Origin of the sequence: Bacillus sp. FSL R5-0447 (genome assembly GCF_038606125.1) — a bacterium.
In the GTDB taxonomy this organism is placed as follows: domain Bacteria; phylum Bacillota; class Bacilli; order Bacillales; family Bacillaceae; genus Bacillus; species Bacillus velezensis.
On the sequence record NZ_CP152012.1, the window covers coordinates 4240190 to 4296184 of the forward strand.

Here is a 55995-nt window from a genome sequence, read left to right on the forward strand (position 1 = left end):
TTCTGGGCCGGCTGAAAAGCCGGCTCTCCCTTTTTTTATAACAAAAGAAAAAACGCACCTACTATTGCAGATGCGTTTGGGTAAGTGGCTCGGGACGGAATCGAACCGCCGACACACGGATTTTCAGTCCGTTGCTCTACCAACTGAGCTACCGAGCCAGATGTTTCTTTTCTATACTATAAAGTAAAGTAAAATGGCGGTCCGGACGGGACTCGAACCCGCGACCTCCTGCGTGACAGGCAGGCATTCTAACCAACTGAACTACCGGACCTTACAGTAATTTGTCCGGAAAGCCGTATCGTGGCGGCCCTCCGAGGACAAATAAGGAGTTAGCAATAACGCTAAAGTAAATCAATGACCCGTACGGGATTCGAACCCGTGTTACCGCCGTGAAAGGGCGGTGTCTTAACCGCTTGACCAACGGGCCATAAAAAGTGGTGAGCCATGAAGGACTCGAACCTTCGACCCTCTGATTAAAAGTCAGATGCTCTACCAACTGAGCTAATGGCTCTTGATGTGTCGGATTATGTATCATAGAGCATTCAGACAAAAGCTTTCTTGCAGTACTCTATTGAAGCTGTTCCGTAACAACGAGATTTATAATATCATAGAACATTCGAAAGTGGCAACTACTTTTTTGAAAAAAATCTATTATTTTTTTCCTACATAAAAAAACAAGCCTCCGTGACCGGAGGCTTGTTTGCTGCAAATTCTTAGTTAGCGCGGTATACACTGCGGATGACGTTCGTTTGTGAACGGTCGGGACCGACAGAGAAAATAGAAAGCGGAATACCTGTCAGCTGAGATACGCGTTCCAGATAATGGCGCGCATTTTCAGGAAGATCGCTTAATGTTTTTGCGCCTGTGATATCTTCCGTCCAGCCAGGCATTTCTTCATATACCGGTTCACACTCTGCGAGAGCTTTCAGACTTGCCGGGAATTCTTCAATCACTTCACCTTTGTAGCGGTAAGCGACACAGATTTTCAATGTTTCAATGCCAGTCAGCACATCGATTGAGTTCAGAGAAAGATCTGTGATTCCGCTGACGCGGCGGGCATGACGGACAACAACGCTGTCAAACCAGCCGACACGGCGCGGACGGCCTGTCGTTGTGCCGTATTCGCGTCCGACTTCACGGATTTGATCCCCGATTTCATCTTTCAGCTCAGTCGGGAAAGGACCGTCACCGACACGGGTTGTGTACGCTTTAGATACACCGACGACGTGCTGGATTTTTGTCGGGCCTACGCCTGAACCGATCGTCACCCCTCCGGCGACCGGGTTGGATGAAGTGACAAACGGGTATGTCCCTTGGTCAATATCAAGCATAACCCCTTGAGCGCCTTCAAATAAAACGCGGCGGCCTTCATCCAGCGCGTCATTTAAGACGACGGATGTATCGCATACATACTTTTTAATCTGCTGGCCGTATTCATAATACTCATCCAGAATATCTTCAATTTTGAAGCCTTCCGTTTCATACATTTTTTCAAGCAGACGGTTTTTCTCTTCAAGGTTCCGTTCAAGCTTTTCTGCAAACACGTCACGATCTAACAGGTCTGCGATCCGGATGCCGATCCGCGCCGCTTTGTCCATATAAGCAGGTCCGATGCCTTTTTTCGTTGTGCCGATCTTGTTGGCCCCTTTGCGTTCTTCCTCTACTTCATCCAGTTTCAGATGGTATGGAAGAATGACGTGGGCTCTGTTGCTGATTCTCAAGTTATCCGTGCTCACATTGCGTTCATGAAGATACGCAAGCTCCGTTATGAGCGCTTTCGGATCAACAACCATTCCGTTCCCGATGACACACGCTTTTTCTTTATAAAAAATTCCTGATGGGATTAAATGAAGCTTGTACGTGACGCCATCAAACTTGATGGTATGTCCTGCATTGTTTCCGCCTTGATAACGTGCGATCACTTCTGCATTTTCTGATAGGAAATCTGTAATTTTACCTTTTCCTTCATCGCCCCACTGCGTACCTACTACGACTACTGAAGACATATATCCGTGCACCTCCGTTAACCTTTCAAAACGATATCTCATTCAAACAAATTAAGTGTATCAGTGCCGAAACAGAAAGTCAATCGTAAATCCGAACGTTTAAATCTTATTAATCTATATTTGTTCGCCTTAAACATAATTAAAAGCGTTTTCTCTTTCATTTGCTATCTATCACTCCCGAAACTTTCATGCTTTAATAAGAAAAAGAACCCGTAATCAGGGTTCTTCAAACAGTCATTTATTTGCCGCTTGTATTCATCAGGACGACCCGCCAGCCGTCAGGATCTTCGATGGTCACGCCTTTTTCTTTCCAGTACGGGTTTTCGGGTGCTTTCTCCTCATATCCCATCTGCTTTAATTTCGTGCTGATGCGAATGACCTCCTGCTGATCCTGGATGTAAAAGACAAGCAGGCTGTCGCCGTGCGGAACGGGCGCCGGCTGAGACGCGCCGGTTTCTTCGGTGAATTCTAAGTGATATTGCGTATGGGGCAGGCCGAACATGACGCCGCTGTAGCCCTCATGTCCGGAAAAACTGCCGACCCTCTTCAGCCCGAGGCCCTCTTCATAAAACCTGATGATTTCCTTAAGCTGTCCGGTCGGCCGGGCAATCCGGATTTGCGCCGCTTGAAATTGCGGAAATTCAATTGCCATCATCATCCCTCCCTTAATTCCATTATATAAAAGCGCTTTCCTTTTTTCGTCTGCCGAACGGACGGCATTCTTTCATTCTTTCGGATGAAAAAAAGCCTCAAGACATTGCTTGAGGCTTTACGCACCTGCCGGAACACCGCCGTCATCAAAGCGCCTTTCCAGGTTTACGAACTTATTGTATTCTTTCACAAAAGCCAGTGAGACGGTGCCCACCGGGCCGTTACGCTGTTTGGCGATAATGATCTCGATGATGTTTTTGTTTTCGGATTCTTTATCATAGTAATCATCACGATACAGGAAGGCGACGATGTCGGCATCCTGCTCAATACTTCCCGACTCACGGATATCTGACATCATCGGACGTTTATCCTGCCGCTGCTCAACACCCCGGGAGAGCTGAGACAGGGCGATGACCGGGACTTCAAGCTCCCGTGCCAGCGCTTTTAGCGCCCGTGAAATTTCCGATACCTCTTGCTGGCGGTTATCGCTCGAACGGCCGCTTCCCTGAATGAGCTGCAAGTAGTCAATTAAAATCATGCCCAATCCGTTTTCCTGCTTCAGCCTGCGGCATTTTGAACGGATTTCGCTGACGCGGATGCCGGGGGTGTCATCTATAAAGATACCGCTGTTTGACAGGCTTCCCATCGCCATCGTCAGCTTGCCCCAATCTTCTTCCGTCAGATTACCCGTTCTGAGATTTTGGGCGTTAATATTCCCTTCAGCGCAGAGCATACGCATGACAAGCTGCTCGGCACCCATCTCAAGACTGAATATCGCGACGCTCTCATCCGTTTTGGTGGCCACGTTTTGCGCAATATTTAAGGCAAACGCCGTTTTCCCCACAGACGGACGGGCCGCGACAATGATCAAATCATTCCGCTGAAAACCCGCCGTCATCCGGTCAAGCTCAATAAAACCAGTCGGAATCCCGGTAATATCGCCTTTCCGGTTGTGAAGCTGCTCAATGTTGTCGTATGTTTGCACAAGCACGTCTTTAATATTTTGGAAGGCGCCCGAATTTTTTCGCTGCGCGACCTCCATAATCGTTTTTTCCGCATCGCTTAATAAATCTTCAACTTCATCCTCGCGCGTATACCCGTCTTGAGCGATCGAGGTCGCCGTTCTGATTAAACGGCGGAGAATCGATTTTTCCTCAACGATTTTCGCGTAATATTCTATATTAGCCGCTGTCGGAACGGAATTCGCGATGTCCGTCAGGTAAGAGACGCCTCCCACCTCTTCTAACAAATCGGTATTCGCAAGCTCTGACGTTACCGTGACCAAATCAACCGGTTCACCGCGGTCTCCGAGCACGAGCATGGCATTGTAAATTTTTTGATGTGACATTCTGTAGAAATCATCCGGAATCAACACTTCAGAAGCCAGTGTTAACGCAGACGGCTGTAAAAAAACAGCACCTAACACGGCCTGCTCAGCTTCTATGTTTTGCGGCGGCAGCCGATCATTCAGAAGGTCTGTCATGCTAAGCACCGTCCTCTCCTTAAAAAATATCCAAACTCCATTTTACCATTTCTCAAGAAAAAGAATAGAAAAACATCACTTTCCCTGTATTTGTCAAACAGCGGCTGCGTGTTTCACCATTCCGAATGCCGGGAAACAAATAAATAAATCGAAACCAGGAGGTAAGAAGGATGAAAACATATGCAGTAACACCCAGTATTGATACGGACGGATGGTTTGTGAAGGTGGAAAATGTGGCGCCGACGGCTCTTTATACATCAAAGGACGCGGCGATCGAGAAAGCGGAGCAGACGGCTAAAGAGAACAGCCCGTCTAAGCTTGTCATTTATGATCAGCATAAAAACATTGAAGAAGAACGGTCCTTTTAAGAAAAGCCTTCGCCCGAGCGAGGGCTTTTCTTAATCGATGAAACGGATGTGCAGCACCGTCTGCGCCATGAGATCGGCCGTTTTTTGATACAGCTCCCATTCTTCACAGGCGGCGAATACTTTCATCATGTCCTGCAATGTCTGTTTCAGTATGATAAATTCGTCAATTGTCCGCAGTTCTGCGGCTTTTTTCTGATAATCAGCCAGCTTCAGCTGTAATAACATCAATGGCGATTGCATAAAAAACCTCCCCCATTCTGTTATAAAGCCCCGCTTTTCAAACCTCCATTCCTTTGTCATATCCTCTTACGATAGATTTCTGATTTTAGTACAATAAAGAAACGGAAGGAGTGATCACATGAAACCGCTGCAAATTTCCGCCGAAACGGCGCAAAAGCTCGCAGAATCACTGAATATGCCGCTTGAGAGAATCATGCACATGCCTCAGCACATTCTGCTTGCCAAATTAGCTGAAGTCCAAAAAGAGAACGATCACAAATAAAGGCTGCTCTCTCATATATATGTGCGGGAGGCGGAAGCGATGGCTTTCCGCCCCTTTTTTTCATGAAGAAAATTTTGGCAAAACATTCTTTAAACGGAACCGATCCGATTTTAACCGTCTCACAGCTGAAAAAACTTGTTGACGAAGGAAAAGTGAAACATTTCTTATTATCCGGAAACAATTCAGGCAACACAAAGCTTGTCTCATGGATGAAAAAGAACGGCACAAAAATCTCAGCTGACCCATACAGCACCGGAAAAACAAGCTCAGCCCGGCAAGGAATGACAGGCGGCCCGGGCGGACAAAGTCAGCAGACTCTGTATGAGATGAAAAAATAGTTCGGAAAGAGGCTGGATAGTTAAACGCCGGCCTCTTTATTTTGCTCTTGAAGCACCTGCCATGCGGCGCCGGTATCATTCAGAAAAATGATTGATAAATCCTTTCTATTTTTGAAACCATCAGTTCCTGACGCAGATGCCGGCCGGCATAGGAGCGCGCTTCTTTTCCAAGCCGTTTCCTGAGAGACTGATCCGTAATCAGCATTACGAGAGCATCAGCAAGTTCGCGGCTGTTGCCGGGCTGACAGATAAGCCCTGTGGCCTCATGCCGGATCATCTCAGGGATTCCTCCGCAGTCAGTTGCGACAATGGCTTGACCTGAGAACATCGCTTCGATGATCGCTATAGGGAAATTATCATTCAATGTCGGCAGGACAAATATAGATGATTCAGCCAAAAGCGCCGGCACATCACGTCGTTTTCCGAGGAAAAACACATTTGAGAGGCCCAGTTTCCGTCTCTTCTCTTCCAGAAACCCTCTCATGTTTCCGTCTCCGATGATCCATATATCAACTCCGGATAAATGGTGCCGGATGCGGGCGAGAGCGTCCAGCAGCACATCATGTCCTTTTCGCTCGGTCAGACGGGAAACGCACGCGATCACGAGCTTTTCAGCACGTTTTGACTCAGGGGCATCCTGAATGTGAATACCGGTATGAACAGTCTTCAGCTGGGCTTCCTTCGCTCCGTACTCCAGCAAGGGCTCGTGAAAGGAGTCGCTGATTGTAATGATTTTATCCGAAGCCCGAATACCCTGCCTTTCTATTTCACTGAAATATGCCTCTTCTATTGAACCCTTTTGGATTTTATGAAACTTCATCCGGCTTTTCGTAAAATGTCCGTGCGGCGTGAAAAAAAGAGGACGCTGGTACGTTTGATTAAGGTATCCCAGCAAAAATACCGCAAATAAATCCTGCGCGTGAAACAGGTCATATTGTTCTAAGTCTTTCTCCTTCAAAAATCTTTGAAAGACATGTAAATAGCTGAGATTCTTCACAAACTTTTCGTTTGCGGCGCCGTATCTGCCAACAAGAAACGCTCTGATCTCGTCAGCGGCCCGCGGGATATCTTCCTGAAAAAAAGTTGGCGGCATTTGGAGCGGCGAGATGACATCCGCCTGATGACCGATGCGCTCAAAACCCGTCTTAATTGATGTGATATAACTCGCCAACCCTCCGACATTCGGGTAACGGAGAAAGGTTGCGTACAGAATACGCAATGGCTTTTTTCGTTTAGGGGAGCTTTTTCCTTCCGCACAGAACGAATACAGCATCTCTGGCTCACCTTGATATTCGATCCCGTAAAATTGATCCATGACGCGCAATAAGGCTGGAGGCACCAGACCGTTCGGCTTGCCGATCTCTTCTTTCACATCCGCTCCCCCTCTCTCAAACTTATAATCCTAATTCCCGTCCCCATTTTGACACTTTGTCAACATGATACGGCAGCAGTTCCCCTCCCCGATTGTCGAAGATTCTCCGCAATTGGGTATGAAGCCCTTTTTCAAGTGTTCTCTGCAAATAAGCCATTTTATAAAGCGTCATAGGAGGGGTCTGAAAATGAATGCCCCGCTTTTTCATTTCTTTCGTATACACTTTTACGCAATACGTCCGAATATCTTCTGCGTGCCGGCTCCAATCTTTTCTGAAGCCAAGCAGAATTTCAACCAGCACCGTCATATCAAACCAAACCGGCGCGTATTTTGCGGATTCCCAATCGATGAATTGAATATCCCACGGTTCATGTCCGGTCGCATCGTGGGTGCAGATATTCTGCATATGAAGATCACCGTGTGTGATGGCTGAGCCGTTTTGTATCAATTCAGGGAAAAAATCCGGCTCCTCCTGCTCAAGCAAGTTTGTGATTTGCCGATAATGAGGCTTCACGATATCTTTTGTGCGCTCATCTTTAAGAGCCCTATCCAATAATTCCGCTGTCTTTTTGATCTGCTTTTTACGCCCTTTTCTCATGGTTTCCGATCCGTATACCGGCAGCCACGACCGCCATTTACCGTCAGAAATATTCTTGTTTTCAAAGGTGCGGCTGTGCAGTTCTGCGACAGACGGAATAATATACTTGAAATGCTTCGGGTGAAATGTAAGCTGTCCCCTGATCTGGCTGACAAACTCCATAAATATCCACGTTTCATGGTCACTTTCTTCTATAAGATAGATATCCGGCAGCAAATTCCCTAAAACGGAACGGGCTTTCCCGTATATATTAATCTCGACCTTGTTTTTTTCACGGGAAGATTTATATACCTTCAATATCAGCGGAACAATGCCGGATTTTTTCTTTACAAACAGTTTATAAATGGCGCTTCTGTCCGTCGATTTCAGGCATGTGATGTCATCCGGATTCACCGCAGTCCTTTCACCGAACGAATACGACAGTTTTTCGTCAATTCTCAGTTTTTGAAATGCGCCATACAAAAGATCCTTTTCATACATGCCGATCTTCCTTCCGCTTCCGTTTCCAGCTGTTTTTGAGATGAGACCAAGTGTTTCTGATAAATGGCATCGGGTCATTCCAAGCAAAAAGAGCGTACTCTTTTTTTCCTTTACACCCTTTCCAAAAATCCCGGAACGTCATTTCTCCTCTTTTTCGTTTCTTCAAAAACGTTAAGAAATAACGCACCTCATAAATCCAGTTGATTCCGTCTTTTTGTTCGAGCTGGGGCTTCACATGTTGTCCGGTCAAATACAGATAGTACATGTAAACGAAATGAACGCCTGCCGGTTCTGTCAGGCTATGGCTGAGCCAAAAGCGCGGATTAATTTCGATAAACTTGTAAACATTGTCCCGGGGATCCTTTTTAAATTCCGCCATGCCTACTCCCTTCAGCTGAATCGCTTCAAAAAACGGCAGGGTCTTCTCGATTAAATCAGGAAGCCGTTTGCTGACGACGTGGGCCCCCGCGCCAAAATCTGCAGGGAATTGATGGTTCTTTTGCAGAGAGAATAAGCCCATTAATTTCATTTGGTCATCATAAAAAGTGGCGACTTTATAAAAACACTGGTTGTCTCCGGGGATGATCTCCTGCACGAGCAGTTCTCCATTTTCTCTGTAGGAGCTGAACTCCTTGCGCAATTGTGCGGCATCCTTCATTACAATTGCTTTTTTGTTTACTTTTTTTCTGTATTCATGGCCGGCCACCGGTTTTAAAATACACGGGAAGTCAATATTGGCGATGGCCTCTTCCAGCTCATCCTGATTGTTCGGAAAAAAGGTTTTCGGGCAGGGGATGTTATGCTTGACCGCTAATTCATATGCTTTGCTTTTATCTAAGACCGTTTCTAACAGAGAGTGGCTCGGGAGCAAAAATAAAAAAAAACCGGCTAATGTCTCGCGGAATTTAGATATAAATCCCGCATAATCATCAGATCCTGCGTACAGAACCGGCTTTGCTTGGAATCGCTTCCCGAAATCAGTCAGAAATGTCAGCAGTTCTTCCTCTTGTGTTAAAGGGCTGGGACATATCCCGCAATCTGCCAATCTTGATTTTCCGATACGATAAGGTCCCTCCGTGTCAAACGCGTAAACATCGATTCCTCTTCGGGCCAGGCTGCGAATGATCCCAATCCCGTTTGCACTGAAATCAAGTACAACGGCTGCATGTTCATGTTTCATGATCTCCCTCCGAGCTGTTGGTATTTTGATAAATCGATTCGATATTTTTTATCATCGTCTCACTGCTTAAATATTTCTCCGCGTAGGCCTTTGCGTTTGAAGCAGCTATCTTCCGCGCAGATTTGTTAGTGATAAAAAACGCTAAAGCCCGGGCAAGAACCTTTACATTTCCCGGCTCGACAATAAGCCCCGTTTTGTTATGGCGAATCAGATCCGGAATACCCCCGCAATCGGTCGCGATGATAGCCGATCCGCTGAACATCGCTTCAATAATCGAAATAGGCAGACTATCATTAATGGTCGGCAGTACGAATATGTCCGTCATATTCAAAATAGCGGGAACATCATCTCTTTTTCCTAAAAAGGAGACCATAGATAGATTCAGTTTTCGAGCCTGTTCCTCTAAGGCGCTCCTCATCTCTCCGTCGCCCGCGATCAGCACTTCAACATGTTCAAGTAGATCAGACGGAATTCGTGAAAGTGCGTCAAGCAAATGATTATGTCCTTTTCTCGGGCCTAATCTTGCAATACACGAGATGATGATCTTATTTTTCGGTACCGGGGTTTTTCTTTTCCCGCCTGTTTTTGCATCGTAATCGATTCCTGTGATCACCGTTGCCATGTCTTCCTGTTCGGCTCCGAGCTTCATGAGCGGGCTGCGGAACGTATCGCTGATAATAATCAGGCGATCTGCGTATTCAATGGCTTTCATCTCTAGTTTTTTATAATAAAACTCTTCTACCGATCCTTTTTTAAAAATGTGAAATTTAAGTCTGTTGAAAGTAAACATGCCATGCGGTGTAAAAAACAAAGGTTTTTTATAAATACGGTTGAACCTGCCCAATATATTGGCTGTAAATAAATCTTGAGCATGAAGCACATCATATTTTTCCAGATGAATCTTTTGAAGCATTTGCTCGTATATAAACATCAGCCGATTATTCTTCAAAATATGATCACTGTAATCCCCGTATCTGTCACTAAAGAAATCTTTTAATTTCGGAACAACATCCGCCCGCAGTTCTTTTACCTGTGCGGAAGGAAACTGATTGGGGGATATGACATCCACCTTATGACCTCTTTTTTTCAGTCCTTCACTAAGCGTTTTAATATAGTTTGATAAACCGCCCGTGTGCGGGTAGTCCCAAAACGTGGCAATCAAAATGGATAACTTCTGTTTTTTTCCGTATAATCGCGGAATATGATGTGCATTTTTCATCTGAGTCTTTACCGCCGTCTTTTTTTGAGGGCGCGCTTTGACCCCGTAGTAGCGGTCAAGCGTCTGAATCATATACGGATAGGGGACGGAAAATGTCTTGATCATTTCCAGATCCTCCGCACGACTTCAAAAGCTTCGGCGTATTCCACACCCGCCGTCATCCCTCTGACTCTTCCTAAATGTTTTACGCCTTCATATGAACGGGGATGAGGGTAATCCCTCATTTCTACGTCATAGTGGTGAAGCGCCGCGAGTTTGGCATCCATTGTGTCTGTGATGTTAACGAAGTAATTAGGCTTGAAGAGTTTATCAGCCGTATTCCTCTCCCACTCGCTTGAAGATAGCGTTTCAAACGTAAGCAGTTCGATAGGCTTTTGATTCGGAAGCGGTCTGGCGGCTGTTAAAACTGCTTGGAATGTTCTCTGGTGATCCATATTGATATCGCCGTAATGATGTGTAAAGATTTTTTCAGGCTGATAGACGCGAATGAGCTGCTCTAATTCTTTGACAAGCTTATGAAGAGGGATACATTCCAGCTCTAAATTCGTATGCTCCAAAAAGATGACTTTCTCAATTCCAAGCTCTTGATTCGCGCGTTCGCCTAATTGTTTAATATGATGAGCTTCTTCTTTTCTTCCTAATGCCGTAATAATGGAAATCACTTTATATCCTTCATTGATCAGCCGTTTTATGGTGCCCGCTGCTCCCAATAGTTCATCATCGGGATGAGCGCCGATAACCATAATGTATTCTGCCATTTTTTCCACACTCCACCAAACAAATGTTACAAATATCATATGACGACCCTAAAAAAAGGAAACTTACATATGCGGATTTTCAGAAACTTATCATTTCCTTCGCCATTCCCGGTAGCGTGACGGATTTAATTTTTTTATAGTGTTCAAAAACTCATCCGCCAAGCCGTATTTGTCCAGTCCTTTTAATAGTTTTACGGGAACTCGGGTAACGGTCGAAAAGGCTCTTTTATGGTCGATCACTTTAAGTTCACCTTGTTCGTTGATCAGAATGTGCCTGATTTCGGCATCCCACCTGGCAAAACCGATATCTTTTAATTCATCCAGCATGTTTAAAATATCAGCTGTCAGTTTGACGGACAGGGATTTTTCTTTTTTGATATGGCGCGCAAGGGAGGTGCCTTTGACGTATTCCATCACAATATAATGATCTCCGTATTCATACAGTTTCGGGATCACCGGTGAACTATATCCGAGCTGTAAAGCTTCCAATTCCTTCTTACACGTCTCTTTTTTAAAAAAATATTTTATGCATTTGTTGTGTGTTAAGCGATAGACCTCCCCGTCTTTTCCGTCTCCGATCAGCGGATAGTGTTTCAGCGCTTTTTTATTCTCCGGATAATTAAAATATGTTTCAGAAAAAAATCGTTTCATACCGACACATCCTTCGTCATGATGTAATATAATATTCAATCCGTAACGATCGGAAATGAAACATTCTCCTCATTTTCTTGCGCTGCGCCGTCTGCTGACATGAAAAAAACCCGCCGGATCGGCGGGTTTTTCATTGTGTATTACGCTTCTTCTTTTACGTGAACCTTCAGCACAGCCTGAACTTCAGGGTGCAGCTTTACAGGAACGTTTGTATATCCCAGTGTGCGGATACCGTCTTGGAGCTCCAGTTTCCGTTTATCCACTTTAATCTTATGCGTTTTTTGCAGCGCTTCTGCAATTTGTTTGCTTGTGACAGATCCGAATAGACGGCCGCCTTCACCGGATTTGGCACTCAGCTCAACAGTCAGCTGTTCAAGCGTTTCTTTCAAATCTTTCGCTCTTTCAAGCTCGGCAATCGCTTCTTTTTTCTCTTTTTCTTTCTGTCCTTTCAATGCGCTGATGTTCGTCGCATTTGCTTCGACAGCGAGGCCTTTTTTAATGAGAAAGTTATGTGCATAACCGTCTGCTACGTTTTTCATTTCGCCTTTTTTTCCTTTACCTTTTACATCTTGTAAGAAAATAACCTTCATCTCTGAACGCCTCCCTCAAAATATTCATCAATGGCTTCCTTCAGCCGGACGAGCGCTTCTGAGACAGAAATGCCCGATAACTGGGTTGCCGCATTGGTTAAATGCCCTCCGCCATCCAGCGCCTCCATAATAATCTGCACATTGACCTCGCCCAGCGATCTCGCACTGATGCACACCGTATGTTCATCCCGTCTGGCTACCGCAAATGAAGCTTCCACTTCACTCATCGATAAGAGGGAATCAGCCGCCTGCGCAATCAGCACCTGGTCAAAGTACTCCTCTTCGTTCTCAGGAAGAGAAGCAATCGCGATATGTTCTTTATAAAGAGACGTATGCTGGATCAGCTTCGCCCGCTTGATATAAGAACCGACCGATTCTTTGAGAACTTTCTGCACCAGAACCGTATCTGCGCCTTTCGCTCTCAAATAAGAAGCGGCGTCGAACGTCCGCGAGCCCGTGCGAAGGGAAAAGCTCTTCGTATCCACTATTATACCAGCTAACAGGGCCGTCGCTTCAATCATATTGATTTTGAGCCGCTTCGGCTGGTATTCAAGCAGCTCCGTCACGAGTTCTGCGGTGGATGAAGCATATGGCTCCATATAAACGAGCAGCGGGTCTTTAATAAATTCCTCGCCTCTGCGGTGGTGGTCAATCACAACGATGTGCTCGATTTTGTTCACGAGACGCTCTTCCATCACAAGGGATGGTTTATGTGTATCAACGACGACAAGCAGCGTGTCGTCATTTGAAATTTCCATCGCCTCTTCCGGCGTGATGAACCGCGACCACAGCTCTTCATATTTTTTAATTTCTTCAATCAGACGCTGAACGCTTGATCCGATCTGGTTCGGATCAATGACGATGTAGCCTTCTTTGCCGTTGGCCTGCGCCACCTTCAATATTCCGATTGCGGCTCCGACTGCGTCCATATCAGGAAATTTGTGCCCCATGATAATGACATTGCTGCTTTCTGAGACAATTTCCTTGAGCGCGTGAGAAATCACCCGGGCGCGCACCCTTGTGCGCTTCTCCATCGGATTCGTTTTGCCGCCGTAAAATTTCACCTTGCCGTTCGGCATTTTGATCGCCACTTGGTCGCCTCCGCGGCCGAGAGCCAAATCGAGGCTGGACTGCGCCAGATCTCCAAGCTCCTTCAAGGAAGAAACCGATGCGCCGATCCCGATGCTGAGGGTCAAAGATACAGTGTGAACGGATGTTTTTTCTCGGATTTCATCCAAAATCGAAAATTTCGCGTTTTCAAGCTCCGTTAAAATGTGTTCATTTAACACCGCGATAAACCGCTCCGAGGACGTCCGTTTCAGGAAAATGCCGTACTCCTGCGCCCACGCATTTAATAATGAGGTGACCTGGCTGTTCATCGTACTTCTCGTTTGGTCATCCAGCCCCTGTGTGACGTCATCATAGTTATCTAAGAAGATATATGCCAGCACGGTTCTCTCATTTTCGTACTGCTTTTCAATCTGAATCTGTTCTGTCACATCAAAGAAATAAAGCAGGCGCTCATCTCTTTTAATCACTACTTTAAACTTCCGCTCATTCAAGGTGATCGTTTCCGAATCGACCTCCTGCTTGATCAGCGGCACGACGGCCTCGCATGTGTCATACAGCGACCGTCCGACGAGCGTGCTTTCATTAAAACAGGAAGACAAAAACGGATTCGCCCACTCAATGTAATATTGATCATTAAACAGCATAATCCCGATAGGCATTTCCATTAATGCCTCTTCGCCTACTTTTTTCAATCTATACGATAACGTGGAGATATAATCGTCAATTTCTTTTCTGATCAGAGAATCCGCACGCTTAATGAAAAACAAGATCACGGCGAGCAGCACAACGCCGATGGCTCCTATCAGCCAGTTAAAGTAAATGCTGATGAGGATTATGATGATTGACAATGCAATCAATGCATAGATGGGATACCGAAACAACGGTTTTTCATAAAAACTAGGCATTTCTATCAACTCCCCACCTGTAAGTCACACTCAATTTCGCGTCACCTTATTTCTTATGTTAAAGCCTATGTCAATGATGCCTAAGAGGAGATACACGGACAAGATGAGCGGAAAAAGCACCCCCAGCACAATTGCTAATACAGGAACGGCTTTCGGCATCTCCATTTCGCGGCAATAGAAAAAAATAAACGCTAATCCTTGAATACAAATCAGCAAGCTGAGAATAAATCCCCCATTCAATGAAACCGAATACAGCATATGCCCTTTTTCTAAAGGCAGAAACCCTAATATCGTCACAATAAAATACAGAATGACAACGCTTTGCGGGAGTTTGAGCTCTCTAAAAGGCTTCATCTTCGGAAGATCAGGGGAAAATCGCCGTAAAAGCGGCCTTGCCATAGCATAACTGAGGAAAGAAAAAACGATGCCGGTCAATACGAGCACTGTCGGAAAAAGATATTGAACCGTGCTCAGCTGACTTTCCATCAGCTTGATCTGCTTCCCGAACTGGTCTCCGTAACCAAGCTGTTTTGACATGGTATCAGCCACAGACAGCGACTCCCGAAGCTGGGACATGGTGGTATCAACCACATTCATATTAAGAAACACGATGCTGACCACAAAAAAAACGACGCCGCACAGCACATACGCCATAGCGCCGGCAGCAACCGCATAGCCGGGCTGTTTCTTTTTAAAATAATATCCCATGGCGATTCCCGTACAGGCCGCCGTAAAAGCGCCTGTAAGCCCGGTAAACGAACCTACAATAAAGCTGACAGGAAGGCTGGCAAACCCCATCCATACCCCGGGCTTCAGACCGTGCCGAATGGTGTAAAGAATGATCGGCAGCGGCAAAGCAAAGAGAAGAATTGCCCCCAGTAAAGGGAGGTACACGACCAAAAGGGAAATGATTGCAAAAATACTGATCAAAATGGCGCCTTCTATTAGAGCCCTTGTATTTTTCACTTACTCACCTCAAACCTTGTATCATTCGAACATACGAATAGAAAAGAGCAGCTTAGACGACTGCTCTTTTGACGCCGCAATGTCTCTTTCAAGACCTGAATTTTCCATAAACTCTCCAAAATACACGTATATATTTTAACATAAGTCGAAATCGCAAGTAAAATGAGCGCGGACAGCCGCAATGTTCCATGTGAAACATGAAAACAGACAAACGGACATCCCAGTGAAAGAATGCCCGTTGTATCAGTGATCCTGATCATCCATGAAACCAGAAGTATCTCTGTTTTTCTTTTTGGTTTTTCGTACATATAACAAGACGATAACGATAAGTAAGAGAGTGGTCGCCTGCAAAACCCCGCTGCTGAAAAGGAAGAAGTTCTTTATCATGTCCCACATATAGTTTCACCTCTATTTCGTATTTCCTTTACATTGAGTTTCCCTTTCTTGAAACTTCAAAACATCAGGAACAACATCGGGACCGGGGCATATGCTGAAAGTGAAAATGAAGGATAAAGGAGATTCTTACACCATGACTGAGCGGAGAACATTAGCATGGCATGAAACGTTAGAACTGCATGAGTTAGTAGCTTTCCAGGCAAACGGACTTGTGAAATTAAAAAGAACAGAGCGGGACGTAAGCGATGCCAGATTAAAACAGCTCTACAGATTTTCCATCCATTCGCTGGAACAAAATCTGCGTGAACTGCTTCCTTTCTTCCCTGAAGCTCCCGCTTTTCGTGAGGATGAAACAGAAGAGCGCGCTGATTCCTCCTTTTACAGCGGCGGCCTGCTCATTCTGGCCAAAACATCTGTCCGCAATTATGCCGGAGCCATTACAGAGACGGCCACACCTCAATTAAGACACGTCTTCGTCAAGCACTTAAACGCGGCCATCAAGTGGCACCAAATGGTCTTTGAGTATATGGAAGAACGGGGTCAATATCCGGCTTACAACCTGAGCGAATTGCTGAAAAATGATGTACGCAATGCCAGAAAAGCCATCGCGATGAAATAAAAAAAAGCAGCAAGGAATTTAATCCTTTGCTGCTTCTTATTTTTGAGCGGACTGATCTTGAGGAGACGTTTTTTCCCGGTATGCCTCGAGAAACTCCCGGTTGGCATCTCCCCATTTCTTCATTTGCAAAACGATCGGTTCCAGCGACCTGCCGAATTCGGTAAGAGAATACTCCACCTTTGGAGGCACCTGCTGATATACCTCCCGATGCACGATGCCGTCCGCCTCAAGCTCGCGAAGCTGAAGCGTCAGCATACGTTGCGTAATGCTGGGGCAAATGCGCCGAAACTCATTAAACCGCTTTTTTCCGCCGATCATATGATAAAACAAAATACCCTTCCACTTTCCGCCGATAACGGAAAGCGTCAGTTCAACCGGACAACCTTCTTTATTCGGATATATGTTCATTTTTCATCCTCCATAGTACCTTTTTTGATACTATATGCTGATTAGCATCTGACTTACCCAGTATTTTACTCGCAACCCTCCCCACCTCTCAACAAAAATGCTTCTTTTTCACATCAATTTTTAAGGTTTTGAAGATTACACCCTCCTCAAGACGTGTTAAACTATAAAAAGATTGTTTACACTACAAAAAAGGACAAGGAGTTATTATGGAAAAAATTCTTATTTTCGGACATCAAAACCCAGACACAGATACCATTTGCTCTGCCATTGCCTACGCTGATCTAAAAAATAAACTCGGCTTCAATGCTGAGCCCGTCCGCCTCGGACAAGTCAACGGCGAAACACAATACGCGCTTGATTATTTTAAGCAGGAAAGCCCGCGTTTGGTGGAAACAGCCGCAAACGAAGTAAACGGCGTCATCCTTGTTGACCACAATGAACGCCAGCAAAGCATCAAGGATATCGAAGACGTTCAGGTTCTTGAAGTTATCGACCACCACCGTATCGCCAACTTCGAAACAGCGGAACCTCTTTACTACCGTGCTGAGCCGGTCGGCTGTACGGCTACGATCTTAAACAAAATGTACAAAGAAAATAACGTGAAAATCGAGAAAGAAATTGCGGGCCTCATGCTGTCAGCAATCATTTCCGACTCTCTGTTATTTAAATCTCCGACTTGCACGGAGCAAGATATCGCAGCGGCAAAAGAGCTTGCTGAAATTGCCGGCGTAGATGCGGAAGAGTACGGCTTAAACATGCTGAAAGCGGGCGCCGACTTAAGCAAAAAAACTGTGGAAGAACTGATTTCTCTTGATGCGAAAGAGTTCACGCTCGGCAGCAAAAAAGTCGAAATCGCCCAAGTCAACACAGTTGATATTGAAGATGTTAAAAAGCGGCAGCCGGAATTAGAAGCGGCTCTTTCAAAAGTAATTGCTGAGAAGAACCTTGACCTGTTCCTTCTCGTGATTACGGATATTCTGGAAAACGATTCCCTTGCGCTTGCCATCGGTGATCAAGCGTCAAAAGTGGAAAAAGCATTCAACGTGACTTTAGAAAACAACACGGCTCTTTTAAAAGGCGTCGTATCCAGAAAGAAACAAGTCGTTCCTGTTTTAACAGACGCGATTGCAGAATAACCAACACACCCCGGAAACCAGCCGGGGTGTTTTTTTATTGCTCATTCATCAGACGGCCGTTTCGTAAGCGCTTTCCTCCAAAAATCATTTTGACGGAATTTAATATACAATATATAATATATCACATGGAGGACGTTCATTTCCTAATTATTGTTAGTTACTATCACAACGTCAGAATCGGGGGTGTCTATCCTGGAAAAACACGCTGCTCTTTCTTATTCACGAACAACAGGCATTTGGCTTGTGCTGACAGGAGCTATCTTATGGGGGGTCTCGGGAACGGTTGCCCAGTATCTGTTCCAGCACCGCCATTTTAATACAGAATGGCTGACTTCAGTGCGCCTTCTGGTGTCAGGGGCGCTTCTGCTCGGCATCGCGTACCGCAAAGAAAAAGGACGGATATGGGCTGTTTGGAAAGACAGACGGGACAGAATTCCCCTTCTTTTATTCGGGATTTTCGGAATGTTAGGCGTTCAATACACCTACTTCGCGGCAATTGAGTACGGCAACGCGGCCGCTGCTACCGTTCTTCAGTATTTAGGGCCGGCGATCATTACATGCTTTTTAGCGATTCGCGCAAAGAGAATTCCTTCAGCAAAAGAGCTGCTCGCCGTCTTATTGGCGGTTGCCGGCACATTCATTTTGGTCACGCACGGGAATGTCGGAAGCCTGTCCATATCCGGTCTGGCCGTCTTTTGGGGCATCAGTTCGGCGTTTGCACTGGCGTTTTACACCCTTCAGCCGCATCGTCTGCTGAAGAAATGGGGATCCGCCATAATTGTCGGATGGGGCATGCTGATCGGCGGAGCCGCCCTCAGCTTGATCCGCCCGCCCTGGACATTTGAAGGCGAGTGGTCCTTTCCTGCATATGCCGCGATCGTGTTTATCATCATTTTCGGAACGCTCATCGCTTTTTATTGCTACTTGGAAAGCCTGAAATATCTGAGTGCCTCTGAAACCAGCCTGCTCGCCTGTGCAGAGCCGCTGTCGGCAGCTTTTTTAGCTGTGATCTGGCTGCATGTTCCCTTCGGAATATCAGAATGGCTGGGTACTTTGCTGATTTTAGCCACCATCGCTTTATTATCTATCAAGCAAAAATAACCCCTCTTTTTTAGAGAGGTTTTTTCCTAGGCCCAGAGCACCCATTAGTCTCAATTACCCATATATTAAAAGGCCTTTTTTCATTTTACTATCATCCAAAAGAGGAAAATAGACCAGTTGTCAATAGAATCAGAGTCTAATAGAATGATGTCGACAAGTAAATCATGCAGGATTGTTACTGATAAAGCAGGCAAGACCTAAAATGTGTTAAGGGCAAAGTGTATTCTTTGGCGTCACCCCATACATATTTTAGGTCTTTTTTTCTGTAACAAACCTGCCATCCATGAATGCAGGAGGATCGAATCGGCAGATCGCAAAAAAAGGTACATACAAAAGGAGACATGAACATGAACATCAAAAAATTTGCAAAACGAGCCACAGTTCTAACTTTTACGACTGCACTTCTGGCAGGGGGAGCGACTCAAGCCTTCGCGAAAGAAAATACCCAAAAACCTTACAAAGAAACGTACGGCGTCTCTCACATCACACGCCATGATATGCTGCAGATCCCTAAACAGCAGCAAAGTGAAAAATACCAAGTGCCTCAATTCGACCAATCAACAATTAAAAATATCGAGTCCGCAAAAGGACTGGATGTGTGGGACAGCTGGCCGCTCCAAAACGCTGACGGAACAGTAGCTGAATACAACGGCTATCACGTCGTGTTTGCTCTTGCCGGAAGCCCGAAAGACGCTGATGACACATCCATCTACATGTTTTATCAAAAAGTCGGCGACAACTCGATCGACAGCTGGAAAAACGCGGGCCGTGTCTTTAAAGACAGCGATAAGTTCGACGCCAACGATGAAATCCTGAAAGAACAGACACAAGAATGGTCCGGTTCTGCAACCTTTACATCTGACGGAAAAATCCGTTTATTCTACACTGACTTTTCCGGTACACATTACGGCAAACAAAGCCTGACAACGGCGCAGGTAAATGTGTCAAAATCTGATGACACGCTCAAGATCAACGGAGTGGAAGATCATAAAACGATTTTTGACGGTGACGGAAAAACATATCAAAACGTTCAGCAGTTTATCGATGAAGGGAACTATACATCCGGCGACAACCATACGCTGAGAGACCCTCACTACGTTGAAGACAAAGGCCATAAATACCTTGTATTCGAAGCCAACACGGGAACAGATAACGGATACCAAGGCGAAGAATCTTTATTTAACAAAGCGTACTACGGCGGCAGCACAAACTTCTTCCGTAAAGAAAGTCAGAAGCTTCAGCAAAGTGCTAAAAAACGCGATGCTGAATTAGCGAACGGCGCCCTCGGTATCGTAGAATTAAACAATGACTACACATTGAAAAAAGTCATGAAGCCGCTGATCACTTCAAACACGGTAACTGATGAAATCGAGCGCGCGAATGTTTTCAAAATGAACGGCAAATGGTACCTGTTCACTGATTCACGCGGTTCAAAGATGACGATCGACGGTATTAACTCAAACGATATTTACATGCTTGGTTATGTATCTAACTCTTTAACAGGTCCTTACAAGCCGCTGAACAAAACTGGTCTTGTACTGCAAATGGGTCTTGATCCTAACGATGTAACGTTCACTTACTCTCACTTCGCAGTGCCGCAAGCCAAAGGCAACAATGTCGTGATCACAAGCTACATGACAAACAGAGGCTTCTTTGAGGATAAAAAGGCAACATTTGCGCCAAGCTTCTTAATGAACATCAAAGGCAAGAAAACATCCGTTGTTAAAAACAGCATCCTTGAACAAGGACAGCTTACGGTTAACAACTAATAACAACAAAAAGAAAATGCCGATACTTCATTGGCATTTTCTTTTATTTCTCAACAAGATGGTGAATTCAATCATGGCACGAAAATGGCCCGTTGTAATATTGATCTTTTTGGGTGCGTTCCTGTTTGTCGGCTTACTGCCGAACAAAAGCCACAATTCCTCTGACACAAACACGGAGCATAAGAAGGATTACCGGGCGGCGTATCATTTTACGACCCCGGACAAATGGAAAAACGACCCTCAAAAGCCCATTTTTTTCGAGGGGAAATATCATTACTACTATCTTTATAATCGGGATTACCCGAACGGCAACGGCACAGAATGGCGGCACGCCGTATCAGAGGACTTGGTGCACTGGACGGACGAAGGCACGGCTATTCCGAAATACACCAACGAAAACGGCGATATATGGTCCGGTTCTGTCGTCATTGATAAACACAACACCGCGGGCTTCGGCAAAAACGCGCTGGTCGCCGTCACGACGCAACCGACAGCCAAAACAAAAGCCCAGGAACAATATTTATGGTACAGCACGGATAAAGGAAAAACGTTTACTTCCTATAGTGATCAGCCCGTTATGAAAAACCCGGGAACTAAGGATTTCCGGGACCCGAAAGTGATCTGGGATGAACAGGATGACAAATGGGTGATGGCCATGGCCGAAGGCGAAAAAATCGGTTTTTATGAATCACCCGATTTAAAAAATTGGACATACACGGGCGGTTTTATCACTCAGCAGATCGGCCTCATCGAATGCCCCGACCTTTATATGATGCGTGCAGATGACGGAACAGCCAAGTGGGTTCTGGGCGCAAGCGCAAACGGCAAACCCGCAGGCAAACCGAATACGTACGCGTATTGGACCGGAAACTTTGACGGGAAGGAATTTACCCCCGATCAAGAAGAACCGCAATGGCTCGATTACGGCTTTGACTGGTACGGCGGCGTCACATTTGAGGACGGTAATAGCGAAGATCCGCTGACAAAACGCTATGCGCTGGCATGGATGAACAATTGGGATTATCCGAATGAAACACCGACACTAAAAAACGGCTTTAACGGTACGGATTCTATCGTCCGTGAAATCCGCCTTCAGCAGCAGGAAGGCGGCACATACAGCCTAGTGTCAGAGCCGGTTGAAGCATTGAACCAATTAACCTCTTCAACTGACAGCATAGAACACAAACAGGTGAACGGTTCAGAGACACTGCCGATCAAAGGTGACACATATCAGCTTGATATGGATATCGCTTGGTCAGATATCAAAAATGCAGGCGTCAGACTCAGAGAATCAGCAGACCAAAGCCGGCATATTGATGTCGGTATTTCAGCAGAAGACGGCTACGCCTATGTGAACAGATCGTTTACAGACCAGCCTGATAAAACCGGTGCATACGCCGAAAGCAAAGCCCCATTTGACGGAAACAAAGGGCGCGTCCATCTGAAAATTCTCGTGGATAAAACAAGTATTGAAGTATTTGCAGACGACGGAAAAACCGTTTTGACAAATGAAGTGTTCCCAAAACACGAAGATCAGGGAATCACGCTCTTTTCTGAAGGCGGCTCCGCTGACTTTCAGCATATTGAGATGAAGCATCTCGGTTCGATTCATTCTTAGACGTCCCTCTTCATTTCTAACCAGCGCCCGGACTGTGGTAAAATGCAAATATGTATACTACGATTCATGAGGTGTTCCATTGGATAATCAAAACAAAGAACCTGTGCTGAAAAGAACCATCATGCGGGACGAAGTGTATCGCACACTCAGAAACTGGATCATAACGGGCAAGCTCAAACCGGAAACAAAGTTAAAGGACAAGGATTTGTCGGAAACATTGGGAATCAGCCGCACCCCGATACGGGAAGCCTTATTGCGGCTGGAAGATGACGGCTTGGTGATAACAAAAGCGAACAGATGGACGCTTGTCGCTCCGATTGAGTTAAAAGAAGCGGAAAACTTGTATTCCATCGTCTGGACGCTTGAGAAACTCGCATTGCAGCAAGCCCTCCCGCGTATGGACGATGCCGTGATTCAAGAATTGAAACAGCTAAATGAAAATCTTCTTCAAACGATGAAAGACGGCGATAAACTGGCCGTTCTGGAAGCGGACAATGCATTTCACCATCGCATCATTCTGCTTGCGGACAACGCTGAACTTCACAAATTGCTAGTAAGCCTGAAAGTCAAAATTCAGAGACTGGAAATCCGCTATTTCAGTGAAAACGGCGCTTTAAACAGATCATATAATGAACACTCTGATATCATTCACGCATTAGAACAGCAAGATGCCGCCGCTGCTTTTACAGCGCTTGAAGCGAATTGGAAAAACAGTTTAGAACGGCTGCAGAACATGGCATAGCAAACGAAAAAGCCAAATCACTCATATGATTTGGCTTTTTTACGGATATCACAAGACAGCCGCGTTGGCTGTCTTGTTTACTTTTTGTTTATATATAAATACATACCGTAATCCGTCGGCACAGAAGCATACCCCATCTGTCTGAGCATGGCTGTTATATTCCCGCGATGATACGTTCCGTGGTTCACAACATGGAGGATCATATCGGCCGCTGCGGTTTTCATGATGTCACCTGACGGATGCTCTATTTCAAGGGGGAGACTGATATTTTCTTCCTTTTGCAAAAATAATTGATACCGGTCTGATAATTCCAAAAACATATCTTCCAGCTCTTCTATCTCTTTAGACAAGATGTCCTCTTTTTGCTGTTCAGCTGATTTCAGCGTATCCTCCAGACGCTCTCCGGAGAACACATCAAACCACCCCTTATCCGACAGATACACATGAGTCAATACACCGGCTATCGACGGAAAGACACTTTGAATCTCCTTACGGTACACATCCTCCGGAAGCTCTTTAAGCCGGGTGAATATTTGCTGATTTGCCCAAAGATGATAATCATACAATTGCAGTGCCAGATGTCCCACATTACCCTCTCCTCTCTCGATATATAGAACGTACGTTCCTCATTATACTACACTACATGCGGCTTTGTACCAATTTCTTCATTCGCAGCTGAGAAAATCCGATAAAAGCCGAAATTAATAAGAGAAGGCCTGCGCCGATATAAATAAACCGCACGCCGAATACATCCGAGATAACCCCCGTTCCGATAATGGAAAACATAAAAATGAACTGAACTAAAGCTGATCTCGCTGCTAGTATATTGACCCGTGTCTTTTCGGTCGTGATGTTTTGGAGTAATGTTTCCTGCGAGAGATCTCGTAATACACAAGCCGGCCCCATACACAGCACCAGAAAAAGGGCCGTAACGGCGCTTGTGATCAACCCATAAATAAACGTGAACATTCCATATGCCAAGGCTCCCGTCAGCATAAGCGGAATGAGATGATGCTGAAACTTGCCGGATAACTTGTAGATGATCAGTCCGCCGATCATCGTCCCTGCATAATAGACTCCGTTGACATACCCCCACCAAGCTTCTCCTTTATGAAGGACGTCATGCACATAAGTCAAGGACACAGACCCGATCCATATCATGCCTGCCCACGATTCGATCACATCCATCACAATGAGAACCCTGAGCTGTTTTTGCTGAAATAAATACACCCAGCCGCTTGCCGCATCAGAAAAAAGGGAACGTTCCCTGACTGCTGCCGGCGCACACATGCGTACTTGAAGAAACAGAATGATGCCCAAAACCGAAGAAACCAATAACATGACAGTGACGATCATTGTATCGCTCTCTCCCAAGAACGCTATGATGACGCCGCCCAGAGACCACCCCGCAAACTGAACGGTCTGATCCGCCGCAGATAATAAACCGTTCGCTTTCGCCCTTCGATCAGGAGGAATGATTTCCCCAATCAGCGCGCTTTTTATCGGAGCAAACCATCCGTTGCAAAAAGAAATGCCTCCGATCAGACAAAACATCAGAAAAAAGAATGCGGATGAACCGGTTTGGATGACAAAAAACAAACAGACTAACAGTGTGATCTGTATCAATTGAGAACTGATTAACAAAGACCGAAGCGTGAACCGGCCGGTGACCAGCGGCAAAACGGCGCTGCCCAATACGCGACATACAATGCTGACGAACGTCATAAGAGAGGCCATCGCCGTCGAACCGGTTTTTGTAAACAAAAACAAGATGACAGCCATCGTATAAAGTGAGAACCCCAAGTTGATAGCGGTCTGGCTGTATAAAATAGCGTAATACGCTCTCTTCATATTCATCTTCTCACTCCCTGATTATGTAAATCATACCATATTTGCTGATCAGCTCTCTTTTTTTTAAAGAAGGTAGGTATGGACTCAAAAAACAGCTGGCTGACATCGAAAATGTCATTAAGATTCCGGACAAAAACAAAAGCCGATGCGCGCAGGCATCGGCTTTCAAATTAACCTATCATCTCAAGAACAAGCGACACAAAAGCTTCAGCGGCCGGAAGCTGCCATTTTTTCTTTTTGACCAGCATATGAGAATAAAGCCGCTCGAACGGCTCAGACTGCTGAAGAATTTTCAGCTTCCCCGCTTTTACCTCTTCTTTTACCGTAATATAAGGTAAAACGGAGAAACCGAGTCCGCTCATCACCGTCTGCTTAATTGCTTCTATACTCCACAATTCCATTGTTTGTAAATGACTGATATCATGTTTGACGAGAAATCGTTCAAACATGGTCCGATAGCTGCATCCTTCTTCATTTGTAATAAAAAAGTGCTTGCCGCTTTGTTGATAGTCGTCAAAATGATCCGGTGCGTCACTGCCCGCCACGAGGACGATGCGTTCCTCCAATAAAGAATGATGTATGCATTTTTCCATTTGTATCTCCGGATATACCATAAATGCAATATCCACGCGGCCGCTTACTAATTCCACCTGATTCTGCCCGCATGTTCCGTTGCACAATATGATATTGACGTTCGGATACTTCATGGAATATTCTCTGATAATCGGCCCCAGTCTGGAAATGGTCAAAGACTCCGGCGCCGCAATTTTTAAAACGCCCTTCACCTCGTGAATGCTTTGCATATTTTTGATCTTGTCATGGGCGGAAAGTAAATCCTCGGCTAACGGTATCAGCTCTCTCCCTAAAGGCGTCAGTTTCAGACGCCTTTTTTCGTACGTAAATAATGCGCCGCCGATCTCCTGTTCAAGCGCCTGAATATGAGTCGTAATCGTCGACTGCGTATATCCCAGCTTCGCCGCGGCCCCTGTATAGCTTCCCTTATCTATAATGGCCTGAAATGTAATAAGATGTCTGATCTCCATATGAATTCACCTCTAAGATGTATCGAAAAAATCAATAATGCGATTTTATTTTTCAATTTTATTTATAACTATTCTTATCATACAATAAAAAACGGTTCCATCACATTAGCAAATGAAGGTGATTTAATGAGTATCATAGCTTTTCTTTCTTATGTCCTGATGACATCTATTACACCCGGACCGAGCAATATTTTAATGATGAATGAAGCGCGCAGAGCCGGCTTTATCGGTTCATGGCGTTTTAACGGCGGAATCCTGACGGGATTTGCAGTGCTCGGCATTCTCAGCGGTCTGTTTACCATGAGTGTTTATCATTGGATTCCCGTCGTGGAACCTTACTTTAAAATTGCCGGAGCCGTCTATTTGCTCTATTTGGCTTGGCAGATCTCGCTGCCCAAAACATCAAAAGGCGATTCTGAAAAAACCCGATCGTCTTTTCTATCGGGATTTCTGTTTCAAATGATCAATATAAAGAGTATTTTATTCTTTTTAACCTTAATGAGCGCTTTTATATTGCCATTTCAGCACACGTATCCTTTGATTGCATTCTGGCTCGCGTCGGCTATTCTCCTGGGCTGGGCGGCTTTACTGCTGTGGTCGGCGTTCGGCTCTGTTTTTAAACATCTCTTTGAGAAACACGATAAAGCGTTTCGCATCGTGATGTGTCTGCTGCTCATCTATTCTGCGGTAAGCATTTATCTGTAATTCAAAAAAGATCCGCCTAAGGAATGGTTTTCAAAACAGAATAAAAAAAGAGGGCTTCCTTTCCGGAAGCCCTCTTTCCGTCTGCTACGCCAATAAAAGAAAAATAAGCGCTAAAACAGCCGGAAGTCCTTGTTTTACGATAATTGATTTGTTTGAAGTAAAGCCTCCGAAAATGGCCGCGATGACCACGCAGATGACGAAAAATAATTGAATCATATGGCCAATCGGATCAGCTCCGAGGATCAGCCCCCAAATGAGGCCGGCAGCCAGAAATCCATTATACAGACCCTGATTTGCAAACATGACCGCTACATTCCGATCACCTTCTAAATGCTTCGGCAATTTGAAGGACCGCTTAGCTGCCTTCGAATTGATAAAAAACATTTCAAGTATCATGATAAATACATGTTCTAAAGCTACAATTCCGACGAAAACAGCTGCAATAATCTCCACTGTCCCTCTCCCCTCAGCTTCACTTCAACCTTATTTCCATTGTGCGATTGTTTCGATAGGAAGACGGTAGGAAGCATATCCTTCGTCTGCCGCTTTTCCGATTGATAACAGCATGACCGGTACATAACGCTCTTTATCCATTCCGAAAACCTCGGCAATCTTTTCTTTATCGTAGCCGCCGATCGGGTTTGTGTCATAGCCGTGCGCGCGCGCCGTAAGCATCAGCTGCATGGAAACGAGTCCTCCGTCAATCAGAATCGTTTCACGGTTCACTTGCTCCGGCAGTTTTTCAAAGTGTGCCGTCAACGCAGCGATTTGTCTGTCTTTTACTTCCTGCGGCATGTAGCCCAGTTCGACCGCTTTTGAATAAATTTCTTCTAAATAGTCATCACTGTTCATATCTGCGAAAACCGCGATCACCGCAGATGATGTGCTGACTTGTGTTTGGTTGAAGCTTGCAAGCGGCGCGAGTTTTTCTTTTCCTTCAGGGCTGTCAATGACGAGAAAACGCCACGGCTGCGCGTTGACTGAAGACGGCGCTGTCGTTGCTTCTTCCAGGATTTGAGTCATTTCTTCTTTGCTGATTTTTACGGCCGAATCGTAATTCCGAATGGAACGGCGCCCTTTCATAATGTCCATAAAGTCGTTTGTTTTCAGTTCTGTTTTCATGTGTAAAACACTCCTATGCTTTCATATTTTCTATATTATTCTGCATCTGTGACAATACGTTTTTTAACATACTGCGTTCTTCCTCGCTGACACCGGCAAGCATTTCCTTTATGAAACGCTCCTTCTCCTTTTTGGAAGCCTCAATTCTCTCCCGCCCCTGTTCAGTAAGCCGGACAAGTATAATTCGGTTGTCCTCGGGCTTCCGCCTTCTTGTGACCATTTCTTTGGCTTCAAGCTGTTTCAAGTGTCTTGTCACGGCTGCGCCATCAATATTCACCTTTTTCTGAAGATCGCTTTGGCTGATCTCATCGGCGTAAAAAAGCACGGCGAGAAGCTCAAGGCGGGATTGGCTGATTCCGGTGCACGCTTCAAACTTCGTGCCGATCACTTTATGCAGTGATTGGAGCTGATATAAAATCTCGCCTTCCTCTGAACAACATGCTGTCAAAACCCATCCCCACTTTCTTTTGCGCAATTAATTGACTAGTCAATGTTTGATATATCAATAATATACAGCCGTCATTCTATTTTTGCAAGTTTTTTCTCCTTTTTAAAAAAAAGCTGCCGATTAACGGCAGCTCGCTTCTTAATGATTATGGACTTTTCTGAAATTACTGCCTTTTACTTCTGCGACATCATATACCGTCACAAAGGCTTGTTTATCAATGTCATTAATAATTTCTTTCAGTTTGGTTTCTTCTAAACGGTTGATAACACACGTGATTTCTTTGAATTTTTCATGAGAAAAACCGCCGTATGCTTCTTTATACGTAGCGCTCCGGCCCAATTCTTCACGAATGGTCTCTACCATTAATGCAGGCTCATTGGTGATAATCTGAAATGTTTTAGAACCGCTTAAGCCTTCCTCAACCACATGAATGACCTTAGACGCAATGTAGTAAGCAATGACGGAAAGCAATGCGCCTTGCAGCCCGAATACAAAAGAAACAAAAATAAACACAAACATGTTTAAAAATAAAATGAGGTCGCTCGTGCCAAACGGCAATTTCCGTGACAGAAGCACAGCCAGCATATCAATTCCATCTAATGCGCCGCCGTTGCGCAATGCCAATCCCATTCCAAAGCCGAGAATAATCCCGCCGACAACGGTGATTAACAGGGTGTCTCCCTCTATGATAGCCGGTGTGTGGTGGAAAAAACTCGTGCCTGCGGCAAGTGAGACAATACCGATAATTGATAGAAACGCAAAACCTTTACCGATTTGCTTATATCCTAACCAGACAAACGGTATATTGATCACCGCAATTAAGATCCCAAGAGGCAAATGAAACAGCTGTGAACCGACAATGCTGAGTCCGGTTACACCGCCGTCAGATACACTATTCGGAATCAATACGGTTTCCAGTCCATACGCGGCAATAATTCCGCCGATGATGACCATGATGGCCCGTACGATTGATTTCACTCTGAATTTCTTACGTCTTTGTTTTTCGATTGTACTCATATCATTCCCCGCTTCAATTATTTTTTCTTATTTAAATATACCATAATTGATACTTTTCGTTAAAAATAAGCCTATCGGCTATGTTGAAGCAGGAACCGAGGAAGGAGATGTCACAGATAACGTATCCATTTATGACTTTAATCATTCACAACGTAATCATTCATTAAAAGGAATTAATAACCATTAATAATCTCTTTTATTCCCCTTCTTCACATATTCCCAATCATGTTCTATATTTTTTCTCACCCGCTGAAGAAGGCTGAAAATGGTTTCTTTTTCCTCAGATGTAAAGCCGGACAGGGCTACCTCCGCAGAATGCTCTCCTTCTCTTTGCAATAACGGATAAACCTTTCTCCCTTTTTCAGTCGGAAACAGTTTTTTTATTTTTTTATTTTGATCATCAGGACGCTTTTCAATAAACCCTTGTATTTCCAATTTTTTGATTGCTCTCGCCGCTGTTGTTCGGTCGACTTTAATCATTTCCGCCACTTTTTCCTGTATCACTCCCGGGTTTTCACATATACGCACAAGATAGAGATACTGCCCTTTTGTTAAGTCTAATTCTTTAAATTCAATATTGCTGATGGAATCCAGTGCCCGGGCGATCATGCCGATTTCCCGCAAAATATCAGTCATATCTTTTCAAACCTTTCATTTTTTGTTGCATTTGCAATATAAATATTTTATCGTTACTTCTATAAGACCACAAGCAAGCCGTGCAGTCCAGACTAACATGTGAAAAGGATTGGTTGATTATGAAGATAAAAAGAATAACAACGGAAATTGATTTGCAAGCAGCGCTTGAGATTAGAAAAGCAGTATTCATTGAGGAACAGCAAGTACCTGAATCCGATGAATTTGATCAGTTCGATACGCTTGAGGATCAGTGCGGGCATGTCTTGGTTTTTCATGAAAATCAGCCTGCCGGCACAGGACGCGTCCGCATTGTAAACCATACAGGCAAGCTCGAACGAATCTGCATCCTGAAGCCTTACCGCAAATACGGGTTGGGCAAAGTAATCATAAGCGAATTAGAAAACATGGTAAAAGAAAAAGGCATCACCCAATGTAAACTGCATGGACAAACACATGCGGAAGGCTTTTATCACAAACTGGGCTATCAGACAGATTCACCGGAATTTATGGAAGACGGCATCCCGCATGTCTTGATGACAAAAGAGCTGTGAGCTGTCACAGAATGAGCAGCCAAACGGCTGTATGAATTATTTACCGAAAGCCTTGTATAAAGGCTTTTTTTCTTAGCCTGAAACTCAAATTAAAAGGTATGTGTGCTCAGCCGGTGCTTGTCACAAATGGCCGCCACAAAAAAATCAAAGCTGGAATAAAACTACCAATTTAAGCTTTTAATCTATTAAAAATTAACAGTTAAAGAGATTATAAAAAGGGAAGAAAATCTCAAATTATACAAGAAAGGCTGATTCTCTCTAATGTGGACTGCTGACGCGTTACATTTTTTCTATCTTCACATATCTTTAATACTACGTACGTTATAAATAGATTCCAGGAGGAGATATGAAGTGGAAGAAACGAGTATGGAGCCATCACGGCTCTGCAAAGAATTTGCTAGAATTCTCAATTCAACGCCCAGTGTCGTAAATGGCGTATGTACGGCGACAAGATTTCGAAGCAACATTCATCCGGTGGTACTCGGAAGAAGAGCCGAGGCATTTCCTTTTATTCCTCAGGCCTTTTCATTTGAAAGCATGGATCGGGAAGGCAGAGCTTTATGTTTAGGTGAAACTGTTTTACTGCAAGAAGAAGTGAACCCGTTAATGAGTGAGCTGCGCAAATTCGGTATCATCGTAACTGCCGTTCATAACCATTGGCTGTTTGATAAACCGCGTCTGATGTTTATGCATTTTGAATCAATTGATAAACCTCTCAATTTTGCAAGAAAAGTGAGAGAGGCCCTGAGGGTTTTAACTACTAAAACTGTGCGTGCGGTACCAAAAACTGACGGGGAAATGATTGAACGGCATGGTCTTTGTGACGAGTTCAACGATATTCTAGGCGGAACCATGCATACGTTTGAAAATGGAATTTGTACAGTAATGAGATCACGAACGAATATAAAACCAGTAGTACTGGGACGGCCCGGAAGATCATTCTTGCTCATTCCGCAAATGTTTTCATTTGAATCAATGACAAAAGACGGCCGTGCTCTTTGCAGCGGAGAAACTGTCATTCTGCAAAAAGAAATCAATCCATTTATCAGCGTTCTTCGGAAACATGATCTGATTGTAACGTCACTTCACAATCACTGGCTGTTTGATAAACCGAGACTGATGTATATTCATTTCGAAGCGATTGATAAACCTGTCAACTTCGCCTTAAAAGTGAGAGATGCTTTAAAAGTGCTTACTGATAAAGAGGTCAAAGCTTAGCATGTTTCGAAGTATCAAAAAGCGATTAATATAATCGCTTTTACATATGATCAACCGAAAACAAAAAAGAGACCATATATAGGTCTGGCACGACATTTTTATGATAAGCGAGACTATTAAAAAACAGCCTTATAGGCTGTCGTTTTGTGTATATTCTATTGATGAGTTTATACTAATTCATCCCGCATTCCTATTTCTCAATGGTTTTCTACATGTCGTTGTGCAAACACCTTCTTAGCCACTGAAAGAGCATTAAGTACACGCGGGAATCCTGTATAAGGAACCAATTGGGTGATACTCTCTACAATCTCAGTCGGCGTTAATCCGGATGTAAGCCCTGTATTGATATGAAGTTCAAGCTGCGGCTCGGTTCCTTGCGTTACAAGGGATGAAATGGTAACAAGCGCACGTTGTTGATTGGTTAATCCCGGTCGTGAATATATATCTCCATAAGCAAATTCTATCATGTACTTACTTACATCTGGGGCGATATCTTTCAAGTCTTCAGAAATCTTTAAATGCGTAGAGATTTTATCATCGCTTGTTAAAGTGTACTCCATTAATTTGTCTAAACCTTGTTGGTAACGGCTTTGGTCCATTCGAATTTCCTCCTGAAAGGTACTTATTTTCTGACATAAGATAATATATCGCAGCCCTCTCTAACCGTAAAATACATAAAAACTATAAAAATCATTCATTTTTTTCATGAGTTATCTTGATTTACGTAATTACTCTTACAAAAAAATGAAATATACCGGATAAATTCGCGTACTGCGTGTGAAACATATTTGCCTTTTTTTAAAATAATCGCCACTTTCCAAGGAATTGATGGATTGACAATGGAAATTGCCTTAACTAAACTTTGATCAGTCTTTTTCACTATAGACTGAGGAAAAATGGAAATACCTAGTTCTTCTCCAATCATTTCGCTGATAAAATCCCATTGAGAACTTTCATAAACGATATTTGGACGAAAACCGGCTCTAATACACTCTTGAATAATCCGATCGTGAAGAGAGAAGTCTTCACTAAACAGGATGAAAGGTTCATTTTTCAAGTCTTGCATTTCCACAATCTCTTTATGAACAAGCGGGTGAGCGGAATGAACGAAGAGCATCAGTTCTTCATTAAGCAATGGAATGATATCAAACTGCTCTTCGTCCACTGGTTCAATAACCACGCCAAGATCCAGTACCCCATCTTCAACCTCCTGTTTCACCTTGTTTCCCCCATGTTCTATCAGCTTGATGTTCACATCAGGATACAATTGTTTAAATCCTTTAATGATTTTAGGAAAAAACAAGACACCGATAAGCGGCGGTATTCCAATTTTCACTTTTCCTTTTTTTAAATGTAAAAGATCGTATAAGTTCGTCGACAAGTCATCTATTGACTTCATAATCATTTGGCCTTGCTCAAATACAATTTCGCCTGCATCTGTCAAAGCGATTTGTCTAGCTGAACGATCAATGAGCTCAACCTTTAATTCCTCTTCCAAACTTTTCACCATCTTACTTAAGGCAGGCTGTGACAAATGCAAATTTTCTGATGCCTTAGTAAAACTGTTGGATTTAGCAACTTCAAGAAAGTATGTGATTTGGCGTATATCCATCGTATGATCTCCATTCCATAAGTTTAACGAATACATTATATTCTTTTTATTCATTTTACTTATACAACTGCTGGGTGTAAACTTTTAGGAGACCAAAATGAATTCTGGAGGGGTTACTATGAGTAAATTATTGGAAAGTAAAGTTGCTCTTGTTACAGGCGCGGCGAGTGGAATTGGTTTAGAAATTGCACGTGAATTCGCTAAAGAAGGCGCAAAAGTTGTGATTTCCGATTTGAACGAAAAAGCCGTGCAACATGCAGCTGAGGAACTTACGGAACAAGGATACGAAGTCCTCTCTGCGGTTTGTGATGTAACAAACGAAGAACAAGTAGAAAAATGTGTCTCTAAGACACTTGAAACCTTTGGACGATTGGATATTCTGGTAAACAATGCGGGGATTCAGCATGTGTCGGATATAGAAAACTTCCCGACTGATAAGTTTGAATTTATGCTGAAATTAATGCTTACTGCTCCTTTTAGTGCGACAAAAAGAGTATTCCCTTTGATGAAAAAACAAAAATTTGGCCGCATCATCAATATGGCTTCCATAAATGGTTTAATTGGTTTTGCAGGGAAAGCAGCTTATTGCAGCGCTAAACACGGTTTGATCGGTTTAACTAAAGTATCAGCATTGGAAGGAGCGGAATACGGAATTACCGTCAACGCCTTGTGCCCGGGATATATCGACACTCCATTGGTGCAAAACCAGTTAAAAGATATTGCAGAGACTAGAGGCATTTCTAAAGAAAAGGTGTTTGAAGAAGTCATTTACCCCTTGGTTCCTCAAAAACGTTTGTTAGCCGTGCAAGAAATCGCTGATTACGCAGTATTCCTCGCCAGTGACAAAGCGAAAGGCGTTACAGGGCAGGCAGTCGTAATGGACGGCGGTTATACGGCCCAATGATCTAAATGTACGAAATCAAATCGGCAAAGCGCTATTCATCATCTGTGATATAAGAATTTCTGTAAATGATTTACTCTTCAAAAACCAAGCCGATTCTTCTAGGAAAGACATAGCCATACAATTGAAGTTTGAATAAAACAAGGAGGGCAAAGATTAACCTTTTTTTAACATTTTGCATCTTAACTTAAGAAAAGCCGCTTTGTTAGCGGCTTTTTTACTGGTTTTCATGAGGGGGAAGAAGCATTTGAAAAAGCGAAACGCGAAAACAAGCCGATTCTTGTCATTGATAGCATGTCTCTTTCTATTAAAGTAATCATTATATATTTATCTGCTTGCCAATTCCTTAATCATCAAACCCAATTCATAAATTCCCTTTTGAAGGTCTTCAAGAGATGCATAAGCATATGATAAGCGAATATAATTCCCTTTTTCTTGAGCATAGATACTGCCGAGATTGAGAAGTATCCCTTTTGTCAAAGCTTTTGTATAAAGTAATTTCATAGATAGTGAAGGCAATATTTTTACCCAGACAAAGAATCCTCCCTTCGGCATATTCCATATAGCGACATTCTTCAAATTGGTTTCTAAGAGACTCATGACCAATTGCCTTCTCACCTTTAATTGACTTCTCACCTGTTCTAGATGTTGCTGGTATTCACCGGATGTAAACCACTCTGCCGCTACTCTCTGAGATAACGAACTGGAGCCGTAATCTGTTTGCATTTTTATGTCGGATAAACGTTCAATCACTGGTTCCGGACCGACGATCCATCCAATCCTCAAGCCCGGACTTAACGTTTTCGATAAACTGCCTATGTAAAGCACATGCCCATTTTTATCTATTGTTTTAATAGGATCTGGAGGAATCTCATCTATCCATAACTCACGATAAATGTCATCTTCAATAATGGGAAGCTGTGCATTCTCACTTGCCGCAAGGATTTCTTCCCGTCTCTTTTTTGACATTAAAATACCTGTCGGATTATGAAAACAAGGATTTGTATATAAGATAGCCCTCCCCCGTTCCCCCCTTGCCATGTGGATCTGTCTCGGCAAAAGCCCATCGTTATCCATAGGAACTCCAGTCAGCTTCATACCGGCTGATTGAAATACGTGTAATGAATAAAGATAGGAAGGCTGATCGAGAAATACGGTCGATCCCCTTTGTAACAGCCCCATTGATATCAGCTGCAAGGCTTGCAGTGCGCCCGAAACAATAAGAATGGAAGAAGGAGACGCTTGAATGCCGATTGTTCTTAAATAGCCGCTTAATGCCTCTCTCAAAGGTAAATATCCTTTTGGTTCCTCATATCCGAATGCCTCTATGTTTTGAGATACCTTTCCCATGATCTCTTTCATAACAGCTAAAGGAAAAATCTCATGTGAAAGTTCTCCTTTACTGAGCTGTATAAGATCAGAATTTGATTCTGATTTATTGATCTCTTGAACGATTTTTTGGCTTGGCTGCTGGATTCCGGAGGTTACATACTGATCCCAATCGGGGGCGGAATTCTTAGCCAAAAGTGTCCATGTATTGTTCGTAACAACTGTCCCTTTGCCCATTCTGCCTTCGATTAATCCATCCGCCGTCAATTCCTCTAAAGCTGTAATGACTGTGCTCCTGTTCACCTCAAAGTGTTTAGCAAGCGTGCGCTGGCTTGGAATCTTACTTCCAATCGGCCATTCTCCATTTCCTATTTTCTCTTTTATAAATTGAATGATTTGTATGTACTTAGGAAGCTTTTTCATCTTTTTTTCTTCTGGAGCGCTCATAAAAAGGATCCTCCTTAAAGTGGTTGGGTCAAAATCTATTTAACTGGTTGAAGTCATATCATCAAATCTTTATTAATATAGAAACACATTAAATAACTGGTTGGTTTTTGTAAAGAGGAGTGAGAAAGATGAGAAAGAAAACAGTTCGAATCGGTATATCTTACAGTCTGATGATTGGGTTGTGGGCATCAGCTTTCCCGGGAATTCGAGCGGGTTTGGAGAGTTACACGCCGGAACACCTCGCTTTGTTTCGCTTGTTGATTGGGTCAATGGCACTGTTGGTTTTTGCTGTTTTGACTCATATGCGTTTACCTGACATGAAGGATATCCCTGCTATTTTATCGTTAGGATTTTTAGGTTTTGCACTATATCACATTTTGCTGAATATCGGAGAAAAAACAGTCAGCGCAGGGACAGCAAGCTTACTCGTGACCATGACACCTATTTTTTCTGCAATGTTATCCCGTCTGTTTTTTGGTGAACATTTTGGGCTTTATAAATGGATTGGCTCTATCATAAGTTTATTGGGTGTGTCGATCATTTCATTTGGGGCAGGAAACTATACAAATTCAGTGAACGGCATTTTGTTAATCCTGCTGGCAGCTTTTTCGGAGAGTATTTATTTCGTTTTTCAAGCTCGCTATATAAAAAAATATGGATTTATTCCATTCGTTACATTCACTATTTGGGGCGGGACAGTACCTATGCTTGTGTTTCTGCCTGGCTTAGGGGAAGAGTTTTTGAACGCTTCAATGAACTCAACATTGTCTATCGTTTACTTAGGTTTATTACCAACGGTTGTGCCTTACTTTGCACTTGCGTATGTAACTTCACTCGTCGGTGCTTCAGAAGCAACCATTTCACTTTATTTAACACCAGCCGTAGCCTTGGCCATTTCTTGGGTGTGGTTAGGTGAGGTGCCTGCGTTTATTGCACTGACAGGCGGGATGGTTACAGTCGGCGGAGTGTGTTTCACCTATCTAACAGTAAATAAAACGATAAAGATTTTAAATCCTTATTTCTTATCTAAAAAGCAATAAGGTGGATGAAGTTTAATCCTGAAAATAGAGTCATAAGCCGTTCTCCTTTTTAATGACTTGGGTGTGGTTCACAAAGTTGAGTGTATGAATTTTTTTAGAGGATTGTGGTATGTTAAACATACAAATATTAATAGAAAGCAGGTGAGCCCATGCCAAACAATAGCAAACCCAACAGTTTAATCACGGAGAAGTCCCCCTATCTGCTCCAACACGCCCACAACCCCGTAAACTGGCATCCTTGGGGAAAAGAAGCCTTCGAAAAAGCAAAACGCGAAAACAAGCCGGTTCTTGTCAGCATCGGCTATTCGACGTGTCACTGGTGCCACGTAATGGCCCACGAGTCCTTTGAGGACGAAGAGATCGCCGGTATATTAAACGATAAATTCATAGCCATCAAGGTTGATCGTGAGGAGCGGCCTGATGTGGATTCCGTGTATATGAGAATCTGCCAGCTGATGACGGGGCAGGGTGGGTGGCCGCTGAACGTGTTCGTCACACCAGATCAGAAGCCGTTTTATGCGGGGACATATTTTCCGAAGACGAGCAAATTTAACCGTCCGGGCTTTATCGATGTGCTTGAACATCTGTCCGAAACGTTTGCGAATGACCGGCAGCATGTCGAGGATATCGCCGAAAACGCCGCCGCTCATCTTGAAGTCAAGGTTCACCCGACCGAGGGCATGCTTGGCGAACAGGCTGTTCATGACACGTATCGCCAGCTGGCCGGCGGGTTTGATACAGTGTACGGCGGGTTCGGCCAGGCTCCAAAATTTCCGATGCCGCATATGCTCATGTTTCTGCTTCGCTACTACAGCTATACGGGCAAGGAACAGGCTTTGGCCGGCGTAACCAAGACACTCGACGGCATGGCGAACGGCGGGATTTTTGACCACATCGGGTTCGGCTTTGCCCGCTACTCGACTGATAATGAATGGCTCGTGCCGCATTTTGAGAAAATGCTGTATGACAACGCCCTTCTCCTGACCGCCTATACGGAAGCCTATCAAGTCACGGGTAATGAGCGCTACAAACAGATTGCGATGCAGATCGTAACGTTTATTCAGCGGGAAATGATGCATGAAGACGGCAGCTTTTTCTCAGCTTTAGACGCTGATACCGAAGGCCGTGAGGGGAAATATTACATATGGTCCAAAAAAGAAATTATGAACCTTCTCGGTGATGAACTCGGCCCGCTTTACTGCAAGGTGTATAACATCACAGATCAAGGCAATTTTGAAGGCGAAAACATCCCGCACCTCATTTTTACGCGGCGTGAGGCCATCCTCGAAGAGACCGGCCTCACCGGACATGAGCTGGCCGAACGCCTTGAAGAGGCAAGAACAAAATTGCTGGAGGCCCGTGAAAACAGAAGCTATCCGCATACAGATGACAAAGTGCTGACCTCATGGAACGCGCTCATGATTGCCGGGCTGGCAAAAGCCGCAAAGGTATTTCACGAGCCTGACTTTCTCAGCATGGCGGAAACAGCGATCCGCTTTCTCGAACGGCACCTCATGCCGGACGGGCGCGTCATGGTCCGCTATCGCGAGGGCGAAGTGAAAAACAAAGGGTTTATCGATGATTACGCTTTTCTCATCTGGGCTTACCTTGAACTGTATGAAGCGGGTTTTAATCCGTCTTATCTGCAGAAAGCGAAAACGTTATGTACAAGCATGCTGGAGCTGTTCTGGGATGAACGGCACGGAGGTTTCTTCTTTACGGGGAATGATGCTGAGACCCTTCTTGTCAGGGAAAAAGAGGTTTATGACGGAGCCGTGCCTTCCGGAAACAGCGCGGCTGCCGTACAGCTGCTTCGTCTCGGCCGCCTGACGGGTGATATATCACTGATTGAAAAAGCCGAAGCGATGTTTTCCGTGTTCAAACGGGAAATAGAGGCCTATCCGAGCAGCAACGCTTTCTTCATGCAAAGCGTACTGGCACATACAATGCCCCAAAAAGAAATCGTTGTTTTCGGAAGGAAAGATGACCCGGACAGAAAACGTTTCATTAAGGCGCTTCAGGAGCATTTCACTCCCGCCTATACGATTCTCGCCGCAGAACATCCGGAAGAGCTTGCCGGCATTTCTGAATTTGCCGCGGGTTATCAAATGATCGACGGGAAGACAACGGTCTACATTTGTGAGAATTTCGCCTGCCGGAGGCCGACGACGGATATTGATGAAGCGATGAACACCTTACAAATCAGCAGCAGAGCCTAGGCGGCCTGCTGCTTTTCTTTTTTCACAAAACGGAACGCGAGCCATACGAAGATGATATTGATCACCAGAGTCGATATGCAATCATATATTTCATAGCCGCCGGCTGCTGTTGTAAATATCGACGGAATGCCGCCGTACACCGAATGATCCTCTGTGAGAAAGATAAATAAAAACATATTATTGGCAGCGTGACCGCCAAGGGACATCTCCAGACTGCCCGTTTTAATCGTGATAAAGGTCCAGATCATGCCAATGGTGACATATCCGATTCCCGCCCAGAGAGCCCCATTATCCATCTCCGGATTCCCGAAATGAAGTGCGCCGAATAATCCGCCGATAATGACTGTCAGAACCACCGCATTTGCCGTCAATTTTCCGGCGAACTGAAGCAAAAAACCGCGAAAGAGAAATTCCTCCGCAGAAGTTTGAATCGGCACCAACAAGACAGCCGCCGCTAACAGCAGCAGAAAACGTGAAGCATGGAATTCCTGAAGCATGAAACGATCCGGATGAATTGTAAAATCAATCAGCCCCGCGATAAACATCAGCACAACATATGTGCCGAATCCAAAGAAAATTCTCTTCCAGTTCAGCGACTGATTCGGTGTGATGATGGATAAAAACCGCCGTTTCATAATGAAACGAACCGCTATCCAAATGCCCGGAATAGCTATGAAATAGACGATATGCTGTAAATAAATATCCGCCAGCGGGTCACTTAATGCCCCCTCATCCCAATTTATCGTCAGTGAAGGATTGAAAGCGGACGTGAGAAACATATAAAACACGGTCAGTATGCTTCCGAAAAAAAACAAACCCACAATGACCAACAGAGAAAGAATATATCTCGATACACTATTTTTTCCCTCTGCGGGCCGTACAAACGTATTCATATTTATGCATCAACTTCCTTTCCTTCAACATTTTACAATATAAACAGAAACAGATATAGGAAATGTTATATATTTTAAGAAGAAAGCGCTATGCCGTTTCCTTTGGCTCTGGTTATTTACACTCTGTTTTTGCCAAAAAAAGACCTTTATAATGTATTCGTCAGATAAATTCACAGTATTTTCTGATTACAATTGCAAAGTCAGGGGGTTTTTTATGAAACATCAGACATTCTCAAATGTAGCGAACCGATTAGACCGTCTCCCCATTTCACGTGTGCACTATCAAGTATTAACCGCTCTCGGAATCATCTATTTTTTTGATCTCGCTGATCTGTTTACGCTCAGCAACGTGGCTCCGGCGCTGATTGAGCATTGGGGCGTGAAGCTGTCCACCATTGCCGACATCACGGCCGCATCCTTCCTGGGCATGTTTTTAGGCGCGTCCATCGGCGGAAGGCTGTCCGATCGGATCGGCAGGAAAAAAGCGCTGAATTGTTTTGTCCTTGTCTTTTCGATCTCATCTTTTCTGAATGCGCTGGCATGGGACATTCCGTCCTTAATGATTTTCCGCTTCTTGACCGGGCTCGGCGTCGCGGCCGCCATGATTGTGACGAACAGCTATTTGGCGGAATTTTTTCCATCCTCCGTACGGGGAAAATACATCTCCCTTTGCGCCATGATCGGGCTAATCGGCGTTCCCGTTACAAACGTTGTTTCCGCTTTTGTCATTCCTTTAGGCTCATGGGGGTGGCGGCTCGTATTCGTATGGGGGGCGGCCGGACTCATTTATTTCTTTTTTATCCGCCGGCTTGAGGAATCGCCGCGCTGGCACGAAAATCGGGGCGCATATGATCAGGCAAACGCCATTATGAACCGTCTTGAAGCACGTGCAGAGAAAGAAAAAGGCCCGCTTCCCGCGCCAAAAGAGGCGGCAGAAGTACATACAGTGAAGCACGCAGGCTACTTAGGGCTGTTTCAGGGCAGGAATTTAAAGATCACCATCATCCTGTCAGCGGTATGGATTCTTGAAACCTTTGGCTTTTACGGCTTTGCTTCATGGGTGCCCAGCCTGCTAAAAAGCAACGGCATCACCATGGAAAAAACGCTGTGGTACAATGTACTTCACTCTGTCGGCGCGCCGCTTGGCGCATTGCTCGGTTCCATGATATCCGAAACGTTCCAAAGGAAATGGATTCTGGCCGCAAGCGCCTTTCTGACTGCCATTGCCGGACTGTTATACGGCATGACGTTTATTCCCGTCATGATTATTGTGTTTGGCTTTGTCGTTAACGTCACGGAACGGATCTTCACCTCAAATCTATACGCCTACACATCGGAACCGTATCCTACGGAATATCGCTCGGCAGGGAGCGGGCTGGCGTACGGGCTCGGCCGTTTTTCCAATATATTCGGCTCCCTGCTCGTCGGATTTATTGCCGTTAAGCTCGGCTACATCAGCGTCTTTTTGTTCATCGGCGGCTGCTGGCTTCTGTGTTCCGTTTTGTTAATCCTCTTCGGCCCGAAAACAAATGCACAGCAAATTTAATCAAAAAAACAGTGCGGAATCACTCCGCACTGTTACACTGTGATTTCTATCAAATTGCCTTCCCCATCCTCTATCACGCTCTCATAATATCCGTCACCCGTCACGCGCGGGCCGCTTACAACCTGAAATCCATCATTTTTAAACGTTTCCGTCAATTCATTCACCCGCTCCTTGCTGCCTGTAGAAAATGCGAGATGCGCCCATCCGGTCATATTCTGTGACGGAACTTCATCAATGCCGCCTTTTTTCATAAGTTCCAGCCTGCATCCAGAGTCAAATGAAAGAAAATACGATTTGAAATCTTTTTTCTCATTATGATAAAGGTCATTGGCCTTGGCGCCGAAGTATTTCTCATAAAATTTTTTCATCCGCTCCAAATCTTTCACCCATATCGCTGCATGTTCAATTCGCATATGTCCGCCTCCCTTTTTTTCTCAATCTATTTATAAAGCTTGAAACCCATTTCAGCTCAAGACTTTTTCCGCTGAAATTGATGCATAATTTGTTTTTTAGCCGTTTCTTCGTGAAAAAACAATAAAAATGCTTCCTTTCCGACCCGTTCCAAATGAAGTTCCAGGGATGGAATATTCAATGCCCGGCTGACGCTCAGATTTCCCTCGCCGATGATCTCCGCGTCCCATTTCTGTTCTTTCGCAAACTGGTACAAGCCGGCAGCCACGTCATCACTGTGCGCATAGATGGCCGTCGGCGCCTTGTCGAAACCCCAGAAGTGCTCACCCGCACGCTTTCCGTCGTCCATATCATGGCATCCGACCAGAATGCGGGTTTCATCAAGAGAGCCGAAAACCGCCTTATATGCGGTTACCTTGTCGGCCGTACTCGGGCTTTTTTCCGCTTCCCGCACACATGTAAAAGCAATGTCTTGATGTCCGCGGTTTTTCAAATACAAAAAGCTTTCTCTGTATGCTGCTTGCCTGTCATTATAAGCGCAGGGAATCTCTTGATGCTGTGTATATTCACAAGCGACAATGGGACCGTATTCCAGGTAAGGCACAGCGGTTTCCCATTCATTCGCGCGGGACGTGACAATCAGTCCGTCAATCTTTTTCATTTTCAGCAGTTCGAAATAGGTCATCTCTATAGCGGGGTCATAGTTGGTGGGGAGAAGGGTTGTCACGTAATCATGGGCAAACGCTTCCTTCGTGATACCGTTTACAATTTTGTCAAAGCAGGGATGGTCGCTGTACGGCAAAATCACGCCGATTGTATTGGTCTTTCCGCGAATCAGATCAATGGCGGTTCGATTAGGGGTATAATCCAGCTCCTTCATCACTTGATTCACAAGACGCCTTTTCTCCTCAGATACGTACGGATGTCGGTTTAATACGCGTGATACGGTGGCCACCGACACATTCGCCAGTTTCGCAATCTCTTTTATATTTGCCATGTGCTCCTCCATTTTCGGTGATAAAAAAGCAGCAAGAGTGGATTTCTCTTACTGCTATCTCATCATAAATCCACTGTCATTTCAACAGGGCAATGGTCAGAACCCATGATATCGGCACAAATGGCCGCTTGCCTGATCCGCTGCTTCAGTCTGTCTGAAACAATGACGTAATCAAGCCGCCAGCCGATGTTTTTCTCACGTGCGTTCGTCCTGTAAGACCACCAGGAATACGCGCCTTCCTGGTCAGGATATAAATAGCGGAATGAGTCGGTAAATCCCGCGTTCAGCAGGGCGCTGAACGCTTCCCGCTCCTGCTCCGAGAAACCGGCGTTCTTCCGGTTGGCTTTCGGATTTTTTAAGTCTATCTCCCTGTGTGCGACATTCAGATCGCCGCATAAGATCACGGGCTTCTTCCGGTCAAGCTTCTGCAGATAATCCTTAAAATCGGCTTCCCATTGAAGACGGTAATCAATTCGCTCTAATCCGCGTTTGGCATTTGGCGTGTAACAGTTGACGACAAACACGTTCTCAAATTCAAGCGTGATCACCCGTCCTTCTTGATCATGGTCGTCAATCCCCAGTCCATAGAACACGTGCAGCGGCTTTTCTTTCGAAAAAACAGCCGTGCCTGAGTAGCCTTTTTTCACCGCATAGTTCCAATAGGCGTGATATCCTTCAGGCTGTAATGATACTTGTCCGTCCTGTACTTTTGTTTCTTGCAGACATAGAATATCCGCTGCCGTTTCCTGAACGTAAGTATTGATATCTATCTTTTTCATCACGGCACGCAAGCCGTTTACATTCCAAGAAATCAGTTTCATGTGATCCCTCCTGTCCGGCTCAGCCGGTATTCCAGTGTTTCAATTTTTCCGCCCTCTAATGCCAGCAGCTGCTTTTTCATTTCTAAACCGCCTCTGAATCCGGTCAGTTTCCCGTTTTTCCCGATGACGCGATGGCACGGAACCGTAATCAATACCGGATTTTTTCCAATCGCGGCGCCCACGGCTCTTACGGCTGCCGGTTTCTGAATCATTTCTGCTATATCCGAATAGGAGTATGTCTCGCCGTACGGTATGTCCATAAGCGCTTTCCATACAGCAAGCTGAAATTCTGTCCCGTAAAGATCCACCGGCACTGAAAAAGCTGATCTGCCATTGTCGATGTACTCGGACAGCTCTGCCGTGTAAGACGCCAGCTTTTCATCATCACGTGCCAATCGGTATTGCGGTATTGCTTTTTTTGCCCACTGCTCAAGCTCTTCAAAGCTTCCATGATTTGACCCTATAAAGCAAAGCCCCTTAGATGTGGCGGCTGTATACAGGCTCCAATCATTCCGTGTGAAGAGTGTCCAATAGATCATAGGCTCTTTACTCATATTGAACCTCCCTGTCCCATTTTGGCCGTTTTTCTGTATTCTGTGGGCGAACTCCCGGTTCCCTTTTTAAAAAGGGTCGCGAAATGCGCTGTGTTTGGAATTCCGACAGTCAGAGCGATCTCCATGACTGTCATATCAGTATGCTTTAAAAGGTGTTCCGCCTTCGACAATCTTATTTTCTGTATATACGCAATCGGGGACATTCCCCTGATTTTTTTAAATGTCCGCTGTAAATGATAGGGGCTGCCGTGACACATTTCGGCCAGTACACTCAGAGTCAGAGATTCGTAATAATGGCGTTCAATGTATTCAATGATTTGAGCAATCCATTCTTCATCAGGAAGACGAAGACCGTTCGGCCGGCACCTTTTACAGGGACGAAAATGTCTCTCGAGCGCTGCATCAGCCGTATCAAACACCAGCACGTTTTCTTTATTCGGAACTCTCGATTTACAAGAAGGCCGGCAGAAAATCCCCGTCGTTTTTACTGCATAATAAAATACTCCGTCATAAGAAGCATCATTGCGTATGATTGCGCTCCACTTTTCATCAGTCAGGATATTTCTGTCTGTCTCCATCTCAGCCACCCCCTGTTTTTCAGTATAAACAAATTCATTGCATAAGTACGCGTTTTTGAATAGAGGAGCAAGATAACAAAGATAGGTGTCAGGAGCACTTCCATGTTTCATGTGAAACATTTCGGCAGGATGGAGGGGGACTGATATAAAAAAAGAGCAGGAGCCCGCAGGCTCTTGCTCTTTTTTCGGCTTACTCGCCAGTTACGTATGGAAGTAAAGCCATTTGACGTGCGCGTTTGATCGCGATAGTCAATTTACGTTGGTATTTCGCGTTTGTTCCAGTTACACGGCGAGGTAAGATTTTACCACGCTCAGAAACAAACTTTCTAAGAAGATCTACATCTTTGTAATCGATGTGCGTAATGCCGTTAGAAGTGAAGTAACAAACCTTACGGCGTTTCGCACGACCGCCTCTGCGTCCTCCTGCCATTGTCATTTCCCACCTTTCTCGTTATGAATATAGCGATAATCTATTAGAACGGAAGATCATCATCCGAGATGTCAATCGGCTTGCCGTCGTTGGCAAATGGATCATCATTAAAGCTGTTCCCTTGATTTCGTCTCTGGTTGTTCTGATTTCCGCCGAACGGATTATCATTTTGGCCTCCGCCAAAGTATTGGCCTCCGCCGCTGTTTCCTTCGTTGTATCCGCCTGATCCAGAACCGCCGCTGTTTTTAGGCTCAAGAAATTGAACACTTTCAGCTTGGACTTCTGTCACGAAGACACGCTGTCCCTGCTGGTTTTCATAATTTCTTGTCTGGAGTCGGCCGTCTACGCCGGCAAGGCTTCCTTTTTTAAGAAAGTTTGCAACGTTTTCGGCTTGTCTTCTCCAAGTGACACAATTAATGAAATCGGCTTCACGTTCTCCGGACTGGTTCGTGAATGTACGATTCACAGCAAGAGTAAACGTGGCGACAGCCGCACCGCTTGGCGTATAACGAAGCTCTGGGTCTTTTGTCAGTCTTCCGACTAATACAACTCGGTTAAGCATATGAAAGACCACCTTTTAACATTATATATTTCAAATTGCTTATTCTTCTTCTTTAACAACGATGTGGCGAATGATATCGTCACTGATCTTAGCTAAACGGTCGAATTCAGCAACCGCTGCAGCTTCAGACTGAACGTTTAAGATTTGGTAGAAACCGTCACGGAAATCATTGATTTCGTAAGCAAGACGACGTTTACCCCAATCTTTTGTTCCAGTGATCTCCGCTCCGTTAGAAGTCAATACGTTGTTGAAACGCTCGATAACTGCCTTCTTTGACTCTTCGTCAATGTTCGGACGGATAATGTACATAACTTCGTACTTTTTCATCTGTTTGCACCTCCTTTTGGTCTAAGCGGCCCTATAATGGGCAAGGAGCAATAATTCTATTACTCACAAGTTTATATTATACCAAAGCTCTTGTCCCTTTACAACTGTGTCCTATACATTAAATCGGAAATGAATGACATCTCCGTCTTGGACTACATATTCCTTACCTTCCAGACGCACTTTCCCGGCTTCTTTCGCTCCGGACATTCCGCCGCCTGCCAAAAGGTCTTCATAAGCAACCGTTTCAGCGCGGATAAAGCCGCGTTCAAAGTCAGTGTGGATGATACCCGCACACTCAGGAGCTTTCATGCCTTTTCTGAATGTCCATGCGCGCACTTCCTGTTCGCCCGCCGTAAAGTATGTCGCAAGACCGAGAAGAGAGTATGACGCTTTAATCAGCTGATCAAGACCTGACTCTTCGATGCCGAGCTCCTCAAGGAACATTTGCTTTTCTTCGCCTTCCAATTCAGCAATTTCAGACTCAATTTTCGCGCAGACGACGATAACCTCGGCGTTTTCACCCGCGGCGTACTCCCGGATTTTCGCAACATATTCATTATCTGAAGGATCAGCCACTTCATCCTCGCTTACATTTGCTACATAAAGCACGGGTTTTGACGTAAGCAAATGAAGCTGCTTCACAAGCTTTTGCTGTTCTTCCGTAAATTCAACGGAACGGGCAGGCTTTTCTTGTTCGAAAGCTTCTTTTAATTTAGACAGAATGTCAAATTCAAAAACCGCTTCTTTGTCTTTTTGCTTAGCAAGCTTGCTTACACGCGTGATGCGTTTTTCGACTGTCTCCATGTCGGCAAGAATCAATTCAAGGTTGATCGTTTCAATATCGTCAATCGGATCGACTTTCCCTGACACGTGCGTAATATTGTCATCAGCGAATGCCCGTACAACGTGACAGATCGCATCTACCTGACGGATATGAGAAAGAAACTTATTTCCGAGTCCTTCACCTTTAGATGCGCCTTTTACGATCCCCGCGATATCAGTGAATTCAAACGCAGTCGGCACCGTTTTTTTCGGGTTCACCAATTCAGTCAGCTTTTGCAGACGTTCATCCGGCACTTCCACGATTCCCACGTTCGGATCAATTGTACAGAACGGGTAGTTGGCTGATTCGGCACCAGCCTGGGTAATTGCATTAAATAACGTCGATTTTCCGACATTCGGCAAACCGACAATTCCAGCAGTTAAAGCCATTCTTTCATCTCCTCTATATCAAACCATCATCGTATAAACGTATTGTAACCTAGAGCAATTATAAGGAGGTTCATAGGAAAAGACAAGCTGAGAAAAAAGCATTTCCCGCCCTCTCTCTCCTTAGATTATCCTTTTTTAACCGCTACCAGACAGTCAAAAAGCGTACTTCCCATTCCATTATCGGAATTTGAATCCTTTGTGAGCATGTTGACGGAGCCTCCGAATGCCGCCCACATGCCTTCATCTATATTCACCGTCTTCGGGTGAGCCTGCTTCATGATTTTCACCCTGCCGCGCAGACGGCCGCGGTCATTGTATACCTCTGCCGTATCTCCGTCTTGAAGTGAAAGCTCCTCGGCGATATCCGGCGACAGGTCCACCTGAATCTGCTGGAGCTTTTCAATAAACGGCACGTGCTGTGAATGATTGGAGCGCTGCGGGTGAATGGACAGCAGCGTATACGGGTATTTCCCGGCAAGCCCGGCGTCATGATAAACAGACTCCTCCGGCACCTCCAATTGAGGGAGGCCGCTGTATCCTTTCTCTTCTGCCAGTGACGAGACGAATTCAAATTTTCCGCTCGGGGTTAAAAATTGAAAATCACTCCACGGAACCTGTTTGACCGGAAGCGGCATATGTCCTTTTTCCTTTAATTGCTCAAGGGTGATTCCTTCTTTCTCCAAAGAAGAGAGCCCCATTTTCAAGAAATCTTCCGTACTGTAATCAAAGAGCTCCCCGAATCCGAGACGCTTTGCGAGTTCCGTCCAGATCCAGCAGTCTGATTTTGCCTCTCCCTGCGGTTCCGCAAGCTTCTTGCCATATTGAACATAGTGATGATACATGCTGGAATAAAAAATATCTTCCTCTTCGAAAACAACGGCCGTCGGCAGCACATAGTCACAGAGCTTCGCCGTATCGGTCATGACCGAATCAATGGCCACTGTGACCGGTGTTTTTTCAAACGCTTCCTTCACTTTTTTTGTATTCGGCACCTGTGTCAGCGGATTGCCGCACGTCACGATGATCATCTCAATCGGCGGATCGGCTGCATTCAGCGCCTCTTCAGCTTGAGTCATCATCGAAAACGTTCTCGAACTTTTCTTCAGATCAGGACGGGTGAGCTCGGCCTTTGCAAAGCTTTCACCGACTTGCACATTTCCGAAGTTTGCGCCGCCGCCTTTGATACCGACATTTCCGCTCGCCGCAGCTAAAGCGTCAATCCACCGTATCGTCCCGCCCCCGTTTTTATATCTCTGCATCCCAAGACCCATAAAAGTGGAGGCGGGACCGTCAGCATATAAATCAGCAAGATATTCAAGCACTTCTAAAGACGTTTCTGTTTTCTCAATGATCTCCTCAAAAGAAATCGTCTTCAGAAGCTTTTCTATTTCTTCAAAACCGACCGAATGCCTTTGAATGAAATCGGAATCGGTTCTGCCGGTTTGGCATAATAGTTTTAAAACACCCGCCGCAAGCCAGCCATCCATGCCGGGTTTGACGGATATATACCGATCGGCAAGCTTTGCAGTCGGGTTAAAAATAGGATCAATGACCGTCAGTGTCGCTCCTTTTTTCTTCACCTGCTGCAGATGATGATAGAGGTGCATATTCGTCCGGGACACGTTTCTGCCCCATACGATCACATGCTTGCTGTGATAAATATCAAGCGGTCCATGCCCGTAAGAACGCCCGAAATCCCAGCGCTGCGCTTCAATGCCGGAACCCCAGCAAATGCTGCCCGCAATCTCCGTTACACCGCCGTATCCATTGAAAAAACGCTGGTCGAGCGCCTTCAAAAGACCGTTATTGGCGTAATCATGACTGTGCAGCACTGCGGCAGTGCCCAACGTCTCCTTAATCACCGCCATTTTTTCAGCAATTTCATCTAACGCCTGCTCCCAGGAAATGCGGACAAATTCGCCGTCTTTCTTTTTTAAAGGAAAACGAAGCCGTTCCGGCGCATTCGTTTTCGTCTCCAGCATTCTGCCCCGGCCGCAAATTTTTCCTTCCGTAATGGGATGATTCGGGTCTCCGTCTACTTTCGTCACCTTTCCATCCTCAACTGTCACCAAAAAGCCGCAGCTGTCCCAGCAATTCAGCGGGCACGCTGACTGATGCACTTTGCTCATCTGGCCTCTTCCTCTCCTCTATATGAAAAAGCATGAGCGCCAGCCCTTATGATGTGGGCTCCTCATGCTTGACGAGTACTTTTTTCAGCTTTCTCTCAAAATCTCTTCTCGGAATCATGACACTGTGGGAACAACCCGTGCATTTGATCCGAATATCCATTCCCATCCGAATGATTTTCCACCTGTTTTCACCGCAAGGATGCGGTTTCTTCATTTCAACAATATCATTCAGGCCAAAGTCTTTATCCGCCAAGACCCTTCACCTCTCTCCATAGACTGCTTTATTTATTGTACAAAAAAAGACAGGATAAGAGCAACGGCCGCACTCAAAATGAGCATTATACTTTTTTCCATCTCCCTAAAATAGGGTAAAGAAGAAGACATACCAGCAAATAAAGACTTAAAAGCCCGTAAATGGGATATAAAATCGCGATCAAATCTGAAAAACCGATTGTCGTAAAAGGCACCATCACAGCTAAAAGAAGAGATACGAGCGTCCATCTCGGCAATTTCACAAATGCAAGCATGCGGCTGGACAGCCCGAACAGACCGGTCACGGTTGTCGTATAGATAGCTAAAAAAAGCACGGCGGCCATACAAAGAAATAACGGATAAGGAGCGCCTTCAAGAACGGCGAAAAGAGGAATCTCATATTGTGTAAGACTGCCTGAAAGCTGTACAAGCGTTTCATTGTAAACAAATGAAATCATACCGAAAATCAGCCCGCTTGCAACGCTTGCGATTTTCGCTTCTCCCAGTCCCTTCATATCTTTCCCGATTGAAGAAAGAACAGCGACAACAGAAAGGATGTTTAAGGACGTGAAGGTAATGCTTGCCGGCCAATTATACTGGCGGGTCAAATCTATCGTCCACGTGTAATGATGGGTTGTCTGAAAAAAGACCAATGCATATAACAGTCCCGCTACAAGAATCGGTATCAAAATACTATTCAGAGATAATATTCCTTTTATATCCCAAAAGAATAAACCGACGGTCACAATGCAAAGAAGAAAAATACCGATCCAAAACGGCAGCTTGTACATTTGCAGCGTCACACCGCCGCCGGCAATCATAACCATCGTCATTGAAAACAAATAAAACATAATAAGCACATCATAGACTTTAGCAAGAGCCGGCCCCATCAGATGTTCAAGCACAGGTAAAAAGTGCGTTGATTGAACCCGATAGCTGATCTTCAACACAATATAAGCCGAAATCGTAAACATGACTGTAAACAATACAATAGCCAGTCCGCTTTCGACACCGAAAAACTGCCATATTTCCTGCCCGCTTGCATACCCAGCCCCAATCTGGCTGCTTAATATGAGCAGCATCCACTTCATCCCGGCTCTCCACACCCTCATCACCTCATAAAATTTCTGATCATCTCCGCATATTGCTACTATATTGAGTGACAGCGGCAAACATTCATACAAATGGGACAAATATGGTATGATAACGACGATTAACTATTCAGAAAATTTTATTTATATAAGGAGCTCAAATCATGTACATCAGGCGTTTAACCGCAAGTGATACCCAGCCTTACTCCGATATCAGGCTCAAAGCTTTAAAAGATCACCCCGACGCATTTGCCGTCAGCTATGATGAGGAGAAAGAATGGCCGTCCGAAAAATTTAAAGCCAGGCTTGAAGCCGACAATGCCATCGTGCTTGGCGCCTTTGAAAAAGACAGACTGATAGGAATCCTCAAGATCTCCAAGCATCCGCTGTTTAAACTAAGACACATTGCGGTTATCGGTTCTATGTATATTTCCCCCAAACACCGAGGGTCAGGCGCGGGAAAAGCTTTAATGACGGAAGCCATCAGCCGTGCAAAAAAGATGAAGGACACAGAACAGCTCCATCTCTCTGTTACCTCAACAAATGAACCCGCAAAAAAACTCTACGCCCAGTTAGGATTTATTCTCTTCTCTACAGAAAAAAGAGCGCTGAAATTAGATCATCAGCGATATGTTGATGTAGATCAAATGGTCTTATTTCTTTCATGAACTTAGAGAACAATCGCTCTGGGTTCTTTTTTCTATCCCGCTCTTTTCAAACAACCGGCATGCTGATCATGACATAAGCATAAAAAAAGGCAGCGCTGGATATACTGTAAACAACCATACAACACCAAAAACAACAATGTATTACTCGTATGACATGACAAGGAAGTGAACCTTATGAATCGAAAAGGCGGGCTTTTTTCTCAAGAACGGGCAAAACAATATGTATCTCATACGGATTCTTCTGCTGCGAATCAAATACAAGCGATCCTTACTTCATCTTTACGTAAAGCAGCCGGCAGACCGTTAGTCACCGTGTGTATCGGTACAGATCGGTCGACCGGAGATTCATTAGGTCCGCTCGTAGGAACAAAGTTAGAAAAAATGAATTTAGGCAGATTGCACGTTTACGGCACGCTGTCAGATCCTGTTCACGCCGTCAATATGAAAGACAAGCTGAAAGATATTCAACATCTACATAAAAATCCGTTTATTATAGCGGTTGATGCTTGTTTAGGCCGCGTCAAAAGCGTAGGGTCATTTCAAATCGGCGATGGGCCGCTGAAGCCCGGAGCAGGTGTTCAAAAAGATCTTCCTGAAATCGGTGACGTCCATATCAATGGAATCGTCAATGTCAGCGGGTTTATGGAGTATTTTGTCCTGCAGAATACGAGGCTTCATCTTGTTATGAGCATGGCAAATGTTTTAGCAGAGGGGTTACAGCTGACAGATAAATCAGAAGGCCGGCAGGAACGGCTCAGTCCATTTCATAAGCTGACAAGACGTATATAAAAAACCATCTTTTTTTAAAAAGATGGTTTTTACGCTTCTCTTTCAGACAATAGTTCCAGGATACGTTCAAGATCTTCATTTGAGAAAAACTCAATCTCAATCTTCCCTTTTTTCTTTTGTCTCTTAATATTTACTGTTGTTCCGAAATAATTTTGCAAATACGATTCCCGCTCTTTTAACACAACATCTTGAACAGGTTCTTTTTTCTTTGTTTCACGTGGAACATTGTTGTTTAACTGCTGAATCAGCTGCTCAAGCTGACGGACGTTCAGCTGTTCTTCAACCACTTTCTTCACAAGCGGTTCAAGCTTGTTTTTATTTTTCAAACCAAGCAAGGTTCTGCCGTGTCCCATGGATAACGTACCTTCTGCAATGAGGTTCTGGATGCTTTCCGGCAGCGTCAGCAGTCTTAAATGGTTGGCAATATGAGGCCTGCTTTTCCCGAGCCGTTTAGCGAGCTGTTCCTGGGTTAAATCCAAATGCTTCAGCAGTGAGTCATATGCCAGAGCTTCTTCAAGCGGTGATAAGTCTTCACGCTGAAGGTTTTCCAAAAGAGCGATTTCCCGCATCAGCGATTCAGATAATTCCCGCACGATGGCCGGCACTGTCTCTTTACCGGCAAGTTTTGCGGCGCGGTAACGGCGTTCGCCGGCTACAATATCATAGCCCTTCAATGATTTTCTCACGATAATGGGCTGAAGAATGCCATGCTGAATGATGGATTCCTTCAGTTCAGCTAATGACTCATCGTCAAATTGTTTTCTTGGCTGATAAGGATTGGGACGTAAATCACTGATTTTAATCTCTTCCACTGTCTCTTCAGACAAATCAACCTGATTAAACAACGCGTTAATCCCTTTTCCGAGCCCGCCTTTAGCCATTCGCTGCCACTTCCTTTGCTAAATCTAAATATACTTCCGCACCTCTCGAACGCGGATCGTATAATATGATCGGCTTGCCGTGACTCGGCGCCTCACTTAAACGGACATTTCGAGGAATAATGGTTTGATACACTTTATCTCTAAAGTATTTCTTTACCTCTTCTATCACTTGAATGCCGAGATTCGTTCTGGCATCAAGCATCGTCAGAAGCACTCCTTCTATCATTAAGTCGGTATTTAAATGTTTTTGCACAAGCCGAACTGTATTTAATAATTGACTCAATCCTTCAAGAGCGTAGTATTCGCACTGAACCGGGATAACGACTGAATCTGAAGCGGTAAGCGCATTAATCGTTAATAACCCGAGAGACGGAGGACAATCAATAATCATGTAATCGTAATTTTGTTTCACTGATTCTAATGCTCTTTTCAGCCTGACCTCCCGTGAGATCGTCGGAACCAATTCGATTTCCGCTCCCGCAAGCTGGATCGTGGCCGGAATGACATCTAAGTTCTCTACTGAAGTCGGTTTAATAATATCTGTAACATCTGCATCATCTACTAAAATGTCGTACACACAATGATCCACATCGGCTTTTTCAATCCCTAATCCGCTCGTTGCATTGCCCTGCGGATCAATATCAACAAGAAGAACCCTTTTACCTATGTAAGCCAAGCAAGCCCCCAGATTAACAGAAGTCGTCGTCTTCCCGACTCCGCCTTTTTGGTTCGTAATTGCTATGATTTTTCCCACGATGTCACCTACCTTCACATGAACATGTACTGTCTTGTTTCTATCTTATCAAAAAAAGAGTAAAGCGTTTTATTTTTTTCATAATTTGTTTATCAGCAAGTGAAAAAAATGTAAACGAAAAAGACACTTTCTAATATAAGTTCTCCGATGAAGCGACTTTTTTGACTGTAAAAAGACAATTCACGACACAAAAAGATAAAATTTTACATATATAATGTATAGTGCACAATAAATCTATCATTATCTCAAAATAGTTTTTTGATTAAAATAAAAACTCCCCTGCTGATCAGGAGAGTTTTTATTTAGGTATCCGAATGGTAAGCTGGATGTACTCTTCGAATTCTTCTTCTTCAGTATTCAGTCTGACGCCGCTGTCTTCTACCATAGACAGTGACTGACGAATCGTATTCATCGCAATTCTTGTATCCCTGCTGAACGCTTTGCGTCTCGGCTTTGGTTTCTGCTTATTCTGTTCAAGCATTTTCACCACTCTGTCTTCCGTCTGCTTGACGTTTAAGCTTTTCTCAATGATTTCCGCAAGCAATGTGACCTGAAACTCCGGCTGTTTGAGCGGAATCAGTGCTCTTGCATGACGTTCCGTAATTTTTTTCTCCATAATCGCATCCTGGACGGGTTCCGGGAGCTTTAACAATCGGAGCTTGTTCGCAATCGTTGACTGGCCTTTTCCTAAGCGCTGCGCCAAGGCTTCCTGTGTTAAATCATGAAGTTCTAACAGCCTTGCGTACGCATGAGCTTCCTCAATGGAGGACAATTCTTCCCTTTGCAGGTTTTCAATCAAAGCGACAGATGCTGTTTCCGTATCAGAAAAATCTTTAATAATTGCGGGAATCTTCTCCCATTCAAGCGTCTGTACCGCTCTCCAGCGCCTTTCACCCGCAATGAGCTCATATTGTCCTTCATCTTCTGTATGTCTGACAACAATCGGCTGAATGATGCCGTGTGTATGGATAGTCATTGCTAACTCTTTGATTTTTTCATCTGAGAAAATGGTGCGTGGCTGAAAACGGTTGGGAACGATAGCATGTACCGGTATTTCGAGTATCTCTTCTTTGTTTGTATCATGCTCAGCTATCTCCGGTTCCTCTTCCTTCTCACCAAACCCGAAGAAACGAGAGAATGAATGCTTCATGTACCTACACCACCTTTAAAAACTGCCATTTTTATAATTCTATTTTCTCATGGTTTTTCCTGCTGTATCTTCATCAATTTTGCAGAAAATATGATGGAATTGTCACATCAGGCTGTCTAAATTACCCTTCAATTGGCGATTTATTTGGAGTACCCGGTTTTCTCGGATATTTTTTCGGAGTGCTTTTCGTCTTGCGAATGATCATGATGTTCCGTTCACTTTCTTCAACAGGAAGTGTAAAGGAATGAACTTGTTCAAGCTCTCCTCCCAATACTTTAATCGCCTTTTGCCCCGCTTTCAGCTCTTCATCAGCTGCTGCTGCTTTCAGTGCGGCAAATACGCCGTTTTTCTTGGCCAGCGGCAGACAAAGCTCACTCAGGACCGACAGACGCGCCACCGCACGGGCCGTCACGAGATCGAAGCTTTCCCGTACGTCTTTCCGCTGTCCGAATGTCTCCGCTCTGTCATGGACAAATGTCGTATGCTCTAATTGTAAAGCATCAGAGAGAGTTTCCAAAAACGTAATCCGCTTATTCAGTGAATCGACGATGGTGACATGCAGATGCGGGAAGCAGATTTTGACGGGCAGGCTTGGAAAACCGGCGCCGGCGCCGACATCACAAAGAGTGGTGACCTTTTCAAAATCAATATAAAATGCCGCCGTTATCGAATCATAAAAATGCTTGAGATAAACTTCCTTTTTCTCAGTGATGGATGTCAGATTCATTTTTTCGTTCCATTCCACGAGCATCTGGTAATACAACTCGAATTGCTCCAGCTGGCGGTCAGAAAGGGAAATCCCTTTCTCCGCTAAACTGGATGTAAATTCCTCTATATTCATGCCGTCATCCTTTCTATTCAGCTACCTTGGCAATACGGCCCTG

General features: G+C 44.6%; 61 protein-coding genes, 4 tRNA genes and 1 pseudogene (1 of these 66 running past the window's edge). 18 read left to right on the forward strand and 48 right to left on the reverse strand.

Going from position 1 to position 55995, the window contains the following annotated elements; translation table 11 throughout:
- Nucleotides 1-85: 85 nt before the first annotated feature.
- The 7 genes from NYE68_RS21300 to dnaB form a co-directional block, all read right to left on the reverse strand.
- Nucleotides 86-158 (reverse strand) — tRNA-Phe (locus NYE68_RS21300).
- A 36-nt stretch (nt 159-194) separates the two neighbouring features.
- Nucleotides 195-271: transfer RNA gene (locus tag NYE68_RS21305), tRNA-Asp, on the reverse strand.
- Nucleotides 272-355: 84 nt separating this feature from the next.
- Nucleotides 356-427 (reverse strand) — tRNA-Glu (locus NYE68_RS21310).
- Between the two features lie 8 nt (nt 428-435).
- Nucleotides 436-511: transfer RNA gene (locus tag NYE68_RS21315), tRNA-Lys, on the reverse strand.
- Between the two features lie 202 nt (nt 512-713).
- Entirely contained in the window at nt 714-2006 is a 1293-nt protein-coding gene (gene purA, locus NYE68_RS21320; protein ID WP_012118894.1) for an adenylosuccinate synthase, read from the reverse strand.
- 238 nt (nt 2007-2244) lie between these two features.
- Nucleotides 2245-2658 (reverse strand): VOC family protein, encoded by a 414-nt coding sequence (locus NYE68_RS21325; RefSeq protein WP_324636194.1) that lies wholly within the window; start codon nt 2656-2658, stop codon nt 2245-2247.
- 117 nt (nt 2659-2775) lie between these two features.
- On the reverse strand, nt 2776-4140 hold the full coding sequence (gene dnaB / locus NYE68_RS21330) for a replicative DNA helicase (RefSeq protein ID WP_004393100.1): 1365 nt from the start codon (nt 4138-4140) through the stop codon (nt 2776-2778).
- A 170-nt stretch (nt 4141-4310) separates the two neighbouring features.
- Between dnaB and NYE68_RS21335 the strand changes: the two genes are divergently transcribed.
- Nucleotides 4311-4508 (forward strand): DUF2188 domain-containing protein, encoded by a 198-nt coding sequence (locus tag NYE68_RS21335; RefSeq protein WP_324636193.1) that lies wholly within the window; start codon nt 4311-4313, stop codon nt 4506-4508.
- Nucleotides 4509-4538: 30 nt separating this feature from the next.
- Here NYE68_RS21335 and NYE68_RS21340 read toward each other — a convergent pair whose 3' ends face one another.
- Nucleotides 4539-4748, reverse strand: a complete 210-nt coding sequence (locus tag NYE68_RS21340; protein ID WP_012118898.1) for a hypothetical protein — start codon at nt 4746-4748, stop codon at nt 4539-4541.
- Nucleotides 4749-4866: 118 nt separating this feature from the next.
- On the opposite strand from NYE68_RS21340, the gene NYE68_RS21345 reads away from it, so the two are divergent.
- Nucleotides 4867-5010 carry a YycC family protein gene (locus NYE68_RS21345; RefSeq protein ID WP_007407902.1) on the forward strand — a complete coding sequence of 48 codons (144 nt, stop codon included), beginning with the start codon at nt 4867-4869 and terminating at the stop codon, nt 5008-5010.
- Between the two features lie 92 nt (nt 5011-5102).
- Nucleotides 5103-5348 (forward strand): annotated as a pseudogene (locus tag NYE68_RS21350) (hypothetical protein); the annotation flags it as partial.
- Between the two features lie 79 nt (nt 5349-5427).
- Here NYE68_RS21350 and NYE68_RS21355 read toward each other — a convergent pair.
- From NYE68_RS21355 to NYE68_RS21400, 10 genes are all read right to left on the reverse strand, one after another.
- Entirely contained in the window at nt 5428-6720 is a 1293-nt protein-coding gene (locus NYE68_RS21355) for a glycosyltransferase family 4 protein (protein ID WP_053573859.1), read from the reverse strand.
- Between the two features lie 22 nt (nt 6721-6742).
- A complete protein-coding gene (locus NYE68_RS21360) occupies nt 6743-7798 on the reverse strand; it encodes a phosphotransferase (RefSeq protein ID WP_324636192.1) in 1056 nt (351 codons plus the stop codon).
- Nucleotides 7791-8978 carry a carbamoyl-phosphate synthase gene (locus NYE68_RS21365; RefSeq protein ID WP_007614989.1) on the reverse strand — a complete coding sequence of 396 codons (1188 nt, stop codon included), beginning with the start codon at nt 8976-8978 and terminating at the stop codon, nt 7791-7793. The genes NYE68_RS21360 and NYE68_RS21365 overlap by 8 nt, the downstream gene beginning before the upstream one ends.
- Nucleotides 8968-10302: a glycosyltransferase family 4 protein gene (locus tag NYE68_RS21370; RefSeq protein ID WP_324636191.1), complete on the reverse strand. Its 1335-nt coding sequence runs from the start codon at nt 10300-10302 to the stop codon at nt 8968-8970. The genes NYE68_RS21365 and NYE68_RS21370 overlap by 11 nt, the downstream gene beginning before the upstream one ends.
- A complete protein-coding gene (locus tag NYE68_RS21375; protein WP_060562283.1) occupies nt 10299-10955 on the reverse strand; it encodes a PIG-L deacetylase family protein in 657 nt (218 codons plus the stop codon). Before NYE68_RS21375 ends, NYE68_RS21370 begins: the two co-directional genes overlap by 4 nt.
- Nucleotides 10956-11045: 90 nt before the next feature.
- Nucleotides 11046-11606, reverse strand: a complete 561-nt coding sequence (locus NYE68_RS21380) for a kinase (protein ID WP_061861064.1) — start codon at nt 11604-11606, stop codon at nt 11046-11048.
- A 140-nt stretch (nt 11607-11746) separates the two neighbouring features.
- Nucleotides 11747-12196, reverse strand: coding sequence for a 50S ribosomal protein L9 (rplI, locus tag NYE68_RS21385; protein WP_004393063.1), 450 nt, complete (start codon nt 12194-12196; stop codon nt 11747-11749).
- The gene (locus NYE68_RS21390) at nt 12193-14172 is read right to left on the reverse strand and encodes a DHH family phosphoesterase (RefSeq protein ID WP_007407911.1); all 1980 of its coding nucleotides are present in this window, start codon (nt 14170-14172) and stop codon (nt 12193-12195) included. Before NYE68_RS21390 ends, rplI begins: the two co-directional genes overlap by 4 nt.
- A 30-nt stretch (nt 14173-14202) precedes the next feature.
- Nucleotides 14203-15138 (reverse strand): DUF2232 domain-containing protein, encoded by a 936-nt coding sequence (locus NYE68_RS21395; RefSeq protein ID WP_324636190.1) that lies wholly within the window; start codon nt 15136-15138, stop codon nt 14203-14205.
- A gap of 243 nt (nt 15139-15381) precedes the next feature.
- Nucleotides 15382-15534, reverse strand: coding sequence for a hypothetical protein (locus tag NYE68_RS21400; RefSeq protein WP_004393059.1), 153 nt, complete (start codon nt 15532-15534; stop codon nt 15382-15384).
- A gap of 133 nt (nt 15535-15667) precedes the next feature.
- Here NYE68_RS21400 and NYE68_RS21405 point away from each other — a divergent pair, with 133 nt between their 5' ends.
- Nucleotides 15668-16153 (forward strand): spore coat protein, encoded by a 486-nt coding sequence (locus NYE68_RS21405; RefSeq protein ID WP_007407913.1) that lies wholly within the window; start codon nt 15668-15670, stop codon nt 16151-16153.
- Nucleotides 16154-16189: 36 nt separating this feature from the next.
- On the opposite strand, the gene NYE68_RS21410 is transcribed toward NYE68_RS21405, so the two are convergent.
- Nucleotides 16190-16561 carry a winged helix-turn-helix transcriptional regulator gene (locus NYE68_RS21410; protein ID WP_007615010.1) on the reverse strand — a complete coding sequence of 124 codons (372 nt, stop codon included), beginning with the start codon at nt 16559-16561 and terminating at the stop codon, nt 16190-16192.
- A 206-nt stretch (nt 16562-16767) separates the two neighbouring features.
- On the opposite strand from NYE68_RS21410, the gene NYE68_RS21415 reads away from it, so the two are divergent.
- The 5 genes from NYE68_RS21415 (at nt 16768) to NYE68_RS21435 (ending at nt 22927) form a co-directional block, all read left to right on the forward strand.
- Nucleotides 16768-17697 (forward strand): manganese-dependent inorganic pyrophosphatase, encoded by a 930-nt coding sequence (locus NYE68_RS21415; protein WP_004393053.1) that lies wholly within the window; start codon nt 16768-16770, stop codon nt 17695-17697.
- 183 nt (nt 17698-17880) lie between these two features.
- Complete coding sequence (locus tag NYE68_RS21420) at nt 17881-18798, forward strand: EamA family transporter (protein ID WP_279586901.1); 918 nt, start codon at nt 17881-17883, stop codon at nt 18796-18798.
- A 347-nt stretch (nt 18799-19145) separates the two neighbouring features.
- Nucleotides 19146-20567: a glycoside hydrolase family 68 protein gene (locus NYE68_RS21425; RefSeq protein WP_039063877.1), complete on the forward strand. Its 1422-nt coding sequence runs from the start codon at nt 19146-19148 to the stop codon at nt 20565-20567.
- Between the two features lie 73 nt (nt 20568-20640).
- Entirely contained in the window at nt 20641-22185 is a 1545-nt protein-coding gene (locus NYE68_RS21430; RefSeq protein ID WP_113766415.1) for a glycoside hydrolase family 32 protein, read from the forward strand.
- 79 nt (nt 22186-22264) lie between these two features.
- The gene (locus tag NYE68_RS21435) at nt 22265-22927 is read left to right on the forward strand and encodes a GntR family transcriptional regulator (RefSeq protein WP_053573850.1); all 663 of its coding nucleotides are present in this window, start codon (nt 22265-22267) and stop codon (nt 22925-22927) included.
- A 77-nt stretch (nt 22928-23004) separates the two neighbouring features.
- Here the strand turns inward: NYE68_RS21435 and NYE68_RS21440 are convergent, their stop codons facing one another.
- The 3 genes from NYE68_RS21440 to NYE68_RS21450 form a co-directional block, all read right to left on the reverse strand.
- The gene (locus tag NYE68_RS21440; protein ID WP_012118912.1) at nt 23005-23514 is read right to left on the reverse strand and encodes a DinB family protein; all 510 of its coding nucleotides are present in this window, start codon (nt 23512-23514) and stop codon (nt 23005-23007) included.
- A gap of 52 nt (nt 23515-23566) precedes the next feature.
- Nucleotides 23567-24784 (reverse strand): MFS transporter, encoded by a 1218-nt coding sequence (locus NYE68_RS21445; protein WP_095352481.1) that lies wholly within the window; start codon nt 24782-24784, stop codon nt 23567-23569.
- Between the two features lie 164 nt (nt 24785-24948).
- Nucleotides 24949-25821, reverse strand: coding sequence for a LysR family transcriptional regulator (locus tag NYE68_RS21450; protein WP_324636189.1), 873 nt, complete (start codon nt 25819-25821; stop codon nt 24949-24951).
- A 126-nt stretch (nt 25822-25947) separates the two neighbouring features.
- On the opposite strand from NYE68_RS21450, the gene NYE68_RS21455 reads away from it, so the two are divergent.
- Nucleotides 25948-26526, forward strand: coding sequence for a LysE family transporter (locus tag NYE68_RS21455; protein ID WP_012118916.1), 579 nt, complete (start codon nt 25948-25950; stop codon nt 26524-26526).
- Nucleotides 26527-26610: 84 nt separating this feature from the next.
- Here NYE68_RS21455 and NYE68_RS21460 read toward each other — a convergent pair whose 3' ends face one another.
- From NYE68_RS21460 to NYE68_RS21480, 5 genes are all read right to left on the reverse strand, one after another.
- Nucleotides 26611-26979 (reverse strand): DUF1304 domain-containing protein, encoded by a 369-nt coding sequence (locus NYE68_RS21460; protein WP_259424832.1) that lies wholly within the window; start codon nt 26977-26979, stop codon nt 26611-26613.
- 30 nt (nt 26980-27009) lie between these two features.
- Nucleotides 27010-27648: a nitroreductase family protein gene (locus tag NYE68_RS21465; RefSeq protein ID WP_225045626.1), complete on the reverse strand. Its 639-nt coding sequence runs from the start codon at nt 27646-27648 to the stop codon at nt 27010-27012.
- A 13-nt stretch (nt 27649-27661) separates the two neighbouring features.
- The gene (locus tag NYE68_RS21470) at nt 27662-28123 is read right to left on the reverse strand and encodes a MarR family transcriptional regulator (RefSeq protein WP_173762235.1); all 462 of its coding nucleotides are present in this window, start codon (nt 28121-28123) and stop codon (nt 27662-27664) included.
- A gap of 111 nt (nt 28124-28234) precedes the next feature.
- Complete coding sequence (locus NYE68_RS21475; RefSeq protein ID WP_015418633.1) at nt 28235-29113, reverse strand: YitT family protein; 879 nt, start codon at nt 29111-29113, stop codon at nt 28235-28237.
- Between the two features lie 183 nt (nt 29114-29296).
- Nucleotides 29297-29749, reverse strand: coding sequence for a MarR family transcriptional regulator (locus NYE68_RS21480; protein WP_007615031.1), 453 nt, complete (start codon nt 29747-29749; stop codon nt 29297-29299).
- 119 nt (nt 29750-29868) lie between these two features.
- On the opposite strand from NYE68_RS21480, the gene NYE68_RS21485 reads away from it, so the two are divergent.
- Complete coding sequence (locus tag NYE68_RS21485) at nt 29869-30300, forward strand: GNAT family N-acetyltransferase (protein WP_025285580.1); 432 nt, start codon at nt 29869-29871, stop codon at nt 30298-30300.
- Nucleotides 30301-30651: 351 nt separating this feature from the next.
- Nucleotides 30652-31518 (forward strand): DUF1259 domain-containing protein, encoded by an 867-nt coding sequence (locus NYE68_RS21490; protein WP_012118923.1) that lies wholly within the window; start codon nt 30652-30654, stop codon nt 31516-31518.
- Nucleotides 31519-31715: 197 nt separating this feature from the next.
- Here NYE68_RS21490 and NYE68_RS21495 read toward each other — a convergent pair whose 3' ends face one another.
- Both NYE68_RS21495 and NYE68_RS21500 read right to left on the reverse strand, forming a co-directional pair.
- Complete coding sequence (locus NYE68_RS21495) at nt 31716-32117, reverse strand: carboxymuconolactone decarboxylase family protein (protein ID WP_007409882.1); 402 nt, start codon at nt 32115-32117, stop codon at nt 31716-31718.
- A 104-nt stretch (nt 32118-32221) separates the two neighbouring features.
- Nucleotides 32222-33130: a LysR family transcriptional regulator gene (locus NYE68_RS21500; protein WP_032875365.1), complete on the reverse strand. Its 909-nt coding sequence runs from the start codon at nt 33128-33130 to the stop codon at nt 32222-32224.
- 118 nt (nt 33131-33248) lie between these two features.
- Here NYE68_RS21500 and NYE68_RS21505 point away from each other — a divergent pair, with 118 nt between their 5' ends.
- The gene (locus NYE68_RS21505) at nt 33249-34034 is read left to right on the forward strand and encodes a 3-hydroxybutyrate dehydrogenase (protein WP_053573846.1); all 786 of its coding nucleotides are present in this window, start codon (nt 33249-33251) and stop codon (nt 34032-34034) included.
- 324 nt (nt 34035-34358) lie between these two features.
- On the opposite strand, the gene NYE68_RS21510 is transcribed toward NYE68_RS21505, so the two are convergent.
- Nucleotides 34359-35807 (reverse strand): PLP-dependent aminotransferase family protein, encoded by a 1449-nt coding sequence (locus NYE68_RS21510; protein WP_053573845.1) that lies wholly within the window; start codon nt 35805-35807, stop codon nt 34359-34361.
- Nucleotides 35808-35935: 128 nt separating this feature from the next.
- Between NYE68_RS21510 and NYE68_RS21515 the strand changes: the two genes are divergently transcribed.
- Together NYE68_RS21515 and NYE68_RS21520 are read left to right on the forward strand one after the other, a co-directional pair.
- Complete coding sequence (locus NYE68_RS21515) at nt 35936-36847, forward strand: EamA family transporter (protein ID WP_324636188.1); 912 nt, start codon at nt 35936-35938, stop codon at nt 36845-36847.
- A 149-nt stretch (nt 36848-36996) separates the two neighbouring features.
- Nucleotides 36997-39066, forward strand: a complete 2070-nt coding sequence (locus NYE68_RS21520; protein ID WP_342493993.1) for a thioredoxin domain-containing protein — start codon at nt 36997-36999, stop codon at nt 39064-39066.
- Here NYE68_RS21520 and NYE68_RS21525 read toward each other — a convergent pair.
- Nucleotides 39063-39959 (reverse strand): type II CAAX endopeptidase family protein, encoded by an 897-nt coding sequence (locus tag NYE68_RS21525; protein ID WP_063093694.1) that lies wholly within the window; start codon nt 39957-39959, stop codon nt 39063-39065. The two genes, NYE68_RS21520 and NYE68_RS21525, sit on opposite strands and share 4 nt — an antisense overlap.
- A 214-nt stretch (nt 39960-40173) precedes the next feature.
- Between NYE68_RS21525 and NYE68_RS21530 the strand changes: the two genes are divergently transcribed.
- The gene (locus NYE68_RS21530; protein WP_007615061.1) at nt 40174-41505 is read left to right on the forward strand and encodes an MFS transporter; all 1332 of its coding nucleotides are present in this window, start codon (nt 40174-40176) and stop codon (nt 41503-41505) included.
- A gap of 32 nt (nt 41506-41537) precedes the next feature.
- Here the strand turns inward: NYE68_RS21530 and NYE68_RS21535 are convergent, their stop codons facing one another.
- The 12 genes from NYE68_RS21535 to NYE68_RS21590 form a co-directional block, all read right to left on the reverse strand.
- The gene (locus tag NYE68_RS21535) at nt 41538-41918 is read right to left on the reverse strand and encodes a VOC family protein (RefSeq protein ID WP_012118934.1); all 381 of its coding nucleotides are present in this window, start codon (nt 41916-41918) and stop codon (nt 41538-41540) included.
- 56 nt (nt 41919-41974) lie between these two features.
- Nucleotides 41975-42913, reverse strand: coding sequence for a LacI family DNA-binding transcriptional regulator (locus NYE68_RS21540; protein WP_324636186.1), 939 nt, complete (start codon nt 42911-42913; stop codon nt 41975-41977).
- Between the two features lie 62 nt (nt 42914-42975).
- The gene (gene xth, locus NYE68_RS21545) at nt 42976-43734 is read right to left on the reverse strand and encodes an exodeoxyribonuclease III (RefSeq protein ID WP_324636185.1); all 759 of its coding nucleotides are present in this window, start codon (nt 43732-43734) and stop codon (nt 42976-42978) included.
- Complete coding sequence (locus tag NYE68_RS21550) at nt 43731-44288, reverse strand: methylated-DNA--[protein]-cysteine S-methyltransferase (protein ID WP_061861751.1); 558 nt, start codon at nt 44286-44288, stop codon at nt 43731-43733. Before NYE68_RS21550 ends, xth begins: the two co-directional genes overlap by 4 nt.
- Nucleotides 44285-44866, reverse strand: coding sequence for a bifunctional transcriptional activator/DNA repair enzyme AdaA (locus tag NYE68_RS21555; protein WP_061861752.1), 582 nt, complete (start codon nt 44864-44866; stop codon nt 44285-44287). Before NYE68_RS21555 ends, NYE68_RS21550 begins: the two co-directional genes overlap by 4 nt.
- Before the next feature lie 190 nt (nt 44867-45056).
- A complete protein-coding gene (gene rpsR, locus NYE68_RS21560; RefSeq protein WP_004392983.1) occupies nt 45057-45296 on the reverse strand; it encodes a 30S ribosomal protein S18 in 240 nt (79 codons plus the stop codon).
- Nucleotides 45297-45339: 43 nt separating this feature from the next.
- Nucleotides 45340-45858 (reverse strand): single-stranded DNA-binding protein SsbA, encoded by a 519-nt coding sequence (gene ssbA, locus NYE68_RS21565; RefSeq protein ID WP_004392979.1) that lies wholly within the window; start codon nt 45856-45858, stop codon nt 45340-45342.
- 39 nt (nt 45859-45897) lie between these two features.
- Nucleotides 45898-46185: a 30S ribosomal protein S6 gene (gene rpsF, locus NYE68_RS21570; protein ID WP_004392977.1), complete on the reverse strand. Its 288-nt coding sequence runs from the start codon at nt 46183-46185 to the stop codon at nt 45898-45900.
- A 111-nt stretch (nt 46186-46296) separates the two neighbouring features.
- The gene (gene ychF / locus NYE68_RS21575) at nt 46297-47397 is read right to left on the reverse strand and encodes a redox-regulated ATPase YchF (protein ID WP_004392975.1); all 1101 of its coding nucleotides are present in this window, start codon (nt 47395-47397) and stop codon (nt 46297-46299) included.
- 125 nt (nt 47398-47522) lie between these two features.
- The gene (locus NYE68_RS21580) at nt 47523-49526 is read right to left on the reverse strand and encodes a molybdopterin-dependent oxidoreductase (protein WP_324636184.1); all 2004 of its coding nucleotides are present in this window, start codon (nt 49524-49526) and stop codon (nt 47523-47525) included.
- A 46-nt stretch (nt 49527-49572) separates the two neighbouring features.
- On the reverse strand, nt 49573-49779 hold the full coding sequence (locus tag NYE68_RS21585) for a DUF951 domain-containing protein (RefSeq protein WP_004392973.1): 207 nt from the start codon (nt 49777-49779) through the stop codon (nt 49573-49575).
- 85 nt (nt 49780-49864) lie between these two features.
- Nucleotides 49865-50890 carry a hypothetical protein gene (locus NYE68_RS21590; RefSeq protein WP_088005468.1) on the reverse strand — a complete coding sequence of 342 codons (1026 nt, stop codon included), beginning with the start codon at nt 50888-50890 and terminating at the stop codon, nt 49865-49867.
- A 143-nt stretch (nt 50891-51033) separates the two neighbouring features.
- On the opposite strand from NYE68_RS21590, the gene NYE68_RS21595 reads away from it, so the two are divergent.
- Both NYE68_RS21595 and yyaC read left to right on the forward strand, forming a co-directional pair.
- Nucleotides 51034-51537 (forward strand): GNAT family N-acetyltransferase, encoded by a 504-nt coding sequence (locus NYE68_RS21595; RefSeq protein WP_324636183.1) that lies wholly within the window; start codon nt 51034-51036, stop codon nt 51535-51537.
- 174 nt (nt 51538-51711) lie between these two features.
- A complete protein-coding gene (yyaC, locus tag NYE68_RS21600; RefSeq protein WP_004392969.1) occupies nt 51712-52326 on the forward strand; it encodes a spore protease YyaC in 615 nt (204 codons plus the stop codon).
- 29 nt (nt 52327-52355) lie between these two features.
- Here the strand turns inward: yyaC and NYE68_RS21605 are convergent, their stop codons facing one another.
- From NYE68_RS21605 to mnmG, 5 genes are all read right to left on the reverse strand, one after another.
- The gene (locus tag NYE68_RS21605; RefSeq protein WP_039253100.1) at nt 52356-53207 is read right to left on the reverse strand and encodes a ParB/RepB/Spo0J family partition protein; all 852 of its coding nucleotides are present in this window, start codon (nt 53205-53207) and stop codon (nt 52356-52358) included.
- Nucleotides 53200-53961, reverse strand: coding sequence for a sporulation initiation inhibitor protein Soj (gene soj, locus NYE68_RS21610; RefSeq protein ID WP_007409899.1), 762 nt, complete (start codon nt 53959-53961; stop codon nt 53200-53202). The genes NYE68_RS21605 and soj overlap by 8 nt, the downstream gene beginning before the upstream one ends.
- A gap of 298 nt (nt 53962-54259) precedes the next feature.
- Complete coding sequence (gene noc / locus NYE68_RS21615; protein WP_007409900.1) at nt 54260-55111, reverse strand: nucleoid occlusion protein; 852 nt, start codon at nt 55109-55111, stop codon at nt 54260-54262.
- A gap of 121 nt (nt 55112-55232) precedes the next feature.
- A complete protein-coding gene (rsmG, locus tag NYE68_RS21620; RefSeq protein WP_324636182.1) occupies nt 55233-55952 on the reverse strand; it encodes a 16S rRNA (guanine(527)-N(7))-methyltransferase RsmG in 720 nt (239 codons plus the stop codon).
- Nucleotides 55953-55965: 13 nt separating this feature from the next.
- Nucleotides 55966-55995, reverse strand: the 3' portion of a protein-coding gene (gene mnmG, locus NYE68_RS21625) for a tRNA uridine-5-carboxymethylaminomethyl(34) synthesis enzyme MnmG (protein ID WP_007615086.1). The gene runs 1857 nt beyond the window's last position; 30 of the gene's 1887 nt are visible here — the last part of the coding sequence; its start codon lies off the right edge, out of view; its stop codon occupies nt 55966-55968.

What these genes read in the sequence shown, in the direction of transcription:
- NYE68_RS21520 (WP_342493993.1), top strand. Translation starts at nt 36,997, where the DNA reads ATGCCAAACAATAGCAAACCCAACAGTTTAATCACGGAGAAGTCCCCC.
- NYE68_RS21375 (WP_060562283.1), bottom strand. Translation starts at nt 10,955, where the DNA reads ATGGCAGAATACATTATGGTTATCGGCGCTCATCCCGATGATGAACTA.
- NYE68_RS21400 (WP_004393059.1), bottom strand. Translation starts at nt 15,534, where the DNA reads ATGTGGGACATGATAAAGAACTTCTTCCTTTTCAGCAGCGGGGTTTTG.
- NYE68_RS21495 (WP_007409882.1), bottom strand. Translation starts at nt 32,117, where the DNA reads ATGGACCAAAGCCGTTACCAACAAGGTTTAGACAAATTAATGGAGTAC.
- NYE68_RS21550 (WP_061861751.1), bottom strand. Translation starts at nt 44,288, where the DNA reads ATGAGTAAAGAGCCTATGATCTATTGGACACTCTTCACACGGAATGAT.
- NYE68_RS21555 (WP_061861752.1), bottom strand. Translation starts at nt 44,866, where the DNA reads ATGGAGACAGACAGAAATATCCTGACTGATGAAAAGTGGAGCGCAATC.
- NYE68_RS21450 (WP_324636189.1), bottom strand. Translation starts at nt 25,821, where the DNA reads ATGGAGATCAGACATCTTATTACATTTCAGGCCATTATAGATAAGGGA.
- NYE68_RS21455 (WP_012118916.1), top strand. Translation starts at nt 25,948, where the DNA reads ATGAGTATCATAGCTTTTCTTTCTTATGTCCTGATGACATCTATTACA.
- noc (WP_007409900.1), bottom strand. Translation starts at nt 55,111, where the DNA reads ATGAAGCATTCATTCTCTCGTTTCTTCGGGTTTGGTGAGAAGGAAGAG.
- NYE68_RS21345 (WP_007407902.1), top strand. Translation starts at nt 4,867, where the DNA reads ATGAAACCGCTGCAAATTTCCGCCGAAACGGCGCAAAAGCTCGCAGAA.
- NYE68_RS21595 (WP_324636183.1), top strand. Translation starts at nt 51,034, where the DNA reads ATGTACATCAGGCGTTTAACCGCAAGTGATACCCAGCCTTACTCCGAT.
- NYE68_RS21515 (WP_324636188.1), top strand. Translation starts at nt 35,936, where the DNA reads ATGAGAAAGAAAACAGTTCGAATCGGTATATCTTACAGTCTGATGATT.
- NYE68_RS21445 (WP_095352481.1), bottom strand. Translation starts at nt 24,784, where the DNA reads ATGAATATGAAGAGAGCGTATTACGCTATTTTATACAGCCAGACCGCT.
- NYE68_RS21405 (WP_007407913.1), top strand. Translation starts at nt 15,668, where the DNA reads ATGACTGAGCGGAGAACATTAGCATGGCATGAAACGTTAGAACTGCAT.
- NYE68_RS21500 (WP_032875365.1), bottom strand. Translation starts at nt 33,130, where the DNA reads ATGGATATACGCCAAATCACATACTTTCTTGAAGTTGCTAAATCCAAC.
- NYE68_RS21480 (WP_007615031.1), bottom strand. Translation starts at nt 29,749, where the DNA reads ATGACTGATATTTTGCGGGAAATCGGCATGATCGCCCGGGCACTGGAT.
- NYE68_RS21465 (WP_225045626.1), bottom strand. Translation starts at nt 27,648, where the DNA reads ATGAAAACAGAACTGAAAACAAACGACTTTATGGACATTATGAAAGGG.
- ychF (WP_004392975.1), bottom strand. Translation starts at nt 47,397, where the DNA reads ATGGCTTTAACTGCTGGAATTGTCGGTTTGCCGAATGTCGGAAAATCG.
- rsmG (WP_324636182.1), bottom strand. Translation starts at nt 55,952, where the DNA reads ATGAATATAGAGGAATTTACATCCAGTTTAGCGGAGAAAGGGATTTCC.
- NYE68_RS21530 (WP_007615061.1), top strand. Translation starts at nt 40,174, where the DNA reads ATGAAACATCAGACATTCTCAAATGTAGCGAACCGATTAGACCGTCTC.
- NYE68_RS21475 (WP_015418633.1), bottom strand. Translation starts at nt 29,113, where the DNA reads ATGAGTACAATCGAAAAACAAAGACGTAAGAAATTCAGAGTGAAATCA.
- yyaC (WP_004392969.1), top strand. Translation starts at nt 51,712, where the DNA reads ATGAATCGAAAAGGCGGGCTTTTTTCTCAAGAACGGGCAAAACAATAT.
- rpsF (WP_004392977.1), bottom strand. Translation starts at nt 46,185, where the DNA reads ATGAAAAAGTACGAAGTTATGTACATTATCCGTCCGAACATTGACGAA.
- NYE68_RS21390 (WP_007407911.1), bottom strand. Translation starts at nt 14,172, where the DNA reads ATGCCTAGTTTTTATGAAAAACCGTTGTTTCGGTATCCCATCTATGCA.
- NYE68_RS21430 (WP_113766415.1), top strand. Translation starts at nt 20,641, where the DNA reads ATGGCACGAAAATGGCCCGTTGTAATATTGATCTTTTTGGGTGCGTTC.
- NYE68_RS21540 (WP_324636186.1), bottom strand. Translation starts at nt 42,913, where the DNA reads ATGGCAAATATAAAAGAGATTGCGAAACTGGCGAATGTGTCGGTGGCC.
- NYE68_RS21580 (WP_324636184.1), bottom strand. Translation starts at nt 49,526, where the DNA reads ATGAGCAAAGTGCATCAGTCAGCGTGCCCGCTGAATTGCTGGGACAGC.
- NYE68_RS21415 (WP_004393053.1), top strand. Translation starts at nt 16,768, where the DNA reads ATGGAAAAAATTCTTATTTTCGGACATCAAAACCCAGACACAGATACC.
- xth (WP_324636185.1), bottom strand. Translation starts at nt 43,734, where the DNA reads ATGAAACTGATTTCTTGGAATGTAAACGGCTTGCGTGCCGTGATGAAA.
- NYE68_RS21380 (WP_061861064.1), bottom strand. Translation starts at nt 11,606, where the DNA reads ATGAAACGATTTTTTTCTGAAACATATTTTAATTATCCGGAGAATAAA.
- NYE68_RS21340 (WP_012118898.1), bottom strand. Translation starts at nt 4,748, where the DNA reads ATGCAATCGCCATTGATGTTATTACAGCTGAAGCTGGCTGATTATCAG.
- NYE68_RS21505 (WP_053573846.1), top strand. Translation starts at nt 33,249, where the DNA reads ATGAGTAAATTATTGGAAAGTAAAGTTGCTCTTGTTACAGGCGCGGCG.
- rpsR (WP_004392983.1), bottom strand. Translation starts at nt 45,296, where the DNA reads ATGGCAGGAGGACGCAGAGGCGGTCGTGCGAAACGCCGTAAGGTTTGT.
- ssbA (WP_004392979.1), bottom strand. Translation starts at nt 45,858, where the DNA reads ATGCTTAACCGAGTTGTATTAGTCGGAAGACTGACAAAAGACCCAGAG.
- NYE68_RS21365 (WP_007614989.1), bottom strand. Translation starts at nt 8,978, where the DNA reads ATGAAACATGAACATGCAGCCGTTGTACTTGATTTCAGTGCAAACGGG.
- NYE68_RS21360 (WP_324636192.1), bottom strand. Translation starts at nt 7,798, where the DNA reads ATGTATGAAAAGGATCTTTTGTATGGCGCATTTCAAAAACTGAGAATT.
- NYE68_RS21510 (WP_053573845.1), bottom strand. Translation starts at nt 35,807, where the DNA reads ATGAGCGCTCCAGAAGAAAAAAAGATGAAAAAGCTTCCTAAGTACATA.
- dnaB (WP_004393100.1), bottom strand. Translation starts at nt 4,140, where the DNA reads ATGACAGACCTTCTGAATGATCGGCTGCCGCCGCAAAACATAGAAGCT.
- NYE68_RS21605 (WP_039253100.1), bottom strand. Translation starts at nt 53,207, where the DNA reads ATGGCTAAAGGCGGGCTCGGAAAAGGGATTAACGCGTTGTTTAATCAG.
- NYE68_RS21485 (WP_025285580.1), top strand. Translation starts at nt 29,869, where the DNA reads ATGAAGATAAAAAGAATAACAACGGAAATTGATTTGCAAGCAGCGCTT.
- NYE68_RS21325 (WP_324636194.1), bottom strand. Translation starts at nt 2,658, where the DNA reads ATGGCAATTGAATTTCCGCAATTTCAAGCGGCGCAAATCCGGATTGCC.
- NYE68_RS21425 (WP_039063877.1), top strand. Translation starts at nt 19,146, where the DNA reads ATGAACATCAAAAAATTTGCAAAACGAGCCACAGTTCTAACTTTTACG.
- rplI (WP_004393063.1), bottom strand. Translation starts at nt 12,196, where the DNA reads ATGAAGGTTATTTTCTTACAAGATGTAAAAGGTAAAGGAAAAAAAGGC.
- NYE68_RS21335 (WP_324636193.1), top strand. Translation starts at nt 4,311, where the DNA reads ATGAAAACATATGCAGTAACACCCAGTATTGATACGGACGGATGGTTT.
- purA (WP_012118894.1), bottom strand. Translation starts at nt 2,006, where the DNA reads ATGTCTTCAGTAGTCGTAGTAGGTACGCAGTGGGGCGATGAAGGAAAA.
- NYE68_RS21535 (WP_012118934.1), bottom strand. Translation starts at nt 41,918, where the DNA reads ATGCGAATTGAACATGCAGCGATATGGGTGAAAGATTTGGAGCGGATG.
- NYE68_RS21525 (WP_063093694.1), bottom strand. Translation starts at nt 39,959, where the DNA reads ATGAATACGTTTGTACGGCCCGCAGAGGGAAAAAATAGTGTATCGAGA.
- NYE68_RS21410 (WP_007615010.1), bottom strand. Translation starts at nt 16,561, where the DNA reads ATGAACATATATCCGAATAAAGAAGGTTGTCCGGTTGAACTGACGCTT.
- NYE68_RS21590 (WP_088005468.1), bottom strand. Translation starts at nt 50,890, where the DNA reads ATGAGGGTGTGGAGAGCCGGGATGAAGTGGATGCTGCTCATATTAAGC.
- NYE68_RS21370 (WP_324636191.1), bottom strand. Translation starts at nt 10,302, where the DNA reads ATGATCAAGACATTTTCCGTCCCCTATCCGTATATGATTCAGACGCTT.